The sequence below is a fragment of the Patulibacter ginsengiterrae genome, assembly GCF_056269115.1.
Map to the genome: position 1 here is coordinate 1 of NZ_JBWDOG010000025.1, position 46,891 is coordinate 46,891.

Below are 46,891 nucleotides of genomic sequence, written 5' to 3' on the forward strand. Positions count from 1 at the left end.
CGTCTGAGGTGGCCGTAGGCCGAGCAGGTCGGTGCGCGCGATGCGAGAGGTGGGCGCTAGCCCTGCCGAGCGTCGTGCGTGCCGAGATGCGCGTCACACCAACCGCGGCAGTTGCGTCTGAGGTGGCCGTAGGCCGAGCAGGTCGGTGCGCGCGATGCGAGAGGTGGGCGCTAGCCCTGCCGAGCGTCGTGCGTGCCGAGATGCGACGGCATACGGCCGCCTCAGACGTAACTGCGCTAGATGCCGGCGATGAAGTCGTCGACCGGAATCGCCGTCAGCGTCTCGAAGCTCCCCGTCCCACGGGACGACAGCTCGAGCGAGATCCGCGCGATCGTCTGCTCGTCCGGGGCCTCGACGACGTTGATGAAGTCGTACTGCCCGAGCACCGCCCACTGGGCCGTGACCGAGCCCCCGAGCGCCTCGACCTCCTTGTTCACCTCACGGATGCGCTGCGGGTTGTTCTTGATCGTCTGCACGCCGTCCGGGGACAAGCGCGTGAGCAGGACGTAGGTGGGCACCGTAGATCCCTTCGCGATGGTGTGGAGGACCGCCGAGCTGGCCGATCCGGGGTGTCCCGTCGTTCTATCCGATCGGAGAACCCCGTGGGTGGCGATCACGCCGAACGGTCCCGCCGACGGGCGGTCGACCGTAGGGTTCGCACCCGTCGTGGCGGCAAGCTCCCGCGTCGGAGCCGCGGGTGCGTACGATGCTCCCCATGTGGAGGCGAGGCGCCTGGACGCGCCGCCGGATCGCACTGGCGGCCGTCTCCGTGGTGCTCGTCCTGCTCGTCGCCGGACAGCTCATCCTGCCCGCGATCGCCGCGAAGGAGGTCCGGTCCGAGATCGGCGACCCGGCGGCGAAGGTGACCGTCAAGGCCTATCCGGCCTGGAAGCTGGCCTTCGGGCGCGTCGATCGGCTGCGGATCACGAGCCCGACGTTCCAGGACGCCGGGGGTTCGCTGAGCGAGAGCCTGCGGCGGGCGAAGAAGGTCTCGCGGCTCGACGCCCGGATCGGCGAGATGTCGGTCGACCAGCTGACGTTGCGCAACGTCCACGCCAAGCTCCGCGACGGGCGGCTCGAGGCGACGGGCGACGTCTCGGTCGCCGACCTGGCGACGATGGTCCCGAGCGGCGGCACGTTGACCGCGTTGCCGGACCAGGGCGACGGGCGCCCGCGGTTCGAGGCGACGGTCAGCGTGCTCGGGGTCAGCAGCAAGGTCCGCACGGTGGTGACGGCCAGCGACGGGCGGGTCGAGGTCTCCCCCGACGGCGGGCTCGCCTCGCTGCTGCGCTTCACCGTCTTCGAGAACCCGGCCCTCCGGATCGACGACGTGCGGGGGCGGGTCGCGGGCGATCAGGTGACCCTGACCGTGACCGGCGAGCTCCAGTAGCTCGCGGGCGACCTGCCCGCCCTATGCTGCGGCGATCACGACGCGTGTCGTGATCGACGCCACCCAGGAGGCCCCATGTCCGAGCAACCAGTCCACGATCCCTTCGGTCGTCCAGCCGCTGCTGCCGATCAAGCGCAACCAGACCCGTCCGACTCCGCGGATCCATCCGACACCGGCGACGGCGACGGCGCGGGGATCACCTCCGGGGCGGAGGCGGCGTTGGCTTCGCGGTGGGCGCGGCTCGGGGCCTGGGTCACGGACACGGTCCTCGTCTCCGCACCGGTCTACTTCGTGTTCGACGTGAGCCGACCCGCCGACTGGGCCGACGACACCAACGGCCCGACCGCGTTGCTGGCGTCCGGGGCGGTAGCGCTCCTGCTGGTCGTCGCGTTCTTCGTCTATTCCGTCGTCTTGCTGTCCCGGAGCGGTGCGCGCAACGGCCAGACCGTCGGCAAGCAGATCGTCGGCACCCGAGTCGTGCGCAAGGACGGCCAACCGCTCACGCCCGGTGGCGCGGCCAAGCGGGAGCTCGTCCGCGCACTGCTCGCGGTCCTCCCGCCGTTCGGCTTCGTCGACTCGCTCATGATCTTCTTCTCCGAGCACCGCCGGACGCTCCACGACATGCTCGGTAGCACCGTGGTGATCGACGCGGATGCGCCCGCCGGAGCGCCGGTCGCGGAGGCGCCAGAGGACTCGGCCTACGCCCAGCCCGCCGGCTGGTACCCCGATCCCGGTGGGGACGACGACCTGCGCTGGTGGGACGGCCGAGCCTGGAGCGACGCGACCGCGTCCGAGTCGAACGGGGCTGCATCCGAGCCGAACGGGGCGGCGAGCACGGCGTCAGCGGTCGGCACGCCCGGCGCGACGGCCACGAGCGCGCCGCCGGTCGCGCCCCGGACGGCCCCTGGCGGTCCGTCGTGGTCGCCGACGCCGGCAGCGGTCGTCGCGGCCCCGCTCAGCTCCGGCGGCGCTCCGCTCGGCTCCCGCGGGCGGCGGTTCGTCGCCCGGCTCGTCGACGTCCTGATCGTCGGCGTGCCGCTGTTCGTGGTCTTCGTCATCGCGGAGGTGCTGCTCACCAACAGCGACGGATACGCGAACAGCGACGCGGCGGCCACGGCCTACGTGATCGTGATGCTCGTCCTGATCGTCGTCTACGTCCTCTACATGACGCTGATGCTGGCCCGCAAGGGGATCCACAACGGACAGACGTGGGGCAAGCAGCTGCTCGACGTCCGCGTCGTTCGCACGACGGGCGCGCCGCTGACCACCGGCGACGCGTTCCTGCGCGAGTTCCTCTGCGTCCAGGTGCTCGGGATGATCCCGTTCTACATGCTCGCCGACGCGATCGCCGCGTTCTGCAACGAGCGCCGGCAGTCGCTCCACGACCTGATGGCGTCGACCGTGGTCCTCGATACGTCGGGCGGCCCGAAGACCATCGTGTTCCCCGGCGCAGCCGAGGTCGGCGCCACCGCGGCCTTCGCCCCGACGGCGGCTGCCGGTCCCGGAGCCCACGCCGCTCCCGCCCCGGCTCCCGTCTCCACCGCTCCCGCCCAGCCGGCCGGCTGGTACCCGGATCCGTCGGCCGCGGGCGGCCTTCGTTGGTGGGACGGCAGCGCCTGGTCCGACCACACCCGGTCCGACCAGAGCTAGTCCCCGAGAGCACCGGCCGACCGCAGCAGCCCGGGCGGCTGCCACCTATGCTGCTGCGGTCGAGACACGTGTCGTGTCCGAACGTCCAGGAGACCCCATGCCCGAGCAACCAGACCTCGACGCGTTCGACCCTCCCGCACCCCCGGCCCGACCACCAGCTCTCGACTCGTTCGGGCCCCCGACCCAACCACCAGTCCTCGACTCGTTCGGGCCCCCGACCCAACCACCAGTCCTCGACTCGTTCGGGCCCCCGGCACCCCCGGTCCAACGACCAGCCCGATCGTGGACCTCGGTCCCGCCGCCCGCGACGCCTCCGCCGGCCGCAGCGATGGTGGCCTCGCGGTGGGCCCGGCTCGGGGGCTCGATCCTCGACCACCTGGCCGTGCTCGTCCCCTTGACGGTCCTGTTCCGAGCCCTCGCCCCCGCCAGCTGGGCGGGCGCGGGCGACAGCTGGAGCACGCTGTTGAACGTCTCGGTCTTCGGGCTGACGGCGCTCGCCCTGCAGGCGGCCTACAACGTCGCGCTGATCTCACGCCCGGGCGAGTACAACGGCCAGACCCTCGGCAAGCAGGTGACCGGCACCCGCGTCGTCGGCAGGGACGGCGGGCCGATCACGACCCGCTCCGCGGTCAAGCGCGAGGTCCTCGGCCGAGCGCTGCTCGGGCTCGTCACCCCGCTGGCGGTGGCCGACGCCCTGGCGATCTTCCTCCCGATGGACCGTCGGACGTTCCACGACACGATCGGGGGCACCCTGGTCGTCTCGGCCGGCTGGTTCCCCCGGGCACCCGTCGGCGCGGCCTAGGACACGCGCCAACGGCGCCCCGCGCGCCGGCGCCAGTTGGACGACGGGCCGGTCCGCCTTGTCCCGGCGTCCAACTGCGGCGGGACAAGCTCGTCGCGGGCAGTTCCGCCAGGAGACCAACGGAGCGGCCGGCGAGCCCTCCTAGCCTCGGTGTCGTTGCTCGACCCGGCGGCGCCCCGGATCGGGTGACGGCAACGACCGCCCCGTGAAAGGTGCCCCATGCAGCTCGCCGAGTTCCGACGAGTCGGCCACGTTCCGACCCTCGTCTCCAGCCTTCTCCACTTCGACGTCAGCTTCCTCTGCTGGGTCCTGCTCGGAGCGCTGAGCATCCCGATCAGCGCGTCGCTCGGCCTCTCCGACGGCCAGACCGGCCTGATGGTGGCGATCCCGGCGCTGTCGGCCGCGTTCTTCCGGGTCACCGTCGGCCAGCTGGTCGACCGGATCGGGCCGCGCCGGATCGGCCTGGTGATGCTCGCGCTGGGCTTCGTCCCGCTGCTGCTGGCCTGGCGCTGGGGCACCAGCTTCCCGTCGGTGCTGTTGATCGGCGTGCTGCTCGGCCTGGCGGGAGCGAGCTTCGTGGTCAGCCTGCCGATGGCCAGCCGCTGGTACCCGCCGAAGTTCCAGGGCCTGGCGATGGGGATCGCCGGCGCGGGCAACTCGGGGACCGTGATCGCGACCTTCTTCGCCCCGCGCCTCGCCGAGCACTGCTCGTCGATCGACCCGACGACGGGCAAGCGGGTCCCGCTCGCCCAGTGCGCCCCCGCCGACATCGCCGGCGCCTTCAGCTGGCACGAGGTCTTCGCCCTGGCGATGATCCCGTTGGCGCTGGTCTTCGTCGTCTTCGCGGTCTTCGCCCGTGAGGCGCCCGGCAAGCCCGCACCCGCCCCGGTCGGCGAGCTGCTGCGCGACCGCGACGTCTGGCGGCTGTGCGGCTTCTACGCGGTCACGTTCGGCTTCTTCCTCGGCCTCACGACCTTCGGCCCGAAGTACCTCAACTCGGAGTTCACGGTCTCGCAGGTGACCGCCGGCGTCTGGATCGCGCTCGGCGCCGCCAGCGGCAGCCTGCTGCGCCCGGTCGGCGGGCTGCTGGCCGATCGCCTCGGCGGGACCAAGGTCCTGCTCGGCGTCTACGCGACCGCGACGACGCTGTTCGTCGCGCTCGCCGCCAGCAGCTCGGTGACGGCGATCGAGCTGCTGCTGGTCGCCACGATCGGGACGCTCGGACTCGGCAACGGCGCGGTCTTCCAGCTCGTCGGGCTCCGCTACTCGGGCCGCAACGTCGGCGCGGTCACCGGCCTGGTCGGCGCGTTCGGCGGCCTCGGCGGGTTCCTGCTGCCGATCCTGCTCGGCTACGGCCGCGACCTGACCGGCAGCTACTCGGCGCCGCTGGCGATCGTCGCCGCGGTCGCGCTGGCCGCGCTCGGCGGGATGGCGATCAGCCGGGTCCACTGGCGGCGGGGCTGGACGACCGCCACCGAATCCGGCGTCCAGGTCTAGGGGAGGGCGGAACGATGACGACGTCCCCCACCCTGCCGCCCCCGACCCGCTCGACCGACGTGCTCGTGATCGGCGGCGGGATCGCCGGCCAGGCGGTCAGCGAGGCGCTGCGGGAGCGCAGCAGCGAGCTGACCGTGACGATGATCTGCGAGGAGCCGCGGCTGCCGTTCGACCGCGTGTCGCTCTCGCACCTGCTCGTCGACGGCAAGGACCCGGAGGCGCTGCGGCTGCGCCCCGACGACTGGTACGCCGACCAGCGGATCACCACGGTCGTCGGCGATCCGGTCGTCGCCCTCGACCCCGAGTCCCGGCGCGCGACGCTGCGGTCCGGCGACGCGATCGGCTTCGGCCGGGTCGTGCTCTGCACCGGCAGCGAGCCGCTGATGCCGCCGCTGCCGGGGATCGGGCTGGCCGGGGTGATCCCGTTCCGCGGCCCCGAGGACTGCCAGACGATCCGCCGCGCCGCCGCGGCCGGGACCGAGGTGGCCGTGATCGGCGGCGGGCTGCTCGGGCTCGAGGCCGCCTACGGGGTCGCCTCGCAGGGGGCTCCGGTGACGGTCGTCCACCTGATGGACCGGCTGATGGAGCGCCAGCTCGACGGGGCCGCGGCCGAGCTGCTGGAGCCGGCCCTCCGCGCGCTCGGCGTGACCGTCCTGCTCGAGCGCCAGACGAAGCTGATCCTCGGCCCCGACCGTGCCCGCGGGCTCCGCTTCGTCGACGACGAGCAGCTCGACTGCGGGCTGGTCGTGGTCGCGATCGGGATCCGCTCGCGGACCGATCTGGCGTGCGCCGCCGGCCTCGTCTGCGAGCGCGGGATCGTCGTCGACGACCGTCTGCGGACCTCGCACCCGCACGTGCTCGCGGTCGGCGAGTGCGCCCAGCACCGCGGCACGGTCTACGGGATCGTCGCCCCGATCCACGAGCAGGCGCGGGTCGCGGCCGAGACGCTGCTGATGCTCGACGCGGCCGGCGACGGGATGGAGGTCGAGGACGGCGACCTCCCCGGGACGGCCGGAGCGCCGCTCTACACCGGCTCGATCCTCTCCGCCAAGCTGAAGGTGATGGGCGTCGACCTGGTGTCGATCGGCGACGCCACCAGCGACCCCGGGCCCGACGCCACCCCGGCCGCCTCCGGCTCGCCCAACGGCGCGCCCGTCCTGGGCCGACCGGTCAGCGCCGCGGTCAGCGACATCGCCGCCGGCGTCTACCGCAAGCTCGTGGTCCGCGACGGCCGGCTCGCCGGAGCGATCCTGATCGGCGACGTCCGCGGCCACGAGCTGCTGCTCGACGGGGTCAAGAACGGGCGCGAGGTCGACGATCCGCTGGAGCTGCTCGCCGAGGCCTCGCAGGCCTCCCCCGCCGACCTGCCCGACACGGCCCAGATCTGCAACTGCAACGGCGTCTGCAAGGGCGAGATCGTGCGGGCGATCACCGAGCACGACCTCGGGTCGACCCAGGAGGTCGTCGCCACCACCCGCGCCGGCGCCGGCTGCGGGTCGTGCAAGCCGACCGTCAGCGAGCTGCTGCGGGTCGTCCGCGGCGGCCAGGTCGAGGAGGCGACCTACCTCTGCCCGTGCCGCAAGCAGACCCGCGAGCAGCTCGCCGCCGTCGCCCGCGAGCAGGGCCTCGAGTCGGTCTCCGCGCTGTCGGCGGCCTGCGGGGCCGGCCGCGATTGCGGGGCCTGCAAGCCGGGACTGGCCTACCTCATCAGTGAGGTCAACTCGAACCAGCACCGCGAGGAGCGCCACGCCCGCTTCATCAACGACCGCGTCCACGGCAACATCCAGAACGACGGCACGTTCTCGGTCGTCCCGCGGATGCGCGGCGGCGTCACGACGCCGTCGGAGCTGCGCCGGATCGCCGACGTCGCCGAGCGCTTCGACGTGCCCTGCGTGAAGGTCACCGGCGGCCAGCGGATCGACCTGCTCGGGATCCGGAAGGAGGACCTGCCGGCGGTCTGGGAGGCGCTCGACATGCCCTCGGGCCACGCCTACGCCAAGGCGGTCCGGACGGTCAAGACCTGCGTCGGCCAGCAGTTCTGTCGCTTCGGCCTCGGCGACTCGATGGCCGCCGGGATCGAGCTCGAGGAGCTGATCGAGGGCCTCTACACCCCGCACAAGGTCAAGCTGGCCGTCTCCGGCTGCCCCCGCAACTGCGCCGAGTCGCTGATCAAGGACATCGGCCTGGTCGCGATCGAGGGCGGCTGGGAGATCTCGATCGGCGGGGCCGGCGCCGGCACGATCCGCCAGACCCAGCTGCTGGCGCGGGTCACGACCAAGGACGAGGCGCTGCGGACGGCGGTGACCTTCCTCCAGTACTACCGCGAGCACGGCGACTACCTGGAGCGGACGGCGCCGTTCGTCGACCGGATCGGGCTCGACGTGATCAAGCAGGCGGTGCTCGACGAGGCCTCGGGCGAGCCGGAGCGGCTGCGCGAGCGGTTCCGGATCGCCAAGGCCGCCGCCGACCCCGACCCCTGGCGCGAGCGCCGCGAGCCCGTCCACCCGAAGCAGTTCGCCGAGCTCGACAGCGAGGCGGCCGCGATCGGGCCGCCGCCGGGGGCCGCGCGCGCCTCGGGCGGCTCGCTCTCGATCACCCGCGTCCCCGCGACCACCACCACCCGGAAGCCGACCGATGCCTGAGACCGTGACCAGCCGCGACCAGCTTCCCCGCGCCATCACCGGCACCCGGGCGACGGGCCCCGGCGACGCGAACGACGAGCTGCGGGCGGCGGGCTTCGCGTACGTCGGCGTCGCGTCGGACGTGCCGATGCTCGAGGGCCGGCGGGCGACCGTCGGTGACCGCCGGGTCGCGGTCTTCCGGTTGCCGAGCGGGTTCGCCGCCGTCGACGCCGCCTGCCCCCACCGCGGCGGGCCACTCTCGGACGGGATCGTGGCCGACGGCTGCGTCACCTGCCCGCTGCACAACTGGCGGCTCGACCTCCTGACCGGGACGGTCGTCGGCCGCGACGAGCGGATGCCGCTGCACGAGGTCGTCGAGCACGACGGTCTGCTCTACGTGCGGCTGGCCCCGGAGGCGAGCGACGCCGCCGCTGACCCGGCCGGCGCGACGGCGGCCGGACGGTGAGCGTGCCCGGCGCCAGCGGCACCGTGCCCCGGGTCGTCCGCACCGGCTGCCCGTACTGCGGCGTCGGCTGCGGGCTCCGCGCGACCGTCGCCGAGGGCCGCCTGCTGCGCGTCGAGGGCGATCCCGACCACCCCGTCAACCGCGGCCGGACCTGCGCCAAGCCGGTCGCGCTGCCGTCCGCCGTCCACGCCAAGGACCGGGCGCTCGTCCCGCGGCGACGCGATCGGCCGGACGGCCCCTGGCGCGACGTCGGCTGGGACGAGGCGATCGGCTGGGCCGCCGAGCGGCTGCGGGCGATCATCGACGAGCACGGGCCCGGCGCCGTCGCCTTCTACGTCTCCGGCCAGCTGCTGACCGAGGACTACTACGTCGTCAACAAGCTCGCCAAGGGCTTCATCGGCACCAACACGGTCGACTCGAACTCGCGGCTCTGCATGAGCTCGGCCGTCGCCGGCTACAAGGCGACCTTCGGCAGCGACGGCCCGCCGCCGTCCTACGACGACCTCGACCAGGCCGACTGCCTGCTGCTGCTGGGCTCCAACACCGCCGCCTGCCATCCGATCGTGTGGCAGCGGATCCGCGACCGGCAGCGGGCCGGCGCGTTCGTGATCGTGGTCGATCCGCGCCGGACCCCGACCGCGGTCGCGGCCGACCTCCACCTGCCCGTCCTGCCCGGGGCCGACATCCCGCTGCTGCTGGGGATGCTGCACGTGATCGAGCGCGACGGGCTGCTCGACGAGGGGTTCCTCGGCGCCCACACCGAGGGCTGGGAGGAGCTGCGGGGGCAGCTCTCCGAGTGGCCGCCGGAGCGCGCCGCCCGGGTCAGCGGGGTCGACGAGGCGCGGCTGAGCGAGGCCGCCCACCGCTTCGCCGGGGCCGGCGCGGCGATGGCGCTGTGGACGATGGGCGCCAACCAGTCGACGGTCGGGACCGACAAGAACCGGGCGCTGCACGCACTCTGCCTCGCCACCGGCCAGATCGGTCGGCCCGGCGCCGGCCCGCTCTCGCTGACCGGTCAGCCGAACGCGATGGGCGGCCGCGAGGTCGGCGGGCTCGCCAGCCTGCTGCCGGGCTACCGCGACGCGCGCGACCCGGAGCAGCGGGCGGAGGTCGCCGCCTACTGGGACCTGCCCGACGACGCCGCCGGGATCAGCGCCGAGCCGGGGCTGGTCGCGACCGACCTGATCGACGCGCTCCACGACGGCAGCGTCAAGGCCGTCTGGGTGATCGCCACCAATCCGGCCGTCAGCCTGCCCGACAGCGCGAAGGTCCGGGAGGCGCTGGCCCGCGCCGAGCTGCTGGTGGTCCAGGACGCCTACCACCCGACCGAGACCTCGAGCCTGGCCCAGCTCGCCCTGCCTGCCGCCGCGTGGCCGGAGAAGGCCGGGACGATGACCGGCTCCGAGCGCCGGGTGACGCTGATGCGCAAGGCCCTCCCGGCCCCCGGCGAGGCCCTGCCCGACTGGCAGATCCTGGCCCGGCTCGGGGCCGCGCTCGGCTGGCCGGCGCAGTTCGCCTGGCCCGACGCGGCCGCCGTCCACGCCGAGTTCACCGGCCTGACCGCCGGCCGGGTCTGCGACCAGACCGGCGTCACCCACGCCCGCCTCGGCCGGGACGGCAGCATCCGCTGGCCGTTCACCCGCGAGGACGCGGCGCGCGACGACCACGCGCGAGGGATCGGCGGGGCCGGCGAGGCGCGGCCGCACGCCGCCGACCTGACGGGCGCTGACCGGCCGGCCGTGGCGGAGACCACCGACGGCGCGGCGGGCACGACCGCCGACGCCGCCGACCCGCCGGCGCCCGTCGACCCGGCCACCCACGCGCCCCGGCTCTACCCCGACCACCGCTTCCCGACCCCGTCCGGCCGCGCCCGGCTCGGGCGCCTGGACGTCGGCGGCCTCGCCGAGCCGACCGACGACGAGCATCCGCTGGTCCTCACCACCGGCCGGGTCGGCGGGCAGTGGCACACGATGACCCGGACCGGCAAGGCCCCGGACCTGCTGGCCGCCGACCCCGAGCCGTTCGTCGAGCTGCACCCCGACGACGCGGTCCGCTCCGGGGTCGGCGACGGCGAGCGCGTGCGGCTGGTCTCGCGGCGCGGCAGCACGATCGTCCGGGCCCGGATCCGCGCGACGGACGGGGACGCCGTGATCCGCGAGGGCGTGGCGTTCGCGCCGTTCCACTGGGGCGCGCTGCACGCCGCCCCGGGCACCGGTCAGGTCAACGACCTCAGCCACGACGCGACCGATCCCGTCTCGCGCCAGCCCGAGCTGAAGGCGATCGCCGTCCGGGTCGAGTCGCTGGTCGCCGAGGCGCTGCCGGACGCGACGGAGGAGCACGACGCCGCCGGGCCGGCCGCGGCCGGGGAGCGACCGGGTCGACGCCGTCCGAAGCGCGAGCGCCTGGTGATCGTCGGCGGCGGGATGGCGTCAGTCGCCGTGCTCGAGGCCGCGTTCGCCCACCGCAGCTCCGCCCGCTGGGAGACGACGATCCTGGCCGGCGAGCCCGACCCGCCCTACGACCGGGTCAAGATCTCGAAGCTCGTCGGCCCCGACCCCCGCGAGGACGTCGTCCTGCGGCCCCCCGAGTGGTACGCCGCCCACGACATCGACCTGCGCCTGGGGACGTGGGTCGACCGGCTCGACACCGACGTCGGCGAGGTCGTGCTGGAGGGCGGCGAGCGGATCGGCTACGACAAGGCCGTCGTCTGCACCGGCTCGCGGCCGGCGATGCCGCCGATCCTCGGGCTCGACCTGGCCGGCGTGGTCCCGTTCCGGACCCGCGCCGACGCCGCGCGGCTCAACGCGGCCGTCCGCCAGGGGGCGATGGTGACCGTGATCGGCGGCGGCCTGCTCGGCCTCGAGGCCGCCGCCGGGTTGGCCGCGCACGGCGCGTCGGTCACGATCGTCCACCTCGGCGAGCGGCTGATGGAGCGCCAGCTCGACCGCGGTGCCGCGCGACTGCTGGAGCGCCGGGTCCGCGAGCTGGGCGTCCAGCTGCTGCTCGAGCAGCAGACCGAGCGGATCGTCGGGAACGGCGCGGTCACCGGGGTGCGGTTCGTCGGCGGCGACGAGCTGGCCAGCGACCTGGTCGTGCTCGCCACCGGGATCCGGCCCGAGATCGTCGTCGGCAAGCGCTCGGGCCTGGTCTGCGACAGCGCGATCGTCGTCGACGATGAGCTGCGGACCAGCGCCCCGAACGTCTGGGCGGTCGGCGAGTGCGCGCAGCACCGCGGGGTCACGTACGGGCTCTGGCCGCCGATCGCCGCCCAGGCGAAGGTGGCGGGCGCGACCCTCGCCGGGCAGCCCGCCGGCTATCAGGGCAGCTCGCTCGCGACCACGTTGAAGATCGTCGGGATCGACCTCTTCGCCTGCGGCCAGCCGTGGTTCGACAGCGACGACGACGAGATCGACGAGGTGATGTCGATCGACACCCGCCGCGGGGTCTACCGGCGGCTGTCGTTGCGCGACGGTCGCCTGGCCGGGGCCGTCCTGCTCGGGGATCTCGGCCTCGCCGGTCCGCTCTCCGAGCTCGCGGACGGGGTCGCCGCGGTCCCCGACGAGCTGCTCGCCGAGGTCGTGGGGGGCGGCGGCCCCCAGGCGGTGCCCGACGACCGACTCGTCTGCTCCTGCAACCAGGTCCGGGCCGGGACGATCCGGGCGGCGATCGCCGACGGTGACGACAGCCTCGCCGCCGTCCGCGCCCGGACGGGGGCCTCCGGCGGCTGCGGGGGCTGCGCCAGCCGCGTCGAGGCGCTGCTGGCCGCCGGGCGGGCGGTCGCGGAGGTCGGCTGACCCCGGCTGTGGGGGCCGGGGCCGAGGCCGCCTCGCGGCCGCTCGGAGCACGGGCGACGGCGATTCTCACGAACGGACAAGCGGTCGCCGTCGAGCTGCTCCAACGGGCCAACGGCCGCCCGTCGGGGCGCTCCTAGTCTACGCCGCAGACGATGCACGACACGCTGATCTCGCCCCCCGGCGGCCCGCGCGCCATCCGCATGTGCGCGGGCCGCGCGCTTGCTCCCGGCGCCGGTGCGGCGCTGCTCCACGACGGCTTCCGCCTGATCGGCCTGGCCGGCGACATCCCGCTGCTGGAGGGTCGCCGCGCGATCGTCGGCGGCCACCGTCTCTCGGTCTTCCGGCTGGCCGACCGCTACGTCGCGGTCGGTGCCGTCTGCCCGTACGTGCACGACCGACCGGAGGCCGGCCGGGTCCGCGGGCACGCCGCCCATTGCCCCGACCACGGCTGGCAGGTCGACCTGACCAACGGCGCGCTCGGCGTCGGGACCCGCCGGGTGCCGCTCCACGACGCGGTCGAGCGCGACGGGCTGCTCTACGTGCGTCCCACCGGCCACGACGTCACGGCCTGAGCCGCCGCGGCGCCGCCCGCAGGTCGACGCCGCCCCGGCCTCAGCGCCGCAGCAACCGCACGGTGTGGGTCAGGACCGGCCGCAGGACCGGCAGCGCCTCGGCCGCGGCCTTCGGGGTCCCCGGCAGGTTGACCACCAGCGTGCGTCCGCGGATCGCCGCGACCCCGCGGGAGAGCGGCCAGGCGTGGGTGTGCTCGCGCGAGGCCAGGCGCAGGGCCTCGGCGATCCCGGGCACCTGCCGCTCGCAGACGGCGAGCGTCGCCTCCGGCGTGACGTCGTCGACGGTGCAACCGGTTCCGCCGGCGGTCAGGATCACGTCGCAGCCGTCGTCGGCCAGCCGGCGCAGCACCGCCCCGATCGCGTCGGCGTCGTCGACGACCCGCTCGGCCGCGACCGCCTCCGCCCCGAGACCGGCGGCCAGCTCGCGCAGGGCGACGCTTCCGGGATCGTCCGGCGGCCCGCCCGCCCGTGAGGTGCTGACGGTGACCAGACCGACCCGGACCGGCGGATCGAGCGGCTTCGGCGCGTCGCGCGGGGCCGGGGCGGACGACGCCGCGGAAGCGCGTGCCTCCGCGGGGCCCTCGGACGCGGTCGCGGTCGACGCGGCGCCGTCGATCGCCGGCGGGCGGGCCCCGTCTGCCGTGCCCTCCCACGGGGCCGGCCCGCTGAAGTCGCTGCGCCCGCCGCTCTTGGCGATCAGCGTGACCGGCCCGACGACCACGCCCCGCTCGACGCCCTTGACCATGTCGTAGACGTTGATCGCCGCGACCAGCGCGGCCATCATCGCCTCGATCTCGACCCCGGTCTTGCCGACCGTCCGGGCCTCCGCCTCGATCCGCACCTGACCCGCAGCCGGCACGACCTCCGCCCGCACGTCGACCTTCGTCAGCGGCAGCGGGTGGGCCAGCGGGACCAGCTCGGGCACGCGCTTGGCGGCCATCGTGCCGGCGATCCGGGCGACCCCGAGCACGTCGCCCTTCGGCAGGTCGCCGCGCCGGATCAGCTCCGCCGTCGCGGGCGCCATCGAGACCACGGCCGCGGCGATCGCCCGCCGCTCGGTGATCGCCTTCGCGCCGACGTCGACCATCGTCGCGCCCCCGTCGGCGCGGAGGTGCGGGAGCAGGCCGACCGGGTCGGGGGAGGCCGTCGGGGCTCCGGCCGCGGCGGGCACCGCGGTGGTCGCCGTCGTCTCGGCCGCCACGTCCTCCGCGTGCGCCGGGACCCCCGCGCCGACCTCCGCCGGGGTCGCGCCGACGGCCGGCACCGTACCCGCGACCCAGGTCCCGCTCCCGCCGCCGACCTCGCGCTTCCAGATCGGGGCCTCGGCCTTGATCCGGTCGAGCGCCTCGCGGGCGGCCGCGAACGCGGCGGCCCGGTGCGGCGTCGAGACCGCCACGACGACGGCCGGCTCCAGCGCCGGGACCGGGCCGACACGGTGCTCGGCGGCGATCGCGCAGGCCCCGTGGCGGGCGGCGACCTCGCTGACGATCGCCAGCATCCGCTCGCGCGCCATCTGCTCGTGCGCCTCGTAGTCGAGCTGCGGCACGTCGCGGGGCATCCCGCTGAAGACCACGATCGCGCCGGCCGACGGGCGCGCCACCCGCGCGTGCAGCGCCGCCTGGTCGAGCGGCGCGGCCGAGACGTCGACGTGGTGGGCAGCACCGGGCTCCTCTCCATCAACCGGCGCGCCGCCGCTGACCGGCGGGATCAGCGCCAGCTCGTCGCCGTCGGCCAGCGGTGCGTCCGCCGCCACGTACTCGCGATTGACCGCCAGCGCGACGGCCGTCCGGGCGAGCGGGGCCGGGGTCCCGAGGCTGGTCCAGGTCCGTTCCCAGGCCTCGCCCGCGGTCGTGGCGACCGGCAGCTCCAGCTCGAGCCGATCGGTGCCGGCCCGCTCGCGCAGGACGGCGAACAGCCGTACCTCGACCCGAATCCGTGTCTCGCTCATCGGTCCATTCTCGCGGTTGCCGGGCGAGTCCGATCAGCGCCGGTCGGCGCCCGGGATCGCCACCAGCTCGACGAGGGTCCCGGCGACCGGCGCCGCCTCGGCGGGCGGGATCAGCGCGAGCAGATCGGCCTCGGCCAACGGTCGCAGCCGGTGCGAGTGCTGGGGGCCGAGGACCCGGACCCCGAGCACGCCGTCGGGCCCCGGAACGGCAACCGCCCGCAGCGCCCGCATCCGCCGGCCGTCCCCGGGGCCGTCGCCGACCAGCCGTCCCCAGCGCCTCGCGGCCGGTGCCTGACCGGTCATCGCCCGCAGCGCGGGGGCCACGAAGAGCGCGGCGGTCACCAGCGCCGACGCCGGGTTGCCGGGGAGGCCGAAGACGGGCCGACCGCCGAGGCTGCCGATCCAGGTCGGCTTGCCCGGTTGGAGCGCGATCCCGAAGACCTCCTGGCGGGCGTCGAGCGCCTCCAGCGCGGGCCGGATGTGGTCGTGGTTGCCGACCGAGACGCCGCCGCAGCTGACGATCACGTCGCCGCGGGCGCCGGCCAGCGCGGCGATCGTCGCCCCCCGGTCGTCGCCGACCCGGAGCACGTCGACCTCGCCCGCGCCCGCGGCGCGCAGCAGCGCCGGGATCGCCAGCCCGTTGACGTCGTGGACGTCGCCCTCCCCGAGCGGCTGGCCCGCGGGCACGACCTCGTCGCCGGTCGCGAGCACCGTCACCGTCGGCGCGCGCCGGCAGCGGACCGTGGCGATCCCGATGCCGCCGAGCAGCGCGATCCGGCCCGGATCGAGCCGGTCGCCCGCGTGCACGGCGGTCTCGCCCGCGGTCACGTCCTCGCCGGCCGGGCGGACGTCGTGCCCGGCCGTGACCGCGACCCGGACCAGGACCGCGTCGTCGCCGTCCGGCTGCGTGTCCTCGACCCGGACGACGGCGTCGGCCCCGGCCGGGATCCGTGCCCCGGTGCTGATCCGCATCGCCTGTCCCGGGCGCAGCACGAGTGCGCTCGGGTGACCGGCACGCGACTCGGAGACCAGCTCGAGGCGGGCCGGACGGGTCGCCTCGGCCGCGACGGTGTCGGCCGCGCGGACGACGTAGCCGTCCATCGCCGAGCCGTCGAACCGCGGCAGCGCGATCGGCACCGCCACGTCCTCGGCGGTCACAGCGCCCGCGGCGGCGGCGATCGCCAGCACGTCGATCGTCGTCGGTGCCGCGGTCCCGACGGCGATCGCCGCGGACAGGGCCTCGTGGTAGCTCGTCAGCGTCGCGGGACCGGCCATCGGGCGGATGGTACGGGCCCACGACCGCCCCGTCCGGGTCGGTCTCCCGTTGCCGTCAGACTGCCCGCATGGCCGTCCGTCCCCCGTCCTCGCCGGGGCCGCCCGACGTGGCCCCGCCGGGGTCGACCGAGGTGGCCGCAACACGCTCCTCGCTCGTGGCCCCCCCGGTCCCGGTGGCGATCCTCGCCGGCGGCCGCTCGCGGCGGATGGGCACCCCGAAGGCGCTGGTCCCGCTCGCCGGCCGCTCGTTGCTCGACCACGCGATCGCCGCCGCTCGCGCCGCCGGGCTGCCGCCGCTGGTGGTCGCCAAGGCCACCACCCCGCTGGGGCCGCTCGACGTCCCCCGCTGCCCCGAGCCCGACCGGCCGCAGCACCCGCTGGTGGGCGTCGCCGCGGCGCTGCGCTGGGCCGGCCGACCGCTGGTGACGCTGCCCGTCGACATGCCGCGGGTGCCCCCGGGTCTGCTGGCGCTGCTCGCCGCTCGCCCCGAGCCGCTGGTGATCGTGCACGCCGGCGGCCGCCGGCATCCGCTGCTGGCGCGGTTCGATCCCGCCCTGGTCGACGCGCTCGACGCCGCGGCCAGCGCCGGTGCCCCGGTCGTCCGGACCGTCCTCGAGCTCGGGGCGGTCGAGCTGGGCGACGACGCCCTGATCGCATTCGGCGATCCGGCGTCGCTGCTCGTGAACGTCAACCGGCCCGAGCAGCTCGCGGCCCTGGAAGACCCGGCCGGCGACGACTGAACCGGCCGAGCCGGTTCGCAGCGCCCCTCGCCGACCAGGAGCGGCTCGGGTCCGCGCCCCTCCGGTGCTACTGCTCCGGTGCCCGCAGCCGTTCGTCGGCCTCGACCAGCGCGAGCACCTCGGAGACCGGCCGGCCGCTGCGGCCCGCGATCCAGCAGGCGATCGGCGCCGCCTGGCGCTGCGAGCGATGGGCCGCGTGGCGGGCGAGGTCGAGCAGCTCGCGCAGCTCGTCCGAGGTCGGCGGCGCGCCCCCGGTCTGCTCCGCGAACGCGGCCAGCCAGCCCTGGATCGTCGTGGTGTCGGGCGCCGCGTCGGCCATCGCTGGATCTTCCCCCACCGGCGTCATCCGCCGATCGCGCTCATCGGGCGCTCCGGGGGCCGGAAGCCGGGCTTGTGCATCTCGTGGCCCCACTGCTTGTCCCCGACCGCGCGCCGGATCATCGTCACCAGCTCGGCGTCGCTCGCCCCGTCGCGGATCGCGCCGCGCAGATCGGTCTCGTCGTGCGAGAAGAGGCAGGTCCGCAGCTGCCCGTCGGCGGTCAGGCGGATCCGATCGCAGTCGCCGCAGAACGACTCCGAGACCGAGCTGATGAAGCCGACCTCGCCTCCGCCGTCGCGGAAGCGGAAGACCCGGGCCGTCGAGGACGGCACCCGCGGCAGCGCGTCGACCGCCCAGCGCTGGCCGATGATCTCCCGCAGCTGCTCGCCGGTCAGGACGTCGGTCGGAGTCCAATTGCCCTCGGCGTCCAACGGCATCACCTCGATGAACCGCAGCTGCAGGCCGTGCTCGCGGGCGAAGCCGACGAGGTCGATCGCCGCGTGCTCGGTGATCCCGCGCAGCGCGACCGCGTTGACCTTGACCTGCACCGTCTCGCGGTACGGGCGCAGCGCCGCGATCCCGCGCAGGACCTTCGGCAGCACGTCGCGGCGGGTCAGCTCGGCGAAGCGCTGGGGGTCGATCGTGTCGATCGAGACGTTGACCCGTCGCAGCCCGGCCGCGACGAGCGCCTCGGCGTGGCGCTCCAGCTGCACGCCGTTGGTCGTCATCGAGATCTCCTCGATCTCCGGGACCGCGTCGATCCGGGCGATCAGCTCGGCCAGACGCGGACGCGCCAGCGGCTCGCCGCCGGTCACGCGGACGGTCCGGACCCCGAGCCCCGCGAGCACCTCGACCAGCCGGATCGTCTCGTCGTCGCTCAACCGCTGGTCCTTCGGCAGCCACGCGAGCCCGCTCTCCGGCATGCAGTAGGTGCACCGCAGGTTGCAGACGTCGATCACCGAGACGCGCAGGTCCCGGATCACACGCCCGAAGCCGTCGACGAGCGGCGCGACGCTGCTCGTTCCGGCGACGGCGGTCCCTGCCCCCGCGGCGGTCCCACCGGTGGTCACGGCGTCGGCCTCGACGCCGGTCCTGGACCGGCCGACCGGATCGCTGTCGGCCACGGCTACGATGCCGCGCCCGATGGACTCCCCGTGCACCCCGTCGAGTCTACGCGGCGGGGCCCGGTGGTCAGCGGCCTTTCCGTCCCGGCCACCAGACCGGGGGGGGCGTTGGAACCTGTTCCTACAGCTCCCGCTCCAGCCAGTAGCTCGCCGCCCGGTTGCCGTTGTAGTCGTCGATCTCGCGGTAGCCGAGCCGCAGGTAGAGGGCCAGCGCCTCCGGCTGACGATCGCCGGTGTCGAGCCGCATGCGCCGCCAGCCGAGCGTCCGGCCCTCGTCCTCGAGCCGCTCGATCAGCCGTGCGGCGACCCCGCGGCCACGGACGGCCGGCGCGAGGTAGACCCGCTTGACCTCCCCGGTCTCGTCGTCGAGCCGCCGGATCCCGCCGCAGCCGACCGGCTCCTCGCCCCGCCGGACGACGACCCAGGCGCCGTCCGGCGGTCGCAGCTCGTCCGGCGACGGGCTCGGCAACGCGGCGGGGTCGAGCCCGGGGTAGCGGCTGCTGAGGTCGGCCACGAACGCCGCCGCGATCGCTCGCGACGCCTCCGTGTCGGCCGCCTCGACGCTGAAGCGGATCTCGTCGTCGGGGCGCGCGCCGTCGGCCATCGGACCATCGTCGCGCGTCCGGCACGAAACCGCGGTGCCGGGCACGGACCGCGCCCGTTGCGCGCCGCAACGACCACCGTGGCCCCGGCCCACCGCCGGCTCAGCAGCGCAGCTTGAGCTCCTCCAGCCCGCGCAGGGTCATCGTCTGGCGGTAGGCGGGGTCGGGATCGGCCAGCGCCAGGTTCGGGAACCGCCGCAGCAGCGCCGGGATCGCGACCTCGCCCTCCATCCGGGCGAGCGCGTTGCCGAGGCAGAAGTGCGGCCCGCCGCCGAACGAGAGGTGCCCGCGGTCGCCGCGGCCCAGGTCGAGCACGTCCGGATCCGCGAACCGCGCCGGATCGTGGTTGGCCGCCCCGAGCAGCAGCATCACCCGCGCGCCCTTCGGGATCAGCTTGTCGCGGACCATGATGTCCTCGTGCGGGAACCGGATCACGAGCTGGACCGGGCTCTCGTACCGCAGCAGCTCCTCGACGGCGTCCGGCGCGATCGAGGGGTCGTCGCGCAGCCGCGCGAGCTGCTCGGGGTTGCGGAGCAGGGCGAGGGTGCCGTTGCCGATCAGGTTCATCGTCGTCTCGTGCCCGGCGATCAGCAGCAGGACCAGGTTCGAGACCAGCTCGTCCGGGGAGAGCCGATCGCCCTGCTCCTCGGCCTCGACCATCGCCGTCAGCAGGTCCCCGCGCGGCTCCCGAGCCCGCTCGCGGATCAGGTCGAGGAAGAAGTCGGTGAAGGCGATCTGGGCCGCCTCGGCCCGCTCCGAGCGCTCCGGCGTCATGCCGAGGTCGAAGGCCAGGGCCAGGTCGCTGGCCCAGCCGCGGAAGCGGTCGCGCTCGGACGCGGGAACCCCGAGCATCTCGGCGATCACGATCACCGGCAGCGGCCAGGCGAAGTCCGACATCAGCTCCAGCTCGCCGCGGGCCTCGGCCTGGTCGAGCAGGTCCTCCGTCACCTCCGCGACCCGGGCCCGGAAGCTCTCGACCATCCGGGGACTGAAGGCGCGCTGGACCAGGCTCCGCAGGCGCGTGTGGTCGGGGGCGTCGCGGAACAGCATCAGCCGTTCCATCAGCGCCTGGACCGGGGTGTCACGGCCGATCGCGGCCATGCTCGCCTCGTAGTCCGACATGGTCCGGAACTCGGCCGAGAAGCGCGGGTCGCGCAGCGCCGCCCGGCAGTCGTCGTAGGACGAGAGCAGCCAGAGCCCGAAGCCCGTGTCGTGGACCGGATCGTGCTCCAGCAGGTTGCGGTAGAAGGGGAACGGGTCGGCCCGCACCTCCGGGGTGAAGAGCAGGGCCGCGGGTCCGGGCCCGGGGTCGCCGGCCGCCACCTCGGGATCCGTCGGTCCTGCCTCGATCGTGCTCCGGTCGTCGCTCACCGTCGGGACGATAGTCCTGTCCGGACCCCCCGGGGCAGTTTCCTTCCCACAGTAGGAACCGAGCGGCTGAACGCCGTCTGCCACCGGGCCTACTCACCACGTACCCCAGGATTCTTCCCCCACGACACTTGTGGTGCCGGCCTCAGAATCGCCTATGGCCTTTCTCCGACTCCCGATGAGCATCGCCGGGCTCGTCGCCGGTGCGGCCCTCGCGGCGGCCTCCCCGGCGCCCGCCGCCCCAGTGACCGTCACGCTCGGCTTCGACGACGGCATGGGCACCCGCAACGACCCGGCCCAGATCCTCGCCCTCACCGGCACCCGCGCGACGTTCTACGTGAACACCGTCGCCGTCGACCGCGCGACCGTCGACGAGGTCTGGTCGCACGAGTTCCTCTCCTGGGACCAGCTCGCCGCGCTCCACGACGCCGGCCACGAGATCGCCGGGCACACCCTCCACCACCGGCGGCTCACGCCTCCGGACCCGGGCGGGCACGTCCCGCCGCCCACGGGGCCGACCGAGGCCGAGATCCGAACGGAGGTCTGCGACGACCGCGCCGTGCTGCGCGAGGCGGGCTATCCCGCCCTCAGCTTCGCGTACCCCTTCGGTCGCTGGGACGCCCGGTCGCGGGCAATCGTCCAGGAGTGCGGCTACCTGAGCGGGCGGACCACCTCCGCCCCCGATCCGGCGGAGACGCTGCCGCCGGCCGACCCCTTCGCGACGCACGCCTTCAACGCCGACGGGATGGACAGCGAGCAGCTGCTCGGCCTCGTCGGGGCGGCGAAGGCCCGTGGCGGCGGCTGGGTCCAGCTGGTCTTCCACGACATCTGCGAGCCGGATGACCAGCTCTGCAACGGCTCACCCGCCAACGCCGTCACGCCCTGGGACCTGCGGAAGTTCGTCGCCGCGCTCGCCCTCGACCCGGAGGTGCAGGTCAAGACCGCCGGCGAGGTGCTCAGCACGGCCCCCGGAACGCCCGGTGGGGGCACACCGCCCGGCGACGGCGCACCCCCTCCGGGCGGCCCCTCCGGTGCGGCCCCGCCGCCTGCCGGCGCGCCGCCCGGAGCCAAGCCGTCGGCGCAGCTGGACCGGGCCCGCGCGGCCGCCGTGCGGCGGGCTCGGGCGCGACTGGTCCGCGCCCGCGGTCGGGCGCTGCGTGTCTGCAACCGCAAGCGCGCGCGTCCGGCCCGGAGCACCTGCCGGAAGCGCGTCCGCGCCCGCTACGCCCGCCGGCTGGCGCGCCTGCCGACCGTCCGCGTCGCGAGCACCCGTCGCTGACGGGACCACCGGCCGCCGGCCTGCGGTCTTGACTACGGATCCGTAGGAACGGTGTCGATCGGCCCGCCATCGGCGTATGGTTGCGGCATGACCGAGCGCATCAAGACCGCCGTGATCGGCGCCGGATTCTCGGGCATCGGCGCCGCCATCCGCCTGCGCCGGGGCGGCCACCGCGACTTCGTCGTGCTCGAGCGGGCCCCGGACGTCGGCGGCACCTGGTGGGACAACACCTACCCCGGCTGCCGCTGCGACGTCCCGTCGAACCTCTACTCGTACTCGTTCCTGCCCAACCCGGACTGGCCGGAGACCTTCTCGCCGCGGTCCGAGATCCAGCGCTACCTCCGCCGCTGCGCGGAGTCGGAGGGCGTGCTCGAGCAGATCCGGTTCGGCGTCTCGCTCGAACGCGCGAGCTGGGACGAGACCGAGGCCGCCTGGCGGCTGGAGCTGCTGGGTCCGGCCGGCGGCGAGCAGCTGCTGGCCGAGCGCCTGGTCACCGGCACCGGTGGCCTCGTCGAGCCGAAGCTGCCCGAGATCGACGGCCTCGACGGGTTCGCCGGTGCGATCGTCCACACCGCCCGCTGGGACCACTCGCTGGCCCTCGACGGCAAGCGGATCGGCGTGATCGGGACCGGGTCGTCCTCGATCCAGGTGATCCCGGAGCTGGGCGAGATCGCCGGCCGGCTCTCGGTCTTCCAGCGGACCCCGGCCTGGGTCCTGCCCCACACCAACCGCCGCACGTCGCGCCTGGAGCGGGCGCTCTTCCGGCGGCTGCCGATCCTGCAGCGGGCCGACCGCGCCCTGATCACCAGCTACATGGAGCTGACCAACCTGGTGATGACGCGGCGACCGGCGGTGATGGCCGCGCTCGAGCGCGTCGCCCGCTGGCACCTGCGGCGGCAGCTGCCGGACCACCCGCGGCTGCGGGAGCAGCTGACCCCCGACTACCGGCTCGGCTGCAAGCGGATCACGCTCTCCAACCGCTACCTGCGGACCTACGCCAAGCCGCAGGTCGAGCTCGTCACCGACGGGATCGCCCGGATCGAGCCGGATGCGGTCGTGACCACCGACGGCCGCCGCCACGAGCTCGACGTGCTGGTCCTCGGCACCGGCTTCCAGGTCACGGAGATGCCCTCGGCCGCCCGGGTCGTCGGCCGCGACGGGCGCACGCTCCGGGAGGTCTGGCACGGGGCGCCCGAAGCGTTCCTCGGGACCACGATCGCCGGCTTCCCCAACCTCTTCACGCTGCTCGGGCCGAACACCGGCCTCGGCGCCGGCTCGATCGTGACGATGATCGAGGCCCAGCTCGACTACGCCGTCGCCTGCCTCGACGCGATGGACGCCGGCGGCCTGGCGACGCTGGAGGTCCGCGAGGAGGTCCAGCGGACGTTCAACGACGAGGTCCTGCGGCGCAGCCAGCCAACGGTCTGGCTGAGCGGCGGCTGCAGCAGCTGGTACCTCGGGGAGGACGGCCGCAACGTCACGCTCTGGCCCGACCTGATGACCGCCTTCGAGAAGCGCACGCGGGCCTTCCGGCTCGACGAGCACCGGACGACGCGGGTCGCCGACCCGCGGCCGGCGGCGGATCCGGCGGTGGCCTGAGCGAGGGCGCGAGCGGCCGCGCCGGCTCGCTCCCGGATGCGTCGTCCGTGGAGGTGGACGACCGCGCATCTCCTCGTCGGCGCGTCGGTGGCGGGGGTGAGGTCGGCGCGCCCCGCGGGTCTCCCCACCGATGGACACCGCCGAACGGGAGATCTACGATGAACGCCATGCCCGCGACCGTCCCGCCCCGGATGACCGCCGAGGAGTTCCTGGCGATCCCGGAGCGGCAGGACGCCCGACGCCTCGAGCTGATCGACGGTGAGGTCGTGGTGAGCGAGGCGACGCCGCGGCACCAGCTCGTGGTCAGCAACCTGCTCGTCGCCATCCGGCTGTGGACGGCTGGGGAACCGGCCCGGGGCTTCGTCACCCTCAACATCGACACCGGCATCGATCCACGCACGGTCCTCGTACCCGACCTCCAGTGGTACGCGGCGGGCCGCGAGCTGCCGTCGCTCGACCAGCGGCCGTGGCCACTCGGCGACCTCGTCGTCGAGGTCCGCTCCCCCTCGACCTGGCACGTGGACCTCGGCCGCAAGCGCCAGATCTACGAGCGCGACGGCGTCCGTGAGCTCTGGCTGGTCGACCCGCCCGCGCAGAGCGTGCTCGTCTTCCGACGCTCCGCGGGCTCGTCGAGCTTCGACGCGACCGCCGAGGTCGGCGTCGAGCAGGCGCTGACCAGCCCACTGTTGCCCGGGTTCGCGGTGCCGATCACCGACGTCTTCGGCTAGCCCTCCCGGCGGTCCGTCCGCGGCGCCGACCCGTCGGCGCCGCGGGTTCCTACGATCAGGCCTCGCCGTCGGCCGGGGCCGCCATCGCCGCCGGCTTCGGGACATCGGCGACCGTGCGGCCGTCGACGGCCAGCGTGATCTCGCCGTCGGCCGCACCGACCTCGACCAGGTCGCCGTCCTTGACCTCGCCCTTCAGCAGGGCCAGCGCCAGCCGGTCGGTCAGGTGCTTCTGGATCGTCCGCTTGAGCGGCCGCGCCCCGTAGGTCGGGTCGTAGCCGAGGTTGCCCAGCAGCTCCGCCGCGTCGTCGCTCAGGTCGACGTCGACGCCGCGCTCCGCCGCCCGGTCGAGGACCCGCTGGACCTGGATCGTGACGATCTGGCCCAGGTGGCTGCGGTCGAGCGGGTGGAACTCGATGATGTCGTCGAGCCGGTTGATGAACTCGGGGCGGAAGGTCGCCTCCGCCCCGGCCCGCCCGCCCGGGATGTTCGAGGTCAGGATCAGGACCGTGTTGGTGAAGTCGACCGTCCGGCCGTGGCCGTCCGTCAGGCGCCCGTCGTCGAGCAGCTGGAGCAGGATGTTGAAGACGTCCGGATGCGCCTTCTCGACCTCGTCGAGCAGGACCACCGAGTACGGCTTGCGCCGCACGGCCTCGGTCAGCTGCCCGCCCTCGTCGTAGCCGACGTATCCGGGAGGCGCACCGACCAGTCGCGAGACCGCGTGCTTCTCCATGTACTCCGACATGTCGATCCGGATCATCGCGTCGACCGAGTCGAACAGGAACTCGGCCAGCGCCCGTGCCAGCTCGGTCTTGCCGACGCCGGTCGGTCCGAGGAACAGGAACGAGCCGATCGGACGGTCGGGGTCGCCGAGTCCGGCGCGGCTGCGTCGGATCGCCGCGGAGACCGCGTCGACCGCCTCGCCCTGGCCGATCACCCGATCGTGCAGGCGATCCTCCATCTGGACGAGCTTCTCGACCTCGCCCTCCAGCAGCCGGGCGACGGGGATCCCGGTCCAGTTGCCGACGACCTCGGCGATGTGCTCGGCCGAGACCTTGTTCTCCAGGAACTGGAACTCGCCCTGGTCGACCTCGGCCGCCTGCGCCTCCAGCTCCTCGATCCGCCGCTCCAGCAGCGGGATCTCGCCGTAGGTCAACTCACCCGCACGCTGGAGGTCGCCGGCCCGCTGAGCCCGCTCGGCCTCGCCGCGCTTCTGCTCGAGCTCCTCCTTGACCTGGCCGACCTGGTCGACGGACTCCTTCTCGCGCTGCCATTCGGCGGTCATCGCCGCGGAGCGCTCGCGCTCGTCGGCGAGGTCGCGGTCGAGCGCCTCGAGTCGTGCCTTCGACGCGTCGTCGTCCTCCTTCTCCAGCGACATCCGCTCGATCTCGAGCTGGACGATGTGGCGGTCGACCTCGTCGATCTCGGTCGGCTTCGAGTCGATCTCGATCTTCAGCCGCGAGGCGGCCTCGTCGATCAGGTCGATCGCCTTGTCCGGCAGCTGCCGGTCGGCGATGTGCCGGTGCGAGAGCGTGGCCGCGGCGATCAGCGCCGCGTCCTGGATCTGGACGTTGTGGTGGGTCTCGTACTTGTCCTTGAGCCCGCGCAGGATCGCGATCGTGTCCTCGACCGAGGGCTCGTCGACGAGCACGGGCTGGAAGCGCCGCTCGAGCGCGGCGTCCTTCTCGATGTACTTGCGGTACTCGTCGAGCGTCGTCGCACCGACCGCGCGCAGCTCGCCGCGGGCCAGCATCGGCTTGAGCAGGTTGGCCGCGTCGACGGCTCCCTCGCTCGCGCCGGCGCCGACGATCGTGTGCAGCTCGTCGAGGAACAGGACGATCTGGCCCTTCGCGTCCTGGACCTCCTTCAGGACGGCCTTCAGCCGGTCCTCGAACTCGCCGCGGTACTTGGCGCCGGCGATCATCGAGCCCATGTCGAGCGAGATCACGCGGCGGTCGCGGAGCGACTCGGGGACATCGCCGTCGACGATCCGCTGGGCGAGGCCCTCGGCGATCGCCGTCTTGCCGACGCCGGGCTCGCCGATCAGGACCGGGTTGTTCTTGCGGCGGCGACTGAGGACCTGGATCACGCGACGGATCTCCTCGTCGCGACCGATCACCGGGTCGAGCTTGCCGTCGCGGGCGGCCTCGGTCAGGTCCTGGCCGTACTTCTCCAGCGCCTCGAACTTGTCCTCGGGGTTCTGGTCGGTGACCTGATGGCCACCGCGGACCTCGGTCACCGCCTCCAGCAGCGCCTGACTGGCGGCACCGACGGCGCGCAGGGCCTCGCCGGCCTTCGAGTCGTGGGCCGCGATCGCGAGCAGCAGGTGCTCGGTCGACAGGTAGTCGTCACCGAGGGTCCGCATCTGCTCGTCACCGGCGCGGAGCACCGCGACCAGCTCGCTGGACGGACCGGAGGACTGGCCGCCGGAGGTGACCGTGGGCAGGCCGTCGATCGCGGCCTCGACCGGTCGGCGGACCTGCTCGACGGGGACGCCGAGCTTCTTGAGGACGGAGCCGGTCAGGCCACCCTCCTGGTCGAGCAGCGCGAGCAGCAGATGCTCGGGGGCGACCTGGGGGTTCTTGCGGCGCTCGGCGAGTTGACCGGCCTCGGCGAGGGCCTCTTGGGTCTTGATGGTGAAACGATCGGGTTGCACGATCCGCCTTTCGGGCCGGGGGACACGGGGGACAGTGACGGATCGACGAGGAGCGGGCGGCAGCGGATGCCCAACCGCGGCGCGCTCTCAAATCTCAGTCACTTGGACTTAGATCTTGCGGGTTCGGGGTCGAGAAGTCAAGGCCCGACGGCGGTTCTCGGCGCCTTCGTGGTCGACGTCACACTACGCCCGGGGCGGGCGGCGGTCCGGTCCGTGGACGGGTCGGCGGTGGACGAGGCCGGCCGGCGCGACGGCGGTGCCGTGGGGCGCGGCCGGCGGCAGAGTCGACGGGGTGGGCGACCACGTTCCGCGATGTCTTGTCCACCGCAGAGGGGGGCAAGACATCGCGGAAGCTGGCCGCGCCCGCCGTCGTCACCCCGAGGCGACCGGCCTGCGGTCCCGTACGGTAGGTCCGTGCCGACGACGGAAGCCGGAGGACCCGACCGCCCCGCCGGCTCCGCGTCCGGCCCGAGCGCGCCGATCCCCTACGAATCGACCCCCCGCTTCGCCCCCACCCGCGCGGCGGCGATCGTTCTCGCCTGCGTCGCGCTGGTCCTGGTGCTCGGCTTCGTGGTCGGGGGCGAGAACGCGATCACCCGCTTCGACGCCGACACCGTCGCCGACGTCGCCGGCTGGCGCTCGGCCGGGCTGGTCGACGTCGCGCGGGCGATCACCCTGCTCGGCAACGGCGCGATCGTCGCCGTCCTGCTGCTGCTCGTCGCCGCGCTGCTCGGCCTCAGCCACCGGCTCGGACCACCCGCGTCGCTGCTGCCGCTGGTCTCGCTCGCGATCGGCGCCGCCCTGACGCCGATCCTGAAGACGATCGTCGACCGGCCCCGTCCACCGGTCGGCCTCCACGAGGTCACCGAACGGACGAGCGGCTTCCCGTCCGGACACTCGGCCCAGTCCGCCGCAGGCTGGTTGGCGCTCGGGCTCGTGCTCTGGGCCAGCGGCCGCGGGTGGCGGCCGCTGGTGGCGATGATCGCGCTCGTGGTCGCCGTCGGCCTCAGCCGGATCGTGCTCGGCGTCCACAGCCCGACCGACGTGCTCGCCGGCTGGGCGGTCGGGCTCGCCTGCGCGGTCGCGGTCGTCGCGGTCGGCGTCCGCCGCGGGTGGGTCGGCGAGCGGCGGTAGGACGCAGCGAGGCACCTGGCGTCACTTCGCGTCGCCCGTTGCCCTGGCGTCATCTTGCGTCGGATAGCGACGCGAGATGACGCCAGAGCTGTCGCTCCAAGGGGTCGGGGCTCCAAGAGCCGCGGCCCGACGACTGGTGGGGTGAGGATGCGTCGCCGGCCGGTCCGGAGTCCTTCGATCCGGCTCGACCTACGACGTCCGCCGGTCCTCTACCGAGCGACCCGCCCCCGCAGGCCCCACCGTCCCGCTGACCCCCTCCCGCTCCGGGTCGTACGGCTCGTCGACCAGCGGCGCCGGCGGCGGCGCTCCGCGGCGAGCGAAGCGGACGATCACGCCGAGCACCACGATGAAGCCCGCCACCAGGAAGAACGCCCAGGTCTGGTACCAGGGCAGGCCGTCGCCACGTGGCCAGACGATGTTGATCGTCTCCAGCACCAGCCAGACCAGCGCGCCGATCGAGATCAGCAGGCCCTTGCGCCCGGCGAGGAACGGACCGGGCTGCCACTGGCCGCGCCAGCGGGCGATCGCGAGGCCGATCACCGGCAGCGCGAAGGCGATGTAGAAGCCGCCGGAGGTCGCCGTGACCAGGATCGAGTAGAGGTCGGTCCCGCTCAGGCCGTAGAGCGCGGCCGACACGATCGCGCAGACCAGGACCGCCCGGGTCGGCAGCCGGTCGCGGCCCGAGAGTCGCGACAGGAAGCTCGACGCCGGCAGCTGCTTGTCCCGCGCCAGCGCCCAGACCAGCCGCGACGCCGCCGCCTGGATGCTGAGCGCGCTGGCGAAGAAGCCGATCACGAACATCGCCAGGATCACCCTGGTCACGGTCCCGCCGAGGTGGACCTCGAGCGTCGCGACGACCGGATCGCCCACGTCGCCCGCCACGACCGCCCCCATGTCGGGCACCGCGAGGATGATCGAGAGGCTGGCGAACATCACCACCAGCGCGACGAACAGCAGCGAGAAGGCCATCGCCTTCGGCACCGCCCGGCGCGGGTCCTTGACCTCCTCGGCGATCGCGCCGGCGCTCTCGAAGCCGAGGAACGACCAGCCCGCGAAGGCGATCGCCATGATGAACGGCGCCGACATGATCCCGGCGCTCACCGACGGCGCCCCGGTGCCCTCGAAGAGCACGCCGAGCCCGTTCTCGCGGTGGAACAGCAGCAGCCAGACGCCGACCCCGACCGAGCCGATCACCTCGGCCGCGATGCAGAGGCCGACGACGATCTTCAGCAGATGACGACCGTGGGTGTTGCCCCAGGTCACCGCCGCCAGCAGCAGCAGGGCGAGCGGGACCACAGTGCCGGTCGAGCTGCCGTCGAGGCCGACCAGCTCGGCGAGGAAGATCCCGCCGCTGTAGCTGACCGCGGCGGTGCAGATGCAGAGCACCCAGATGTACCACCAGCCGGTGAACCAGCCGTAGCGCTCGCCGATCAGGCGTCGCGACCACTGGTAGACGCTGCCCTCGTAGGGCCAGCGGGAGACGAGCTGCCCGAAGGTCAGGGCCACCAGCATCTGGCCGGCGAGCGTGATCGGGAAGCCCCACCAGAACTGCGGGCCGACCGTCATCAGGCCGATCGCGAAGATCCCGTAGAGGGCCGCGATCGGCGAGAGGAAGGCGAACGCCAACGAGAACGTGGACCAGAGACTGAAGTCCCGCAGTAGCTGGTCGCCGCCGGCTTCCGGCTCGGACGGGGCGGGGGTCGCGGCCGATGGCCGCGTCGCTGTTGACATGACGCTCTCCTCCTTGTGGACTTCACGGGGACTGCGGGGACCTCAGGCGGACCGCGAAACTGCGCGGTCTCACGGGACTGCGGGCCTCAGGCGAACTGCGGGCCTCAAGCGGACTCCGGAACCGCAGCGGGCTGCGGAACCTCAGCGGCCGCCGAACCTCAGCGGCCGCCGAACGTCACGGGCCGCCGAACCTCAGGGGAACGGCGCCGACCAGCGCTCGCGCACCGCCGTCCAGAGCGCGCCGATCCGCTCGGCGGCCTCCGAGGACAGGTCGCGGACGACATGCAGACGCTCCCGCACCGACGCGTCGGGAAAGAGCACGGGATCGCGACCGAGCACCGGATCGAGCCGCTCGCGGGCGGCGGCGTTCGGGGTCGCGTAGCCGAAGCGGGTGGTGGTGACCGCGGCGAGCTCGGGGTCGAGCAGCTGCTCGATCAGGGCGTGGGAGGCGTCGGGATCGGGTGCGTCGGCGGGGATCGCGGCGGTCGTCGTCCACAGCACCGCGCCCTCGCTCGGGACCACGTAGCCGAGCGCGGGCGTCGTCCGCATCCTTGCCGCCGACGGGCCGCTCCAGGCGTGGTGGGCGACGACGTCCCCGTCCACGACCGGGCCGACGAAGTCGTCGCTGGAGACGCTGGTCACCCGCGGGCTCTGGGCCTCGAGCAGCGCCCCGGCCGCCGCCAGCGCAGGCGGATCGGCCGCGTTCGGCCCGTACCCGGCCGCCAGCAGCGCGGCCCCGACGACCTCCCGCGGCTCGGCCAGCATCCCCACCGGCCCCGCCCCCTCGGCCCCGAGCAGCGCCGCCCAGCCGCTCGGCTCGGGCGCGATCCGGCCGCGGTCGTAGAGGTAGCCGGTGGTGCCGAAGGCGAGCGGGACCGACCAGCGCTCGGCCGGGTCGTAGACCGGCCGCCGCGCCCAGTCGGCGAGGTTGCGGCGGCCGGGCAGACGGTCGCCGTCGAGCGGGGCCAGGGCCCCGGCGGCGGCCAGCCGCTCGACCATGTAGTCCGAGGGGCAGACCACGTCGTAGCGCTGGCCCTCGCCGATCAGCCGCTCGAGCTCCTCGTTGATGGCGATCGTCTCCAGCACGATCTCGCGCCCGAGCCGGCGGCCGACCTCGGCGACGACCTCCGGGGCCGGCATCCCCGGCCAGGCGAGCAACCGCAGCGGCACGCTCACGGCGCCACCTGCGGCCAGCTGATCCCGGCGCTGGCCCGGATCTCGCGCAATCGCTCCGACCAGCCCACGACCGGCGGCGCACCGGCGGCGAAGGGATCGTCGAGGTCGGTCTCGAAGCCGGCCAACCCGCCGAGGATCGCCGCGTCGAGCTGCGGCAGGGTGGTGACGTTGTAGCCGCCCTCGTGGACGACCAGCGTGCCGATCCCGCGCTCGCGCGAGAAGGCCGCCATCCGCTCCGCCATCCGCCGGAAGCCGGCCGCCGACAGCATCTGGTTGGAGAGCGTGTCCGCCGCGTGCCCGTCCTGGCCGGCGGAGACGATCAGCAGTTGTGGGTCGTAGGCGTCGAGGATCGGCTCGACCACCGCGTCGAACGCCTCGTGGTATTCGCGGTCGCCGGAGCCGGGCGGCATCGGCAGGTTGACGGTGAAGCCCTCGCCCGGCCCCGCGCCCCGCTCGTCGTGCCAGCCGGTGCCCGGGTAGAGCGGCCACTGGTGGAGCGACACGAACAGCAGCGACGGGTCGCGCCAGTGGATCTCCTGGGTGCCGTTGCCGTGGTGGACGTCCCAGTCGACGACCGCGATCCGCTCGAGCCCGTAGACCTCGCGGGCGTAGCGGGCGGCGACCGAGACGTGGTTGACGAGGCAGAAGCCCATCGCCCGGTCCGGGGTCGCGTGGTGACCCGGCGGGCGGGTCAGCGCGAACAGCACGTCCGGCTTCCAGTAGGCCTCCATCGCGAGCGCGTCGACCGCGGCCAGCGCCGCGCCGCTGGCCAGCGAGGCGAGCGCGAAGCTGCCCTCGGAGGCGAGCGTGTCGGTGTCGAGCCAGACCGGCGCGTCGGCGGTCGCCGACCGCAGCAGCTCGACGAACCGCTCGTCGTGGGCCCGGACGAGGTCCTCCGGCCGGGCGTAGCGGGGGTAGAGCACGAGCAGGTCTTCCCACTGCGGCAGGCTCCGGAGGTGCTCGACCACGCCCGGCAGGCGCCGCACGTTCTCCGGGTGCTCGCCGGTGGCGTGGGTCTCCTGGCCCGGCAGCAGCACGACCCCCGCCAGCGGCTTCTCGCGCCGGTAGTAGGCGTGCTCGATGCTGCCGAGGCCCTGCACGTCGTCGATCGCGGTCATCAGGAGAGCTCCAGTTCGTAGAGGCCGTCGGGGCCGGGGTCGAGGGCGGCACCGTGCTGGTCGCAGACGAGCCCCGCGCCCGGGTAGCGAACGCCGCGCTCGTCGCCGGCGCGGTTGGCGACAGCGACCGGCAGCCGATGGGCGGCGGCGAGGCCCGCGATCGCGCGGTGGGTCGTCGGCCAGCGGTCGTCGGGTTCGCTGACCCCGCCGACCACCGCCCCGGCGCCGGCCGCCACGACGGCGGCCCAGGCGCCGGGGTCGGTCAGGTCGGCCCCGATCAGCGGCGCGACCGGGCCGTCGGGCGTCGCGACGACCGCGAAGCCGGTGTGGCCCGGGGACCAGAACTGGGCCTCGTAGCGGCCGGCCGACCGCTCGACCCGGACCTGGCGGTAGGCCCCGCCGTCGCTGCTCCCGTCACCGGGGGCGAGGTACGCCGTCAGGTAGAAGACGCCCTCGCCCTCGGACTCGTAGGCCGAACCGCAGAGCCAGGCCGATCCGGCCCCGGCGAGCGCGTCGCGCCACGCGCGGCCCGGCGGGCGCTCGGCTCGCTCCAGCTCGGCCCGGTCGCGGCCCGCCGGGAAGTACGGCGCGAAGCTGAGCTGCGGCAGGCAGATCAGCTCGGCCCCGCGGGTGCGGGCCGCGGCGACGTGCTCGCGCACGTCCGCCCCGGCCTCGTCGATCAACGCGACACGCACCGGCCCGTTACTCCCACCAGACGTTCTTGACCGAGGACGTCAGGATCTCGACGCCGTCCTCGGTGACCAGCAGGTCGTGCTCGAACGCGCCGGTGCCCGCCCCGGGACGCCCGACCTCGGCCTCGACCGCCAGGTACATGCCGGCCTCGACGACCGCCGTCTCGCCGGGCAGCATGAACGGCCGCTCCCAGGCCAGGCCCATGCTGTGGCCGAAGGCCGGGAAGCTCTGGCCGAGGAACGCGACCGACTCGGCCGACTCGGCGCCGGGCACGTCGAAGTCGTGCTCGCCGAGCCAGTCGGCCCCGCGGTCGAAGAGCTCGCCGAAGCTGACCCCGGGGCGGATCCCGGCGATCACGTGGTCGACGACGTCGATCGAGGCCTGGAGGACCTCACGCTGGGCGTCGGTGACCTTGCGGCCGACGACGGTGGTGCGGACGAGGTCGTAGAAGTACCCGTTGACCGTCCCGTACATGTCGGGGTGGATCATGTCCCCGGCCTCGAGCTTGCGGGTGTGGTTCCACGAGGGCATCCGGTCCCACACGAAGTGGTCGACGTGCTTGCCGGAGGCGACCGGGATGTCGAGCGGGAAGGCGCCCTGGCGGACACCGGTCTCGTAGGCCGCGATCACGCAATCGGCCTCGGTCGCGCCGGGAACGGCGGCCTCCATGAAGGCGCGGACCATGTCGCTGCCGACCCGGGCCGCCTCGCGGCAGAGCACGATCTCGGCCGGGGACTTGCGCAGCCGCAGGTCCTCGATGATGTCGTCGGCCCAGACCAGCTCGACGCCGGGCAGCTCGGTCCGGATCCGGTCGGCGGCGACGTGCGGGAAGCTCTCGCGGCCGATCAGGCCGATCCGCCCGCGCTCGAGGCCGCGGCTGCGGAGCGCGTCGACGAGCCCGCCCCAGAGGTCGAGCGCGACCCGCACGTCGTCGCAGACGACGAGGTCCTCACGCCAGTCCGGCAGCTCGACGATCAGCGACGCGTCCTCGTTGGCCGGCATCACCAGGCCGGAGAGCCCGCGGCCGGACCACGCCGGCAGCTGGTCGGGGATCGCCGGGAAGGCCGAGTAGTGGTTCGTCAGGTAGACGACGTCGCCGCCCCAGTCGGCGCCGTTGCCGCCGCGTGAGACCACCAGCACGCCGTCGAGGCCCCGCTCGGCGATCCGCTCGCGCAGCTGACGGCGACGATCGCCGTACTCGGCTCGCGGAATCCCGTTGACCAGGTCCTGCGTCGTTGCATCGGTGACGCTCATGGAAAGGCTCCTCCTTCGTTGACCGCTTCGGGCGTTTCTCGGCGCCAAAGCGCTTGGGCACGACTAAAGCGCTTTGGCAACTTCGTGTCAAGACCGAATGTGACGGCGGTCACGGAAGCCGCGATCACGACTGGAGATCCGCCTTCGCCGAACCCCGGCGGCACGAATCGGAGACGTCCGCGACCAACGCGACGGCGGGACGGAGGAAGGTCGAGCGGCGCTCGGCGCCGCGAGATCAGCGCGGTCGACGCGCTGCGGCAGCAGCCCGTTCCCGGCGGTCGCGCCCTCGGCGACCGGCGCTCAGCGCCGCGTCGACTCGCGTTCCCGCAGCTTCGCGGGCACCACCACGGCGCGGGCCTCGGCGCCCTGCTCGAGCATCTCGGTCAGCAGCCCGATCGCCTTCGCCCCGATCCGCTCGGGGTGGAGATCGAAGGCAGTGATCGGCGGGAACGCCCCGCGGAGCGCGTCGCCGTCGACGGTCGCCACGATCCCGACGTCCTCCGGGACCCGCAGGCCGAGCGTCGCCGCGGCGCGCAGGACCCCGAGCGCGAAGACGTCGAAGCTCGCGTAGACCGCGTCGGGGCGATCGGGGCGGCTGAGCAGCGCCGTGGCCGCGTTGAACGCCGCCGCCGCGCTCGGGGCAGCTCGCACGCTGACCACGATCGGGGCCATCTCCCGCTCCGCCGCCCACCGCCGGTACTCGGCGGCGGCGTCGGCCGCGAACGACTGCGCGTAGGTGCCGGTCAGCAGCGCCGGACGGGTGTAGCCGGCGGCGACGAGGTGGTCGAGCGCGTCCCGGGTCAGCCGCCGGTGGTCGTTGTCGACCGAGCCGCAGTCGTCGCCGTCCTGGAGCACCCGACCGGCGGTCACGGCCCGGCCACCCCGGGCACGGACCGTCCGCAGCAGCGGCTCGTCGCCCCGCGGGTCGATCACCAGCGCGCCGTCGACGGCGAGCGTCTCGACGTCGCCCTCGCCGAGCCGCGAGGGCACGATCACCGGGGTGTAGCCAGCGTCGATCGCCGCCGCGGCCGCACTGTTGAGGACGTCGATGTAGTAGGTCGAGTCGCTGACCAGCATCCGCTTGCCCGAGCCGGAGACCTGGAGCGCGAGCATCATGTTGCGGCCAGTGGCGAGCCGCTGCGCGTGGACGTTGGCGGTGTAGCCGAGCTCGCGCGCGATCGCGAGGATCCGCTCGCGGGTCGCCGGCTGGACCCGGCCCTTGCCGTTCAGCGCGTGGGAGACGGTGGTGATCGAGACGCCCGCCGCAGCCGCTATGTCGTGGATGCTCGGGTGCGATCGAGCGCGCTTCATCGGCGAGATCCTACGGGTTGCCCGACCGCCGACCGCGGACCGCGTATGCAGCGGATGCGGCGGCCGGGGAGCCGCCGGCCCTCAGTCCGCCGTCGGGGCCGCGCCGGCCGGCTCGGCCGCCCGCAGCGTGCGGTAGGCCAGGACCAGCGCGGGGGTGACGATCCCGGTCGCGACGATCCCGGTCACCGCCGCCGTGACGGCGTAGGGGATCACCGCCGACATCGTGATCGTCGCGTCGTCCTGGGCGATCCCGCCGGGCAGGTAGGCGGTGACGATCCCCAGCACGATCGTGACGGCGGCGACGACGATCACCAGCAGCACCAGCAGCAGCGCGAGCGGCCAGAACTGCGAGCGGGTCAGCGTCCAGGCCCGCGAGAACGAGCGCAGACCGGCGCCCTCGCTCAGCTGGACGACCGCCCAGGGGCTGAGGCGGACGAGCACCAGGGCGATCAGCGCCCCGTCGATCGCGAGCACGATCAGCGCCGGCTTGAGCCCGCCGACCGCGAGCGCGAGTAGGACCGCGACGGCGCCCGCCGCGGCCAGCCCGAGCAGGAAGACGACGCCGACCGCGAACAGCCGCGGGGTCTGCCCCAGCGCCTCGCGGATCGCGTCCTTCAGCGGCGGCGGGGCCTGCCCGGCCTCGGCCCGCTCGGTGCCGCGGGCGACCGCGACGAAGGCCGCGACCTGGAACCAGGCGAAGGCGAAGGCCGAGACGGCCAGCACGATCCCGAGCACGGTCCACTGGCCGTCGGTGTACTGGGCGACCTCCCGCCGAACGAGGGTGCTGTCGCCGGTCCAGGTCGACTCGCGGACGGTCTCGAACCTGGTCGCCACGTCGCCGAGCAGCAGGAAGCCGATCAGCGTCGCCACGATCGCGATCGCGAGCGCGATCAGGTGGAGGACGACCTGCGGGACGAGCAGGGCGCGGGCGTTGCGGCGCAGGAGCGCGAAGCCGCGGTCGAGCGTCGGACCCGCGGGTAGGGGCCCCGGGGCGGCAGTGGTGCTCATGGCGGCGGTCTCCACGAGGGTCAGCGGCCGTCGGGGCGGTGCGGCGGCTGGACCCGCACGATCGCGGTCGTCCGGCCCTCGTAGCGCACGATCTCGTTGCGCTGGCGGAGCTTGTCGATCTCGACCTGCATCTCGGCGCGCAGCGCGTCACGCATCTCGACGGTCTGGCGCTGCAGCTCCTCGAGCCGCTGGGCCGCCTCGGCGTAGCGGTCGCGCTCGCGCGCCAGCTCGCTCTCCAGCTCCAGGACCCGCTCGACCCCGGCGAGGTTGAGACCGAGGTCGGTGGTCATCTGCTGGATCCGCCGCAGCCGGTCGACGTCGCTGTGGGAGTAGAGCCGGGTGCCCTTGGGCGAGCGCTTGGGCTCGATCAGCCCGCGGGATTCGTACATCCGCAGGGTCTGCGGGTGCATCTCCGCGAGCTCTGCCGCGACCGAGATCATGAACACGCCACGGTCGACGTCGACCTCGATCGTCGTCGTCGTGGTCTGGGTGTGGGTGATCCGGTGCGTACCCATCAGGCGTCCTCTGAGAACAGCCTTTCACGACCTGCGGCCGGGAAGAGCTCCCCCAGCTGGCTGACGGCATCGCGCTGCGCGTCGGTGGAGGGGTGCGGGACCTCGATCACGAAGCGGTAGCGGATGTTCCCGCGCCCGCCGCCGCCGAGTCGCGGCGGCCCCTCGCCGCGCAGCCGCTGGACGGTGCCGTGCTTGGTGCCGGGGGCAACGCGGAGCTTCTTGCGGCCGTCGAGCGTCGGCACCTCGACGTCGGCACCCTGGACCGCCTCGGCGATCGAGAGCGGCACCGTCACCTCGATGTCGTCGCCGTGACGGCTGAAGACGTCGGACGGGGACACGTGGGTGATCACGAAGAGGTCGCCGGGCGGGCCGCCGTTGCGTCCGGCCTGGCCCTTGCCGGCGAGCCGGACCCGCGAGCCCTCCTTGACCCCGGGCGGCACGTTGACGCGGTAGCGCTTGGTCGTGTGGACGGCGCCCTCGCCCTTGCAGGTCGGGCAGGCCTCCTCGATCACGGTGCCGGAGCCGTGGCAGCGACCGCACGGCTGGCTGATCGAGAACAGCCCCTGGCCCTGCGACTCGACGCCGCGGCCCTGGCAGCGGGGGCAGACGATCGGGCTGGTGCCGGGCTTGGCGCCGGTCCCCGCGCAGGTGGTGCAGGTCGCCGTGGTGCGGACGCTGAGCGGGATCTGGGCCCCGTCCATCGCCTGGCGGAAGCTGAGGGTGACCTCGGCCTCGAGGTCGCGGCCGCGCTGCTGGTTCGGCCGCTGGCGGCCCTGCGGGCGGGTCCCGCCGCGCCCGGTGACGTTGCCGAAGACCGAGCCGAGGATGTCGCCGATCCCGCTGTCGCCGAAGTCGAAGCCGGCGCCGCCGGTCGAGAACGCGCCACCGAGGCCGCCCATCGCGCGGGCCCGGTCGTACTCCTTGCGCTTGTCGGCGTCGGACAGGATGTCGTGCGCGGCCGAGACCTGCTTGAACCGCTCCTCGGCGGCCGTGTCCCCCGGGTTGCGGTCCGGGTGGTACTCACGGGCGAGCTTGCGGTACGCCTTCTTGACCTCGTCGGCGTTCGCCTTCTTGTCGACCCCGAGGACCGCGTAGAGGTCCGGGCCGTTGTCCTGTCGCGTGCTCATCTGGCTCTGGCTGTTCTTCGGTTCAGGAGAAGGTCGGTGTCGGGCGTTTCGGGGAGACCATCGTGTCGTGGTCGGTATCGGGTGCTGCGGGTGATCGGCTCATGACTGCGGGGCGACGGTCCTGCGGTGACGCTGTCCTGCCTTCCGGAGAGCGGACCGGATCCTGAGGCTCTCGCCTGCACCGCCCGCTCGACCCAAGGTCCTTGCCGGGCAGCGACCGGAGGGGCCACCGAAAGAACCCCGCCGGATGGTCTGTGGGGGAAGGATCGTGGATGCTGCGCGCCGACCGCGGGGCCGACATAGGGGTTCTCCCCATGTCGGTCCCGTGGGGGGTGCGCAGCGCCGCGAGGCAACCCCACAGGCCATCCGGCTACCCCGCTACCACGACTTTGGCCGCCCGCAACACGTCGTCCCCCAGCCGGTACCCGGCCTGGTAGACGGTCACGACCGTCCCCGGCAGGGTCCCCTCGTCGGCCGGCTGCTGGGTCAGCGCCTCGTGGAAGCGCGGATCGAACTGCTGGCCGGTCGGGTCGTAGGACTCGATCCCGGCCTGGGCCAGCGCGGCGTGCAGCTCGCGGTGGACGATCCGCAGGCCCTCGACGAGCTGCGGATCCCCTTCCGGGGCCTCGTCGATGTGGGCGAGCGCCCGGTCGAGGTTGTCGAGCGCGGGCAGCAGCTCCCGCGCCAGGCGCGAGATCCCGCGGGTCTCGCCCGCGGACGCGTCGCGTCGGGCGCGCTTGCGGACGTTGTCCAGCTCGGCCACGGACCGCATGTAGCGGTCCTTCCAGTCGGGCTCCTCGGGGGCCGGCTCGGGCGCGGCCTCCTCGGCCGTCTCGGCGGACTCGGCGGACTCGGGGGCGTCGCCCTCGGTGGTGGCGTCAGCCTCGGGATCGAGGACCTCGCCGTCGACGACGGGCTCCTCGGCCTGCGGGCGCTGCGGCTCGGCCTCCGCCCCGGCCTGGGGCGTCGAGTCCTCGCCGGCCGCGCCCTCGGGGGCGCCGGGCTGCGGGTTGGGGTTCTGGGTCTCGGACTGCTCGCTCATGGGTGCTCCTACGGGCGGGGGCGGGGGCAGGCGGGGAGGGGCGGCCGGCCGGGCCGGCCGCCCCTCGCTCGACTACTTCTCGTCCACGACCTCGGCGTCGACGACGTCCTCCTCGGTCGACGACGCGTCGTCGCCGCCGGGAGCGGCACCGTCGCCGGCCGCGCTCGCCTGCTGCTCCTGGGCGCGCTGGTAGAGCTGCTCGGAGACCTTGTGGAAGGCCTGCTCGAGCGCCTCGCGCTTGGCGGTGATCTCGCTGGCGTCGGTGCCCTCGAGCGCCGTCCGGACGGCGGCGATCGCCGCTTCGATCTCCGTGCGGGAGGCCTCGTCGACCTGCTCGCCGAGGTCCGTCAGCTGCTTCTCGGCCTGGTACGCACCCTGCTCGGCGACGTTGCGGGCCTCGGCCAGCTCGCGCGCCTGCTTGTCCGCCTCGGCGTTCGCCTCGGCGTCGCTGACCATCGACTGGATCTCCTCGTCGGAGAGCCCGCCGCCGGCCTTGATCTCGATCTTCTGCTCCTTGCCGGTGCCGAGGTCCTTCGCCGACACGTTGAGGATGCCGTTGGCGTCGATGTCGAACGTGACCTCGACCTGCGGCACGCCACGCGGCGCGGGCGGGATGCCGGTCAGCTGGAACTTGCCGAGCGACTTGTTGTAGCTCGCCATCTCGCGCTCGCCCTGGAGCACGTGGATCTCGACCGACGGCTGGTTGTCGTCCGCCGTCGAGAAGATCTCGCTCTTGCGGGTCGGGATCGTCGTGTTGCGCTCGATCAGCTTCGTCATCACGCCGCCCTTGGTCTCGATGCCGACCGTCAGCGGGGTGACGTCGAGCAGCAGGACGTCCTTGACGTCACCGGCGAGCACTCCCGCCTGGACGGCGGCGCCGACGGCGACGACCTCGTCCGGGTTGACGCCGCGGTGCGGCTCCTTGCCCGTCAGCTCCTTGACCTTCTCCTGCACGGCGGGCATGCGGGTCATGCCACCGACGAGCACGATGTGCTCGATGTTCGCGGCGCCCTTGTCCTTGGCGTCGTCCATCGCCTGACGAACCGGCGCGACCAGGCGGTCGAGCAGCGCGCCGACCAGCTCGGTCAGCTTGGCGCGGGTGAGGCGCACGTCGAGGTGCTTCGGCCCGGAGGCGTCAGCCGTGATGAACGGCAGGTTGATCTGCGTCTCCTGAGCGGAGGACAGCTCGATCTTCGCCTTCTCCGCGGCCTCGAACAGGCGCTGGAGGGCCATCGGATCGTTCTTGAGGTCGATCCCCTGGTCCTTCTTGAACTCGCCCGCGAGCCAGTCGACGACGGCCTTGTCGAAGTTGTCGCCGCCGAGGTGGTTGTCACCGGCGGTCGACTTGACCTCGAAGACGCCGTCGCCGATCTCGAGCACGGACACGTCGAACGTGCCGCCGCCGAGGTCGAAGACGAGGATCGTCTGGTCGGACTCCTTGTCGAGGCCGTAGGCGAGCGACGCGGCGGTCGGCTCGTTGATGATCCGCTTGACGTCGAGGCCGGCGATCTTGCCGGCGTCCTTCGTCGCCTGACGCTGGTCGTCGTTGAAGTAGGCGGGGACGGTGATGACCGCGCCGTCGACGGTCTCGCCGAGGTAGGCCTCGGCGTCGGCCTTGAGCTTCGCGAGCGTGATCGCGGAGACCTCCGGCGGGCTGTACTGCTTGCCCTCGGCCTCGATCCGCGCGTCACCGTTGGGGCCGGCGACGACCTTGTACGGGACGATCGACTCCTCCTCGCGGACCTCTGCCTCCTTGCGGCCCATGAAGCGCTTGACCGACGAGATCGTGTTCGTCGGGTTCGTCACGGCCTGCCGCTTGGCGACGGCGCCGACGAGGCGCTCGCCCTTCGCGAAGGCGACGACGGACGGCGTGGTGCGGCCGCCCTCGGCGTTCTCGATGACGGTGGGCTCACCGCCCTCGAGAACCGCCATGCACGAGTTCGTCGTGCCCAAGTCGATACCGATGATCTTGCCCATAGCGTGTCCTCTGCTTCTGCGTGTACTGAAGGGGGCGGGAGCGGCGGGGACACGTCACGCGGCGACGTCGACCCGTGCTCCGAATCGGGAGCCTATCGAAGGCCTCCAGATCTGAGTGGAGTTATATCAGATCTTTTGCATTCGACACAAGGAGTTCGGGCCGTTCGCCCGGCCCCGGAGGGCCTCGCGCGGGGACCCCGGAGCAGCCCACCGGTCGACGTCCCGCCGCGGCATCGCCATACTTGCCGCCGTGTACGTCGTCCTCCGTGCTCCGTCCCCGATCATCGCCCCTCGCTCGGTGCCCACCGCATGAGCGTGACCTCGCCCGGATCCCCCGTCGCCGAGCCGCCCCGGCTCGGGTCCCGCGTACCCCCGTCGTGGCTGGAGCCAGCGGCGCTCGCGGTCGTCGCCGTCGCCTGCCTCGCCGCCTTCCTGGCCTGGCCGGTCGGCCCGACCTACGACATCGCCCACCAGCTGCTCTGGGGCCGCGACATCGTCGACGGGCTGACGCCCGAGCTGAGCGCCTTCCGGGCCCCGACCGAGCACCCGCTGACCCTGCTGCTGGGGATCGTGCTCGCCCCGCTCGGCGACGGCGACGCCGCCGGACGGATCGTCGTCGCACTCTGCCTGGCCAGCTTCGTGGCCCTGATCGCGGGCACGTTCTCGCTGACCCGGACCCTGTTCGGACGGGCCGTCGCCTGGCTCTCGACGCTGCTGGTGCTCTCGCGCCTGGACTACGCGGCGCTGGCGATCCGGTCGTACCTCGACATCCCCTACCTGGCCCTGGTGCTGTGGGCGGCGGCGCTCGAGGCCCGGCGCCCGCGGCGGGGCGGCTGGACCTGGGCGCTGCTGATCGCGGCCGGACTGCTGCGCCCCGAGGCCTGGCTGCTGATCGGGCTCTACGGGATCTGGATCGTCTCCGCCCACGACCGCTGGTGGATCCCGAGCCGGGCCTGGATCCGGCCCGGCCTGCTGGTCCTGCTCGGCCCGGCGATCTGGCTGCTGACCGACCTGGCCCTGACCGGCGAGCCGCTCTTCTCGCTGACCTACACCTCCGGCTCCGCCGCCGAGCTCCAGCACCAGGGCTCGCTGCTCGACGTCCCGCGCCTGGTGATCGAGTTCACCACCCGGATCCTCAAGTGGCCGATCGCCGTCGCCTGCACGATCGGCCTGCTGCTGGCGGTGCGCTTCGAGCCCCGCCGGGCGGTGCTGCCGCTGGTGCTGGTGGTCAGCGGGATCGTCACCTTCGCCCTGATCGTGGCCGCCGGCCTGGCCGCGATCGACCGCTACCTGGTGATCACCGCGCTCGGCCTCCAGATCCTCGGCGGCTACGCGCTCGGCGGCTGGCTGCGGGCGCCGGATCCCCAGATCCGCCGGATCTGGGCCGGGGCCGCCAGCGTGATGCTGATCGCCGGGGTCGCGTTCGCCGCGACCCACACCAACACCCAGTTCATCCGCAACGACCTCGACACGCGGGTCCAGGTGCCGCGCAAGCTCGCCCAGGTCCTGAACGACCCGCAGGTCGTCGCCGCCCGCCGTTGCGGACCGGTCACGCTCCCCAACCAGAAGCTGATCGCCGACGTCCGCCTGGTGCTCGGGGGCGCACGGGCCAGCGAGGTGCTGGCGCGGGGCTCGGCGGCCGCGCGCGGCGTCGACCGTGGCGTCGCCCTGACGATCACCAAGCGCTCGCTGACCTGGCACCCCGCCTACACCCCGTTCGGGCAGGGCAACGACGCCCGCTCGCTGGCGCTGGCCCCGCCCGGCTTCCGGCTCGCGATCGACAACGGCTGGTTCGCCGCCTATGTCCGCTGCTGATCCCGGGACCGGCCCTTCAGCGGCTCGCACCGCGGGCACCACGGGCCGGCCGACCGGACCGCCGGTGACCGCCGGACCGCTGACTCGGGGCGCGCCGCTGGCGACCGCCCCGCCCGGACGCCCGTCGTTCGTCCCCGCGCTCGAGGGCCTGCGCGGGGCCGCCGCGCTCTGGGTCGTCGCCTACCACTGCTGGATCCGGACCGGCAGCAGCCCGCTCGGCGGCGGGCCGATCCAGGCGACGGTCGCGAGCGGGACGATCGGCGTCGACCTCTTCTTCGTGCTCTCCGGCTGCGTGCTGCTGCTCCGCCCGCTGCGACGCGGCACGCTCGGCGGCGCCCGGAGCTTCGTGCTCCGACGCGCGGCCCGGCTCTATCCGGCGGCCTGGCTCTCGCTCGCGGCGGTCGTCCTGGCCGCCCCCTGGATCGTCGCCGACCGGGCCGTGATCGATCGCGCGATCACCCCCGAGTCGGTCGTCGCCAACGTCAGCCTGCTCGGCGGTGTCGGCCGACTGATCCCCGGCTACGAGGGCGCGATCGGCTTCGCGGGCAACCCCGTCCTCTGGAGCCTGACGCCCGAGGTGCTGTTCTCGCTGGCACTGATCGGGCTCGTCCCGCTGCTGCTGCGACGGCCGTTGCTCGTCGTCGGCGTCCTGCTGGTCACGGGCATGATCGTCCGCGGACTCGCCCCCAGCAGCCAGCTGCTCTCGGTCGTCGGCCCGCTGACGACCGACTTCCCGGTCGGGATCCTCGCGGCCGTCGTCGTGGTCGAGGCCGCGCGGTCCGCGCGGCCACCGACACGACCCCGGATCGTGGCGCTGCTCGCCCCCGCTGGCCTGTTCGCGCTCGCCGCGATCGTGCTCACCCGCGACGGCGGCGACGCGCGGGCGCTGAAGCTCGCCCTGACCCACGACGACCTGCTGCCGCTGCTGATCGCGGGCGCGACCGGGCTGCTGGTCGCCGGTCTCGCGCTCGCACCCGGGGCGCCGCTCGCGCGCCTGCTCGCCAGCCGGCCGCTGCGCGCGCTCGGCCGCTGGAGCTACGGCATCTACCTCTTCCACTTCCCGATCATCGGCCTGCTGCTGTGGACCGTCGGCCTCCGCCACGACGCGAGCACCAGTGCCTTCCTGGTCGCGTTGCTGGTCGCCGTCCCGCTGTCGGTGCTCGCCGGGGCCGCCTCGCACCGGCTGGTCGAGGAGCCGGTCCGCCGCTGGGCCGCCAATCGCACCCGCCGCGCCGACCCCACCGCTTCCGCGTCCCGTCCCCCGTCCCCGAACCAGGAGTCACCGTGTCCTCTGCCTCGCCCCTGATCGTCCCGGTGCTCACGCCGCTCGACGACCCGTTGATCAGCGTCGTCGTGCCCGTCCTCGACGAGCAGGCGACGATCGCCGGGGTCCTCGCCCGCGTGCTCGCGCTCGACCTCCGGCTGGAGCTGCTGATCGTCGACGACGGCTCGACCGACGACTCGGCCGCGATCGTCCGGGCGATGGCGGCCGCCGACGACCGGATCCGCCTGCTCCAGCACCCCCGCAACCGCGGCAAGGGTGCGGCGATCCGGACCGGGTTCGTGGCCTCGACCGGCGCGATCGTGACGATCCAGGACGCGGACCTCGAGTACGACCCCAACGAGCTGCCCGAGCTCGTCCGCCCGATCGTCGAGGGCCACGCCGACGCGGTCTACGGCACCCGCCTGCGGGGCGGACGGGTCCAGCGCGCCCACATGTTCCGGCACTACGTCGGCAACCGGATGCTGTCGCTGCTGACCCGGATCCTCTTCAACACCACGATCAGCGACGTCGAGGTCGGCGCCAAGGCCTTCCGCGGGCCGCTCGCCCGCGGCTTCCCGCTGGAGTCGAACGACTTCCGGTTCGAGATCGAGGTCACCGCCCGGCTGCTCCGGACCCCGAACGTGCGCGTCTACGAGATGCCGGTCAGCTACTTCGGTCGCAGCGTCGCCGAGGGCAAGAAGATCTCGTGGCGGGACGGGTTCCTCGCCCTGCTCGCGCTCGCGCGCTACGCCCGGGTCCAGTCGCCACCGTACGACCCGGCCGCCCTCCCGGACACGGGCGCCAGCGACCCGCGTTCGACCCCGGACGCCCTCGCCGCACCGTCGCGACCGCAGTGACGGTCCCGCACTCGCCGGCCGGGCGTCGTACGCTCTCCCGAAGCATGAGCACACCGTCCGAGCAGCCAGCCGACCGCACCAAGCTCCAGCAGTGGCTCGTCGATCTGCCGCTGACGCCGAACGCGATCTCGGTCGCCGGGCTGATCGGCAACCTGATCGCCGCGGTGCTCGTCTGGCAGGAGCACTACGTGCTCGGCGGGATCGCGTTCGTCCTCGGCTCGATCATGGACACGCTCGACGGGCGCTACTCGCGGATGTCGGGCAAGGGCACGACCTTCGGGGCGTTCCTCGATTCGACCCTCGACCGGATCGAGGAGGGCATCGTCCTGACCGCGGTGGTGATGGTCTACGCCAAGCACGGCGACGACATCAACGCCGGCCTCGCCGCGCTCGCCGCGGTCAGCTCGCTGCTCGTCAGCTACACGCGGGCGCGGGCCGAGGGCCTCGGCCTCGACGGCAAGGCCGGCTTCGGCAGCCGCGCCGTGCGCGTGGTGATCCTGTCGGTCGGCCTGATCCTCGGCGGCCACGAGCTGATCGACGGCGTCGACCTGCTGCCGGCCTCGATCTGGGTGCTCGCCGCGCTTGGCGTCGCCACCACCGCCCAGCGGATGTGGCACGTCCGCGCGCAGCTGCGCGACAACGAGCGCTGAGCGCCGCCCGCACCCCCGGGACGCGCTCGGCTCCCGGTCCGGCGGGTCGACTCCCGCCCGGGCCGGCGATCACCCGCCCAGCGGACGTGCAACCATCGTGCCCTGGCTTCGCGCGCAGGTCAGCTGTCGTCGCGCGGCCGAGACGAACACGGTCACGACCCGGAAACGGGTTGTAACCGGCCCCGCGCTGCGGGGTTTGTGGCTCTGGACCTCCCGCCGGCGGGACGGCTGACCAGATGGCGGGGCCTGTGCCCCTCCGGGCTTCACGCCTCCGAACTGCCGGCTTCATACGAGACCTAGGACACCGAGAACCCCGTGACCAGCACGTCCACGAACGGCACCCAGACCAGCGCCGCCCAGAGCGACACCGGTCGTTACCAGCGCGACAAGGTGCGCGTGGCGATCATCGGCGTCGGCAACTGCGCCAACTCCTTCGTCCAGGGCGTCGAGTTCTACAAGAACGCCGACGCCTCGCAGCCCGTCCCGGGCCTGATGCACGTCGATCTCGGTGGCTACCACGTCAACGACATCGAGTTCACCGCCGCCTTCGACATCAACGAGACCAAGGTCGGCAAGGACCTCGGCGAGGCGATCTGGGCGTACCCGAACGACACGATCAAGTTCGCCGACGTCCCGACGAAGCTCGACGTCCCGGTCTACCGGGGCATGACGCACGACGGCCTCGGCAAGTACCTGAAGCAGAAGATCACCAAGGCTCCGGGCGAGACGGCCGACATCGTCCAGATCCTCAAGGACACGAAGACCGACGTCGTCGTCTCCTACCTGCCGGTCGGGTCCGAGCAGGCGACCAAGTGGTACGTCGAGCAGGTGCTCGAGGCCGGCTGCGGCTTCGTCAACTGCATCCCCGTCTTCATCGCCCGTGAGGACTACTGGGACAAGCGCTTCCAGGAGAAGGGCCTGCCGATCATCGGCGACGACATCAAGTCGCAGGTCGGCGCCACGATCGTGCACCGCACGCTCGCCCGCCTGTTCCACGAGCGCGGCGTCAAGATGACGCACACCTCGCAGCTGAACGTCGGCGGCAACATGGACTTCTTCAACATGCTCGAGCGCGAGCGCCTCGAGTCGAAGAAGATCTCCAAGACCAACGCCGTGACCTCGGTCGCCGGCCTCGAGATGAAGCCCGAGGACGTGCACGTCGGTCCGTCGGACTACGTGCCGTGGCTGACGGACCGCAAGTGGGCGCACATCCGCCTCGAGGGCCAGGCCTTCGGCGAGGTGCCGCTGAACCTGGAGCTGAAGCTCGAGGTCTGGGACTCGCCCAACTCGGCCGGCGTGATCATCGACGCCGCCCGCCTGGTCAAGCTCGGCCTGAACAACGGCGTCGCCGGCCAGCTCGACGGCCCGTCCTCGTACCTGATGAAGTCGCCGCACAACCAGCGGCCCGACGACATCGCCCGCCAGGACACCGAGAAGTTCATCGCCAAGAACGCCCGCACCGCGGGCAAGAAGCCGGCCGCCAAGGCCGGCGCCTGATCCGCATCGCCTGATTCCGGGTGGGTCCTTCCCACCCGGACGCAGTACCGACGGCCCGGGGCATCGACTGCCCGGGCCGTTGTCGTTCTCGGGGACGGCGGGGCGGGCTGGCGGTGTTGGCGGTCTTTCGGGGTTCGGGGGGGGCGGGCCGGGTTCGGGGGGCGGCCGGGTTCGGGGGGCGGCCGGGTTCGGGTCGCCGGCCGGGTTCGGGTCGCCGGCCGAGTTCGGGTCGCCGGCCGAGTTCGGGTCGCCGGCCGAGTTCGGGTCGCCGGCCGAGTTCGGGTCGCCGGCCGAG

Annotated in this window: 37 protein-coding genes; 18 read left to right on the plus strand and 19 right to left on the minus strand. The window is 73.7% G+C overall.

The features are described from left to right. Positions 1–236 precede the first annotated feature (236 nt). Positions 237–518: a GYD domain-containing protein gene (locus tag ACVUH9_RS20945; protein WP_475760543.1), complete on the minus strand. Its 282-nt coding sequence runs from the start codon at positions 516–518 to the stop codon at positions 237–239. 197 nt (positions 519–715) lie between these two features. On the opposite strand from ACVUH9_RS20945, the gene ACVUH9_RS20950 reads away from it, so the two are divergent. The 8 genes from ACVUH9_RS20950 to ACVUH9_RS20985 all read left to right on the plus strand — a co-directional run bounded on the left by ACVUH9_RS20950 (position 716) and on the right by ACVUH9_RS20985 (position 12,792). Further along, complete coding sequence (locus ACVUH9_RS20950; protein ID WP_475760545.1) at positions 716–1,390, plus strand: hypothetical protein; 675 nt, start codon at positions 716–718, stop codon at positions 1,388–1,390. Positions 1,391–1,465: 75 nt separating this feature from the next. Further along, positions 1,466–3,040, plus strand: a complete 1,575-nt coding sequence (locus ACVUH9_RS20955) for an RDD family protein (RefSeq protein WP_475760548.1) — start codon at positions 1,466–1,468, stop codon at positions 3,038–3,040. A 328-nt stretch (positions 3,041–3,368) separates the two neighbouring features. Next, the gene (locus tag ACVUH9_RS20960; protein WP_475760550.1) at positions 3,369–3,842 is read left to right on the plus strand and encodes an RDD family protein; all 474 of its coding nucleotides are present in this window, start codon (positions 3,369–3,371) and stop codon (positions 3,840–3,842) included. A 219-nt stretch (positions 3,843–4,061) separates the two neighbouring features. Continuing rightward, positions 4,062–5,339: an MFS transporter gene (locus ACVUH9_RS20965; RefSeq protein ID WP_475760552.1), complete on the plus strand. Its 1,278-nt coding sequence runs from the start codon at positions 4,062–4,064 to the stop codon at positions 5,337–5,339. A gap of 14 nt (positions 5,340–5,353) precedes the next feature. Further along, the gene (gene nirB / locus ACVUH9_RS20970) at positions 5,354–7,981 is read left to right on the plus strand and encodes a nitrite reductase large subunit NirB (protein ID WP_475760554.1); all 2,628 of its coding nucleotides are present in this window, start codon (positions 5,354–5,356) and stop codon (positions 7,979–7,981) included. Next, positions 7,974–8,426, plus strand: coding sequence for a Rieske 2Fe-2S domain-containing protein (locus tag ACVUH9_RS20975; RefSeq protein ID WP_475760556.1), 453 nt, complete (start codon positions 7,974–7,976; stop codon positions 8,424–8,426). The genes nirB and ACVUH9_RS20975 overlap by 8 nt, the downstream gene beginning before the upstream one ends. Before the next feature lie 2 nt (positions 8,427–8,428). Further along, positions 8,429–12,220 (plus strand): molybdopterin-dependent oxidoreductase, encoded by a 3,792-nt coding sequence (locus ACVUH9_RS20980; protein WP_475760558.1) that lies wholly within the window; start codon positions 8,429–8,431, stop codon positions 12,218–12,220. 152 nt (positions 12,221–12,372) lie between these two features. Next, on the plus strand, positions 12,373–12,792 hold the full coding sequence (locus ACVUH9_RS20985; RefSeq protein ID WP_475760560.1) for a Rieske (2Fe-2S) protein: 420 nt from the start codon (positions 12,373–12,375) through the stop codon (positions 12,790–12,792). A 40-nt stretch (positions 12,793–12,832) separates the two neighbouring features. Here the strand turns inward: ACVUH9_RS20985 and moaC are convergent, their stop codons facing one another. Both moaC and ACVUH9_RS20995 read right to left on the minus strand, forming a co-directional pair. After that, positions 12,833–14,740, minus strand: coding sequence for a cyclic pyranopterin monophosphate synthase MoaC (gene moaC, locus ACVUH9_RS20990; protein WP_475760562.1), 1,908 nt, complete (start codon positions 14,738–14,740; stop codon positions 12,833–12,835). A gap of 33 nt (positions 14,741–14,773) precedes the next feature. Continuing rightward, positions 14,774–16,015: a molybdopterin molybdotransferase MoeA gene (locus ACVUH9_RS20995; RefSeq protein WP_475760564.1), complete on the minus strand. Its 1,242-nt coding sequence runs from the start codon at positions 16,013–16,015 to the stop codon at positions 14,774–14,776. Positions 16,016–16,083: 68 nt separating this feature from the next. On the opposite strand from ACVUH9_RS20995, the gene mobA reads away from it, so the two are divergent. Next, a complete protein-coding gene (gene mobA, locus ACVUH9_RS21000) occupies positions 16,084–16,755 on the plus strand; it encodes a molybdenum cofactor guanylyltransferase (protein ID WP_475760566.1) in 672 nt (223 codons plus the stop codon). Positions 16,756–16,822: 67 nt separating this feature from the next. On the opposite strand, the gene ACVUH9_RS21005 is transcribed toward mobA, so the two are convergent. The 4 genes from ACVUH9_RS21005 to ACVUH9_RS21020 form a co-directional block, all read right to left on the minus strand. After that, on the minus strand, positions 16,823–17,074 hold the full coding sequence (locus ACVUH9_RS21005) for a DUF6457 domain-containing protein (RefSeq protein WP_475760570.1): 252 nt from the start codon (positions 17,072–17,074) through the stop codon (positions 16,823–16,825). Positions 17,075–17,097: 23 nt separating this feature from the next. After that, a complete protein-coding gene (moaA, locus tag ACVUH9_RS21010; RefSeq protein ID WP_475760572.1) occupies positions 17,098–18,234 on the minus strand; it encodes a GTP 3',8-cyclase MoaA in 1,137 nt (378 codons plus the stop codon). An 85-nt stretch (positions 18,235–18,319) separates the two neighbouring features. After that, on the minus strand, positions 18,320–18,802 hold the full coding sequence (locus ACVUH9_RS21015) for a GNAT family N-acetyltransferase (RefSeq protein WP_475760574.1): 483 nt from the start codon (positions 18,800–18,802) through the stop codon (positions 18,320–18,322). A gap of 100 nt (positions 18,803–18,902) precedes the next feature. After that, entirely contained in the window at positions 18,903–20,171 is a 1,269-nt protein-coding gene (locus tag ACVUH9_RS21020) for a cytochrome P450 (RefSeq protein ID WP_475760576.1), read from the minus strand. 154 nt (positions 20,172–20,325) lie between these two features. Here ACVUH9_RS21020 and ACVUH9_RS21025 point away from each other — a divergent pair, with 154 nt between their 5' ends. The 3 genes from ACVUH9_RS21025 to ACVUH9_RS21035 all read left to right on the plus strand — a co-directional run bounded on the left by ACVUH9_RS21025 (position 20,326) and on the right by ACVUH9_RS21035 (position 23,774). Then, a complete protein-coding gene (locus tag ACVUH9_RS21025; protein ID WP_475760578.1) occupies positions 20,326–21,447 on the plus strand; it encodes a polysaccharide deacetylase family protein in 1,122 nt (373 codons plus the stop codon). An 87-nt stretch (positions 21,448–21,534) separates the two neighbouring features. Beyond that, positions 21,535–23,046, plus strand: a complete 1,512-nt coding sequence (locus ACVUH9_RS21030) for a flavin-containing monooxygenase (protein ID WP_475760580.1) — start codon at positions 21,535–21,537, stop codon at positions 23,044–23,046. Between the two features lie 167 nt (positions 23,047–23,213). Beyond that, complete coding sequence (locus tag ACVUH9_RS21035) at positions 23,214–23,774, plus strand: Uma2 family endonuclease (RefSeq protein WP_475760582.1); 561 nt, start codon at positions 23,214–23,216, stop codon at positions 23,772–23,774. A gap of 55 nt (positions 23,775–23,829) precedes the next feature. Here the strand turns inward: ACVUH9_RS21035 and clpB are convergent, their stop codons facing one another. Beyond that, positions 23,830–26,427, minus strand: a complete 2,598-nt coding sequence (gene clpB / locus ACVUH9_RS21040) for an ATP-dependent chaperone ClpB (RefSeq protein ID WP_475760584.1) — start codon at positions 26,425–26,427, stop codon at positions 23,830–23,832. A gap of 414 nt (positions 26,428–26,841) precedes the next feature. Between clpB and ACVUH9_RS21045 the strand changes: the two genes are divergently transcribed. Then, positions 26,842–27,561, plus strand: a complete 720-nt coding sequence (locus tag ACVUH9_RS21045) for a phosphatase PAP2 family protein (RefSeq protein ID WP_475760586.1) — start codon at positions 26,842–26,844, stop codon at positions 27,559–27,561. Positions 27,562–27,750: 189 nt separating this feature from the next. On the opposite strand, the gene ACVUH9_RS21050 is transcribed toward ACVUH9_RS21045, so the two are convergent. The 11 genes from ACVUH9_RS21050 to dnaK form a co-directional block, all read right to left on the minus strand. Continuing rightward, a complete protein-coding gene (locus tag ACVUH9_RS21050) occupies positions 27,751–29,292 on the minus strand; it encodes an APC family permease (protein WP_475760588.1) in 1,542 nt (513 codons plus the stop codon). Positions 29,293–29,484: 192 nt separating this feature from the next. After that, complete coding sequence (locus tag ACVUH9_RS21055) at positions 29,485–30,468, minus strand: polyamine ABC transporter substrate-binding protein (RefSeq protein WP_475760590.1); 984 nt, start codon at positions 30,466–30,468, stop codon at positions 29,485–29,487. Then, on the minus strand, positions 30,465–31,586 hold the full coding sequence (locus ACVUH9_RS21060; RefSeq protein WP_475760592.1) for a histone deacetylase family protein: 1,122 nt from the start codon (positions 31,584–31,586) through the stop codon (positions 30,465–30,467). The genes ACVUH9_RS21055 and ACVUH9_RS21060 overlap by 4 nt, the downstream gene beginning before the upstream one ends. Then, positions 31,586–32,281 (minus strand): nitrilase-related carbon-nitrogen hydrolase, encoded by a 696-nt coding sequence (locus ACVUH9_RS21065; protein ID WP_475760594.1) that lies wholly within the window; start codon positions 32,279–32,281, stop codon positions 31,586–31,588. Before ACVUH9_RS21065 ends, ACVUH9_RS21060 begins: the two co-directional genes overlap by 1 nt. Positions 32,282–32,288: 7 nt before the next feature. Next, a complete protein-coding gene (locus ACVUH9_RS21070) occupies positions 32,289–33,533 on the minus strand; it encodes a M24 family metallopeptidase (RefSeq protein ID WP_475760596.1) in 1,245 nt (414 codons plus the stop codon). A gap of 300 nt (positions 33,534–33,833) precedes the next feature. Then, a complete protein-coding gene (locus ACVUH9_RS21075) occupies positions 33,834–34,844 on the minus strand; it encodes a LacI family DNA-binding transcriptional regulator (RefSeq protein ID WP_475760598.1) in 1,011 nt (336 codons plus the stop codon). Between the two features lie 81 nt (positions 34,845–34,925). Next, the gene (locus ACVUH9_RS21080; RefSeq protein WP_475760600.1) at positions 34,926–35,852 is read right to left on the minus strand and encodes a hypothetical protein; all 927 of its coding nucleotides are present in this window, start codon (positions 35,850–35,852) and stop codon (positions 34,926–34,928) included. Between the two features lie 20 nt (positions 35,853–35,872). Then, positions 35,873–36,367: a heat shock protein transcriptional repressor HspR gene (locus ACVUH9_RS21085; RefSeq protein ID WP_475760602.1), complete on the minus strand. Its 495-nt coding sequence runs from the start codon at positions 36,365–36,367 to the stop codon at positions 35,873–35,875. Further along, on the minus strand, positions 36,367–37,494 hold the full coding sequence (gene dnaJ / locus ACVUH9_RS21090; protein ID WP_475760604.1) for a molecular chaperone DnaJ: 1,128 nt from the start codon (positions 37,492–37,494) through the stop codon (positions 36,367–36,369). Before dnaJ ends, ACVUH9_RS21085 begins: the two co-directional genes overlap by 1 nt. A gap of 370 nt (positions 37,495–37,864) precedes the next feature. Continuing rightward, positions 37,865–38,536: a nucleotide exchange factor GrpE gene (locus tag ACVUH9_RS21095; RefSeq protein ID WP_475760606.1), complete on the minus strand. Its 672-nt coding sequence runs from the start codon at positions 38,534–38,536 to the stop codon at positions 37,865–37,867. Between the two features lie 72 nt (positions 38,537–38,608). Then, on the minus strand, positions 38,609–40,513 hold the full coding sequence (gene dnaK, locus ACVUH9_RS21100; protein WP_475760608.1) for a molecular chaperone DnaK: 1,905 nt from the start codon (positions 40,511–40,513) through the stop codon (positions 38,609–38,611). Between the two features lie 309 nt (positions 40,514–40,822). Here dnaK and ACVUH9_RS21105 point away from each other — a divergent pair, with 309 nt between their 5' ends. The 5 genes from ACVUH9_RS21105 (at position 40,823) to ACVUH9_RS21125 (ending at position 46,596) form a co-directional block, all read left to right on the plus strand. Next, the gene (locus ACVUH9_RS21105) at positions 40,823–42,328 is read left to right on the plus strand and encodes a hypothetical protein (protein WP_475760610.1); all 1,506 of its coding nucleotides are present in this window, start codon (positions 40,823–40,825) and stop codon (positions 42,326–42,328) included. A gap of 64 nt (positions 42,329–42,392) precedes the next feature. Continuing rightward, the gene (locus ACVUH9_RS21110) at positions 42,393–43,634 is read left to right on the plus strand and encodes an acyltransferase family protein (RefSeq protein WP_475760612.1); all 1,242 of its coding nucleotides are present in this window, start codon (positions 42,393–42,395) and stop codon (positions 43,632–43,634) included. Then, positions 43,613–44,449, plus strand: coding sequence for a glycosyltransferase family 2 protein (locus ACVUH9_RS21115; protein ID WP_475760614.1), 837 nt, complete (start codon positions 43,613–43,615; stop codon positions 44,447–44,449). Before ACVUH9_RS21110 ends, ACVUH9_RS21115 begins: the two co-directional genes overlap by 22 nt. Positions 44,450–44,493: 44 nt before the next feature. Next, positions 44,494–45,099 carry a CDP-alcohol phosphatidyltransferase family protein gene (locus tag ACVUH9_RS21120; RefSeq protein WP_475760616.1) on the plus strand — a complete coding sequence of 202 codons (606 nt, stop codon included), beginning with the start codon at positions 44,494–44,496 and terminating at the stop codon, positions 45,097–45,099. A gap of 390 nt (positions 45,100–45,489) precedes the next feature. After that, positions 45,490–46,596, plus strand: a complete 1,107-nt coding sequence (locus ACVUH9_RS21125; RefSeq protein ID WP_475760618.1) for an inositol-3-phosphate synthase — start codon at positions 45,490–45,492, stop codon at positions 46,594–46,596. Positions 46,597–46,891 lie beyond the last annotated feature (295 nt).

What these genes read in the sequence shown, in the direction of transcription:
- mobA (WP_475760566.1), top strand. Translation starts at nt 16,084, where the DNA reads ATGGCCGTCCGTCCCCCGTCCTCGCCGGGGCCGCCCGACGTGGCCCCG.
- ACVUH9_RS21105 (WP_475760610.1), top strand. Translation starts at nt 40,823, where the DNA reads ATGAGCGTGACCTCGCCCGGATCCCCCGTCGCCGAGCCGCCCCGGCTC.
- ACVUH9_RS20985 (WP_475760560.1), top strand. Translation starts at nt 12,373, where the DNA reads ATGCACGACACGCTGATCTCGCCCCCCGGCGGCCCGCGCGCCATCCGC.
- ACVUH9_RS21030 (WP_475760580.1), top strand. Translation starts at nt 21,535, where the DNA reads ATGACCGAGCGCATCAAGACCGCCGTGATCGGCGCCGGATTCTCGGGC.
- dnaK (WP_475760608.1), bottom strand. Translation starts at nt 40,513, where the DNA reads ATGGGCAAGATCATCGGTATCGACTTGGGCACGACGAACTCGTGCATG.
- ACVUH9_RS20965 (WP_475760552.1), top strand. Translation starts at nt 4,062, where the DNA reads ATGCAGCTCGCCGAGTTCCGACGAGTCGGCCACGTTCCGACCCTCGTC.
- ACVUH9_RS20995 (WP_475760564.1), bottom strand. Translation starts at nt 16,015, where the DNA reads ATGGCCGGTCCCGCGACGCTGACGAGCTACCACGAGGCCCTGTCCGCG.
- ACVUH9_RS21075 (WP_475760598.1), bottom strand. Translation starts at nt 34,844, where the DNA reads ATGAAGCGCGCTCGATCGCACCCGAGCATCCACGACATAGCGGCTGCG.
- ACVUH9_RS20950 (WP_475760545.1), top strand. Translation starts at nt 716, where the DNA reads ATGTGGAGGCGAGGCGCCTGGACGCGCCGCCGGATCGCACTGGCGGCC.
- ACVUH9_RS20960 (WP_475760550.1), top strand. Translation starts at nt 3,369, where the DNA reads ATGGTGGCCTCGCGGTGGGCCCGGCTCGGGGGCTCGATCCTCGACCAC.
- ACVUH9_RS21035 (WP_475760582.1), top strand. Translation starts at nt 23,214, where the DNA reads ATGCCCGCGACCGTCCCGCCCCGGATGACCGCCGAGGAGTTCCTGGCG.
- ACVUH9_RS21005 (WP_475760570.1), bottom strand. Translation starts at nt 17,074, where the DNA reads ATGGCCGACGCGGCGCCCGACACCACGACGATCCAGGGCTGGCTGGCC.
- ACVUH9_RS21080 (WP_475760600.1), bottom strand. Translation starts at nt 35,852, where the DNA reads ATGAGCACCACTGCCGCCCCGGGGCCCCTACCCGCGGGTCCGACGCTC.
- ACVUH9_RS21060 (WP_475760592.1), bottom strand. Translation starts at nt 31,586, where the DNA reads ATGACCGCGATCGACGACGTGCAGGGCCTCGGCAGCATCGAGCACGCC.
- ACVUH9_RS20955 (WP_475760548.1), top strand. Translation starts at nt 1,466, where the DNA reads ATGTCCGAGCAACCAGTCCACGATCCCTTCGGTCGTCCAGCCGCTGCT.
- ACVUH9_RS21095 (WP_475760606.1), bottom strand. Translation starts at nt 38,536, where the DNA reads ATGAGCGAGCAGTCCGAGACCCAGAACCCCAACCCGCAGCCCGGCGCC.
- ACVUH9_RS21085 (WP_475760602.1), bottom strand. Translation starts at nt 36,367, where the DNA reads ATGGGTACGCACCGGATCACCCACACCCAGACCACGACGACGACGATC.
- ACVUH9_RS21050 (WP_475760588.1), bottom strand. Translation starts at nt 29,292, where the DNA reads ATGTCAACAGCGACGCGGCCATCGGCCGCGACCCCCGCCCCGTCCGAG.
- ACVUH9_RS21070 (WP_475760596.1), bottom strand. Translation starts at nt 33,533, where the DNA reads ATGAGCGTCACCGATGCAACGACGCAGGACCTGGTCAACGGGATTCCG.
- ACVUH9_RS21120 (WP_475760616.1), top strand. Translation starts at nt 44,494, where the DNA reads ATGAGCACACCGTCCGAGCAGCCAGCCGACCGCACCAAGCTCCAGCAG.
- ACVUH9_RS20975 (WP_475760556.1), top strand. Translation starts at nt 7,974, where the DNA reads ATGCCTGAGACCGTGACCAGCCGCGACCAGCTTCCCCGCGCCATCACC.
- ACVUH9_RS21015 (WP_475760574.1), bottom strand. Translation starts at nt 18,802, where the DNA reads ATGGCCGACGGCGCGCGCCCCGACGACGAGATCCGCTTCAGCGTCGAG.
- nirB (WP_475760554.1), top strand. Translation starts at nt 5,354, where the DNA reads ATGACGACGTCCCCCACCCTGCCGCCCCCGACCCGCTCGACCGACGTG.
- moaC (WP_475760562.1), bottom strand. Translation starts at nt 14,740, where the DNA reads ATGAGCGAGACACGGATTCGGGTCGAGGTACGGCTGTTCGCCGTCCTG.
- dnaJ (WP_475760604.1), bottom strand. Translation starts at nt 37,494, where the DNA reads ATGAGCACGCGACAGGACAACGGCCCGGACCTCTACGCGGTCCTCGGG.
- ACVUH9_RS21025 (WP_475760578.1), top strand. Translation starts at nt 20,326, where the DNA reads ATGGCCTTTCTCCGACTCCCGATGAGCATCGCCGGGCTCGTCGCCGGT.